Origin of the sequence: Anaerolentibacter hominis (assembly GCF_032380675.1) — a bacterium.
Classification (GTDB): Bacteria; Bacillota; Clostridia; order Lachnospirales; family Lachnospiraceae; genus Anaerolentibacter; species Anaerolentibacter hominis.
Map to the genome: position 1 here is coordinate 1 of NZ_JAWDIX010000002.1, position 57,671 is coordinate 57,671.

52 protein-coding genes and 1 riboswitch (1 of these 53 running past the window's edge) are annotated in these 57,671 nt (G+C 47.2%); of the genes, 37 read left to right on the forward strand and 15 right to left on the reverse strand.

Features of this window, described 5'->3' with window-relative positions; all coding sequences use genetic code 11:
* The first annotated feature begins 841 nt into the window (after nucleotides 1-841).
* From ABCW47_RS09215 to rpoD, 3 genes are read left to right on the forward strand one after another with little or no spacing between them, the layout of a single operon-like run.
* The gene (locus ABCW47_RS09215) at nucleotides 842-1,864 is read left to right on the forward strand and encodes a deoxyguanosinetriphosphate triphosphohydrolase (RefSeq protein WP_343209626.1); all 1,023 of its coding nucleotides are present in this window, start codon (nucleotides 842-844) and stop codon (nucleotides 1,862-1,864) included.
* A gap of 36 nt (nucleotides 1,865-1,900) precedes the next feature.
* Nucleotides 1,901-3,670, forward strand: a complete 1,770-nt coding sequence (dnaG, locus tag ABCW47_RS09220) for a DNA primase (RefSeq protein ID WP_343209627.1) — start codon at nucleotides 1,901-1,903, stop codon at nucleotides 3,668-3,670.
* Between the two features lie 31 nt (nucleotides 3,671-3,701).
* A complete protein-coding gene (gene rpoD, locus ABCW47_RS09225) occupies nucleotides 3,702-4,808 on the forward strand; it encodes an RNA polymerase sigma factor RpoD (protein WP_343209628.1) in 1,107 nt (368 codons plus the stop codon).
* 261 nt (nucleotides 4,809-5,069) lie between these two features.
* Here rpoD and ABCW47_RS09230 read toward each other — a convergent pair whose 3' ends face one another.
* Nucleotides 5,070-5,864: a hypothetical protein gene (locus ABCW47_RS09230; RefSeq protein ID WP_343209629.1), complete on the reverse strand. Its 795-nt coding sequence runs from the start codon at nucleotides 5,862-5,864 to the stop codon at nucleotides 5,070-5,072.
* 282 nt (nucleotides 5,865-6,146) lie between these two features.
* Between ABCW47_RS09230 and ABCW47_RS09235 the strand changes: the two genes are divergently transcribed.
* The 16 genes from ABCW47_RS09235 (at nucleotide 6,147) to ABCW47_RS15130 (ending at nucleotide 20,880) form a co-directional block, all read left to right on the forward strand.
* On the forward strand, nucleotides 6,147-6,587 hold the full coding sequence (locus ABCW47_RS09235) for a LytTR family DNA-binding domain-containing protein (RefSeq protein WP_343209630.1): 441 nt from the start codon (nucleotides 6,147-6,149) through the stop codon (nucleotides 6,585-6,587).
* Nucleotides 6,588-6,618: 31 nt separating this feature from the next.
* Nucleotides 6,619-7,086: a DUF3021 domain-containing protein gene (locus ABCW47_RS09240; protein WP_343209631.1), complete on the forward strand. Its 468-nt coding sequence runs from the start codon at nucleotides 6,619-6,621 to the stop codon at nucleotides 7,084-7,086.
* A gap of 205 nt (nucleotides 7,087-7,291) precedes the next feature.
* A complete protein-coding gene (locus ABCW47_RS09245; RefSeq protein ID WP_343209632.1) occupies nucleotides 7,292-8,503 on the forward strand; it encodes a proton-conducting transporter membrane subunit in 1,212 nt (403 codons plus the stop codon).
* Between the two features lie 17 nt (nucleotides 8,504-8,520).
* Nucleotides 8,521-9,078 (forward strand): hypothetical protein, encoded by a 558-nt coding sequence (locus tag ABCW47_RS09250; protein ID WP_343209633.1) that lies wholly within the window; start codon nucleotides 8,521-8,523, stop codon nucleotides 9,076-9,078.
* Between the two features lie 21 nt (nucleotides 9,079-9,099).
* On the forward strand, nucleotides 9,100-10,302 hold the full coding sequence (locus ABCW47_RS09255; protein ID WP_343209634.1) for a hypothetical protein: 1,203 nt from the start codon (nucleotides 9,100-9,102) through the stop codon (nucleotides 10,300-10,302).
* 51 nt (nucleotides 10,303-10,353) lie between these two features.
* Nucleotides 10,354-11,505: a hypothetical protein gene (locus ABCW47_RS09260; protein ID WP_343209635.1), complete on the forward strand. Its 1,152-nt coding sequence runs from the start codon at nucleotides 10,354-10,356 to the stop codon at nucleotides 11,503-11,505.
* 20 nt (nucleotides 11,506-11,525) lie between these two features.
* Nucleotides 11,526-11,732 (forward strand): helix-turn-helix transcriptional regulator, encoded by a 207-nt coding sequence (locus ABCW47_RS09265; RefSeq protein ID WP_343209636.1) that lies wholly within the window; start codon nucleotides 11,526-11,528, stop codon nucleotides 11,730-11,732.
* Between the two features lie 130 nt (nucleotides 11,733-11,862).
* The gene (locus tag ABCW47_RS09270; protein ID WP_343209637.1) at nucleotides 11,863-13,026 is read left to right on the forward strand and encodes a glycosyltransferase; all 1,164 of its coding nucleotides are present in this window, start codon (nucleotides 11,863-11,865) and stop codon (nucleotides 13,024-13,026) included.
* Nucleotides 13,001-13,750 carry a lysophospholipid acyltransferase family protein gene (locus ABCW47_RS09275; protein ID WP_343209638.1) on the forward strand — a complete coding sequence of 250 codons (750 nt, stop codon included), beginning with the start codon at nucleotides 13,001-13,003 and terminating at the stop codon, nucleotides 13,748-13,750. The genes ABCW47_RS09270 and ABCW47_RS09275 overlap by 26 nt, the downstream gene beginning before the upstream one ends.
* An 18-nt stretch (nucleotides 13,751-13,768) precedes the next feature.
* A complete protein-coding gene (locus ABCW47_RS09280; RefSeq protein WP_343209639.1) occupies nucleotides 13,769-14,905 on the forward strand; it encodes an aromatic amino acid transport family protein in 1,137 nt (378 codons plus the stop codon).
* A gap of 35 nt (nucleotides 14,906-14,940) precedes the next feature.
* Entirely contained in the window at nucleotides 14,941-16,560 is a 1,620-nt protein-coding gene (locus ABCW47_RS09285; protein ID WP_343209640.1) for an amidohydrolase, read from the forward strand.
* Between the two features lie 167 nt (nucleotides 16,561-16,727).
* A complete protein-coding gene (locus tag ABCW47_RS09290) occupies nucleotides 16,728-18,110 on the forward strand; it encodes an NCS2 family permease (protein WP_343209641.1) in 1,383 nt (460 codons plus the stop codon).
* Between the two features lie 431 nt (nucleotides 18,111-18,541).
* Complete coding sequence (rhuM, locus tag ABCW47_RS09295) at nucleotides 18,542-18,667, forward strand: RhuM family protein (protein WP_343209642.1); 126 nt, start codon at nucleotides 18,542-18,544, stop codon at nucleotides 18,665-18,667.
* A 142-nt stretch (nucleotides 18,668-18,809) separates the two neighbouring features.
* A complete protein-coding gene (locus ABCW47_RS09300; RefSeq protein WP_343209643.1) occupies nucleotides 18,810-19,007 on the forward strand; it encodes a hypothetical protein in 198 nt (65 codons plus the stop codon).
* Nucleotides 19,004-20,392, forward strand: a complete 1,389-nt coding sequence (locus tag ABCW47_RS09305) for a caspase family protein (RefSeq protein WP_343209644.1) — start codon at nucleotides 19,004-19,006, stop codon at nucleotides 20,390-20,392. The genes ABCW47_RS09300 and ABCW47_RS09305 overlap by 4 nt, the downstream gene beginning before the upstream one ends.
* Nucleotides 20,393-20,673: 281 nt before the next feature.
* The gene (locus ABCW47_RS15130; RefSeq protein ID WP_425516077.1) at nucleotides 20,674-20,880 is read left to right on the forward strand and encodes a helix-turn-helix domain-containing protein; all 207 of its coding nucleotides are present in this window, start codon (nucleotides 20,674-20,676) and stop codon (nucleotides 20,878-20,880) included.
* 100 nt (nucleotides 20,881-20,980) lie between these two features.
* Here the strand turns inward: ABCW47_RS15130 and pflA are convergent, their stop codons facing one another.
* The 3 genes from pflA to ABCW47_RS09320 form a co-directional block, all read right to left on the reverse strand.
* Nucleotides 20,981-21,700: a pyruvate formate-lyase-activating protein gene (gene pflA / locus ABCW47_RS09310; protein ID WP_343209645.1), complete on the reverse strand. Its 720-nt coding sequence runs from the start codon at nucleotides 21,698-21,700 to the stop codon at nucleotides 20,981-20,983.
* Between the two features lie 51 nt (nucleotides 21,701-21,751).
* Nucleotides 21,752-23,980, reverse strand: coding sequence for a formate C-acetyltransferase (gene pflB / locus ABCW47_RS09315; protein WP_343209646.1), 2,229 nt, complete (start codon nucleotides 23,978-23,980; stop codon nucleotides 21,752-21,754).
* Nucleotides 23,981-24,141: 161 nt separating this feature from the next.
* A riboswitch (ZMP/ZTP riboswitch) is annotated at nucleotides 24,142-24,226 on the reverse strand.
* Between the two features lie 290 nt (nucleotides 24,227-24,516).
* Nucleotides 24,517-25,422 carry a cation diffusion facilitator family transporter gene (locus ABCW47_RS09320; RefSeq protein WP_343209647.1) on the reverse strand — a complete coding sequence of 302 codons (906 nt, stop codon included), beginning with the start codon at nucleotides 25,420-25,422 and terminating at the stop codon, nucleotides 24,517-24,519.
* A gap of 172 nt (nucleotides 25,423-25,594) precedes the next feature.
* Here ABCW47_RS09320 and ABCW47_RS09325 point away from each other — a divergent pair, with 172 nt between their 5' ends.
* The 7 genes from ABCW47_RS09325 (at nucleotide 25,595) to ABCW47_RS09355 (ending at nucleotide 32,902) form a co-directional block, all read left to right on the forward strand.
* Nucleotides 25,595-25,771 (forward strand): DUF6440 family protein, encoded by a 177-nt coding sequence (locus ABCW47_RS09325; protein ID WP_343209648.1) that lies wholly within the window; start codon nucleotides 25,595-25,597, stop codon nucleotides 25,769-25,771.
* 99 nt (nucleotides 25,772-25,870) lie between these two features.
* Nucleotides 25,871-27,358, forward strand: coding sequence for a polyphosphate:AMP phosphotransferase (gene pap, locus ABCW47_RS09330; RefSeq protein WP_343209649.1), 1,488 nt, complete (start codon nucleotides 25,871-25,873; stop codon nucleotides 27,356-27,358).
* Between the two features lie 8 nt (nucleotides 27,359-27,366).
* Nucleotides 27,367-27,648 carry a hypothetical protein gene (locus ABCW47_RS09335; protein ID WP_343209650.1) on the forward strand — a complete coding sequence of 94 codons (282 nt, stop codon included), beginning with the start codon at nucleotides 27,367-27,369 and terminating at the stop codon, nucleotides 27,646-27,648.
* A 120-nt stretch (nucleotides 27,649-27,768) separates the two neighbouring features.
* Entirely contained in the window at nucleotides 27,769-28,458 is a 690-nt protein-coding gene (locus ABCW47_RS09340) for a response regulator transcription factor (RefSeq protein ID WP_343209651.1), read from the forward strand.
* Nucleotides 28,448-29,491, forward strand: coding sequence for a sensor histidine kinase (locus ABCW47_RS09345; RefSeq protein WP_343209652.1), 1,044 nt, complete (start codon nucleotides 28,448-28,450; stop codon nucleotides 29,489-29,491). Before ABCW47_RS09340 ends, ABCW47_RS09345 begins: the two co-directional genes overlap by 11 nt.
* Before the next feature lie 191 nt (nucleotides 29,492-29,682).
* A complete protein-coding gene (locus tag ABCW47_RS09350; RefSeq protein WP_343209653.1) occupies nucleotides 29,683-30,381 on the forward strand; it encodes an ABC transporter ATP-binding protein in 699 nt (232 codons plus the stop codon).
* Entirely contained in the window at nucleotides 30,365-32,902 is a 2,538-nt protein-coding gene (locus tag ABCW47_RS09355) for an ABC transporter permease (RefSeq protein WP_343209654.1), read from the forward strand. Before ABCW47_RS09350 ends, ABCW47_RS09355 begins: the two co-directional genes overlap by 17 nt.
* A gap of 62 nt (nucleotides 32,903-32,964) precedes the next feature.
* Here the strand turns inward: ABCW47_RS09355 and ABCW47_RS09360 are convergent, their stop codons facing one another.
* Nucleotides 32,965-34,821, reverse strand: coding sequence for a sensor domain-containing diguanylate cyclase (locus ABCW47_RS09360; RefSeq protein ID WP_343209655.1), 1,857 nt, complete (start codon nucleotides 34,819-34,821; stop codon nucleotides 32,965-32,967).
* Nucleotides 34,822-35,087: 266 nt separating this feature from the next.
* Between ABCW47_RS09360 and ABCW47_RS09365 the strand changes: the two genes are divergently transcribed.
* The 9 genes from ABCW47_RS09365 to ABCW47_RS09405 all read left to right on the forward strand — a co-directional run bounded on the left by ABCW47_RS09365 (nucleotide 35,088) and on the right by ABCW47_RS09405 (nucleotide 44,988).
* Nucleotides 35,088-35,774, forward strand: coding sequence for a response regulator transcription factor (locus tag ABCW47_RS09365; protein ID WP_343209656.1), 687 nt, complete (start codon nucleotides 35,088-35,090; stop codon nucleotides 35,772-35,774).
* The gene (locus tag ABCW47_RS09370; protein WP_343209657.1) at nucleotides 35,761-36,750 is read left to right on the forward strand and encodes a sensor histidine kinase; all 990 of its coding nucleotides are present in this window, start codon (nucleotides 35,761-35,763) and stop codon (nucleotides 36,748-36,750) included. The genes ABCW47_RS09365 and ABCW47_RS09370 overlap by 14 nt, the downstream gene beginning before the upstream one ends.
* Nucleotides 36,751-36,832: 82 nt before the next feature.
* Complete coding sequence (locus ABCW47_RS09375) at nucleotides 36,833-37,522, forward strand: ABC transporter ATP-binding protein (RefSeq protein ID WP_343209659.1); 690 nt, start codon at nucleotides 36,833-36,835, stop codon at nucleotides 37,520-37,522.
* On the forward strand, nucleotides 37,519-40,101 hold the full coding sequence (locus ABCW47_RS09380; RefSeq protein ID WP_343209660.1) for an ABC transporter permease: 2,583 nt from the start codon (nucleotides 37,519-37,521) through the stop codon (nucleotides 40,099-40,101). The genes ABCW47_RS09375 and ABCW47_RS09380 overlap by 4 nt, the downstream gene beginning before the upstream one ends.
* Before the next feature lie 104 nt (nucleotides 40,102-40,205).
* Nucleotides 40,206-41,012: a Cof-type HAD-IIB family hydrolase gene (locus ABCW47_RS09385; protein ID WP_343209661.1), complete on the forward strand. Its 807-nt coding sequence runs from the start codon at nucleotides 40,206-40,208 to the stop codon at nucleotides 41,010-41,012.
* 38 nt (nucleotides 41,013-41,050) lie between these two features.
* Nucleotides 41,051-41,830 carry a type I 3-dehydroquinate dehydratase gene (gene aroD, locus ABCW47_RS09390; protein WP_343209662.1) on the forward strand — a complete coding sequence of 260 codons (780 nt, stop codon included), beginning with the start codon at nucleotides 41,051-41,053 and terminating at the stop codon, nucleotides 41,828-41,830.
* Nucleotides 41,823-42,512 (forward strand): epoxyqueuosine reductase QueH, encoded by a 690-nt coding sequence (locus ABCW47_RS09395; RefSeq protein ID WP_343209663.1) that lies wholly within the window; start codon nucleotides 41,823-41,825, stop codon nucleotides 42,510-42,512. The genes aroD and ABCW47_RS09395 overlap by 8 nt, the downstream gene beginning before the upstream one ends.
* Before the next feature lie 156 nt (nucleotides 42,513-42,668).
* The gene (locus ABCW47_RS09400) at nucleotides 42,669-44,072 is read left to right on the forward strand and encodes a sulfatase (protein ID WP_343209664.1); all 1,404 of its coding nucleotides are present in this window, start codon (nucleotides 42,669-42,671) and stop codon (nucleotides 44,070-44,072) included.
* 94 nt (nucleotides 44,073-44,166) lie between these two features.
* Entirely contained in the window at nucleotides 44,167-44,988 is an 822-nt protein-coding gene (locus ABCW47_RS09405) for a 5-deoxy-glucuronate isomerase (RefSeq protein ID WP_343209665.1), read from the forward strand.
* Nucleotides 44,989-45,058: 70 nt separating this feature from the next.
* Here the strand turns inward: ABCW47_RS09405 and ABCW47_RS09410 are convergent, their stop codons facing one another.
* From ABCW47_RS09410 to ABCW47_RS09450, 9 genes are all read right to left on the reverse strand, one after another.
* Nucleotides 45,059-46,144, reverse strand: a complete 1,086-nt coding sequence (locus tag ABCW47_RS09410; protein ID WP_343209666.1) for an aldo/keto reductase — start codon at nucleotides 46,142-46,144, stop codon at nucleotides 45,059-45,061.
* A gap of 48 nt (nucleotides 46,145-46,192) precedes the next feature.
* Nucleotides 46,193-46,717, reverse strand: a complete 525-nt coding sequence (locus ABCW47_RS09415; RefSeq protein ID WP_343209667.1) for a cyclophilin-like fold protein — start codon at nucleotides 46,715-46,717, stop codon at nucleotides 46,193-46,195.
* Between the two features lie 32 nt (nucleotides 46,718-46,749).
* Nucleotides 46,750-47,361: a LysE family translocator gene (locus ABCW47_RS09420; RefSeq protein ID WP_343209668.1), complete on the reverse strand. Its 612-nt coding sequence runs from the start codon at nucleotides 47,359-47,361 to the stop codon at nucleotides 46,750-46,752.
* A gap of 41 nt (nucleotides 47,362-47,402) precedes the next feature.
* Nucleotides 47,403-48,278, reverse strand: coding sequence for a DUF3737 family protein (locus ABCW47_RS09425; protein ID WP_343209669.1), 876 nt, complete (start codon nucleotides 48,276-48,278; stop codon nucleotides 47,403-47,405).
* A 368-nt stretch (nucleotides 48,279-48,646) separates the two neighbouring features.
* Complete coding sequence (locus ABCW47_RS09430) at nucleotides 48,647-49,243, reverse strand: cyclophilin-like fold protein (RefSeq protein WP_343209670.1); 597 nt, start codon at nucleotides 49,241-49,243, stop codon at nucleotides 48,647-48,649.
* Nucleotides 49,244-49,345: 102 nt separating this feature from the next.
* Complete coding sequence (locus tag ABCW47_RS09435; protein WP_343209671.1) at nucleotides 49,346-51,697, reverse strand: ABC transporter permease; 2,352 nt, start codon at nucleotides 51,695-51,697, stop codon at nucleotides 49,346-49,348.
* Between the two features lie 34 nt (nucleotides 51,698-51,731).
* Nucleotides 51,732-52,493: an ABC transporter ATP-binding protein gene (locus ABCW47_RS09440; RefSeq protein WP_343209672.1), complete on the reverse strand. Its 762-nt coding sequence runs from the start codon at nucleotides 52,491-52,493 to the stop codon at nucleotides 51,732-51,734.
* Nucleotides 52,494-52,527: 34 nt separating this feature from the next.
* On the reverse strand, nucleotides 52,528-53,853 hold the full coding sequence (locus tag ABCW47_RS09445; RefSeq protein WP_343209673.1) for a phenylacetate--CoA ligase family protein: 1,326 nt from the start codon (nucleotides 53,851-53,853) through the stop codon (nucleotides 52,528-52,530).
* A complete protein-coding gene (locus tag ABCW47_RS09450) occupies nucleotides 53,846-54,976 on the reverse strand; it encodes a carcinine hydrolase/isopenicillin-N N-acyltransferase family protein (RefSeq protein WP_343209674.1) in 1,131 nt (376 codons plus the stop codon). Before ABCW47_RS09450 ends, ABCW47_RS09445 begins: the two co-directional genes overlap by 8 nt.
* Before the next feature lie 243 nt (nucleotides 54,977-55,219).
* Between ABCW47_RS09450 and ABCW47_RS09455 the strand changes: the two genes are divergently transcribed.
* A complete protein-coding gene (locus ABCW47_RS09455) occupies nucleotides 55,220-56,101 on the forward strand; it encodes a LysR family transcriptional regulator (protein ID WP_343209675.1) in 882 nt (293 codons plus the stop codon).
* Nucleotides 56,102-56,124: 23 nt separating this feature from the next.
* A complete protein-coding gene (locus tag ABCW47_RS09460; RefSeq protein WP_343209676.1) occupies nucleotides 56,125-56,781 on the forward strand; it encodes a CPBP family intramembrane glutamic endopeptidase in 657 nt (218 codons plus the stop codon).
* Here ABCW47_RS09460 and ABCW47_RS09465 read toward each other — a convergent pair.
* Nucleotides 56,778-57,671 carry the 3' portion of an MATE family efflux transporter gene (locus tag ABCW47_RS09465; protein WP_343209677.1) on the reverse strand. The gene runs 435 nt beyond the window's last position, so 894 of the gene's 1,329 nt are visible here — the last part of the coding sequence; its start codon lies beyond the right edge, outside the window; it ends in the stop codon at nucleotides 56,778-56,780. The genes ABCW47_RS09460 and ABCW47_RS09465 overlap by 4 nt on opposite strands.

A 57,671-nucleotide genomic window follows, 5' to 3' on the forward strand; every position in this document is an offset into this window, starting at 1 on the left:
CGTAGGAACCGCCAACGACCATATTAGCAGTATCAAACTTGGAAGTTTTGATAGCAACTTTGGAAGCATCCTGTCTAACAGTAACAGTAGGGGGAGGGGGGAAGGAAAAAAAGGGGGGGGAAGGAAGGGAGAGGGACAAGGAGAAAGTGTGTTGTTAGTTATCTGTTTTATTTGATATTTGTGGATAGATTTTCCATAATGATTTTCCTAAATATGTGTTTGTATTAAAGTTGCTGTTTTTTTTAATGGTTTCGGTTACCTATATCTTTATTGTTTCTTACTTATAGTCTGAGCGGCATGATAAATGCCGCCAGACGTACGGCCAAGGTTCGTTTGGGCGGAGCACAAACGAGACGTCGGCCGAAAGCGATTTGTGGATTCGAGCAGGACAAAAGCAAGAAATGAATCCACAAATTAAGTGATAACGAGGCGAAAAATTTTCTGCAGAGAAGTTATCCACATAATATTGGTTGTACAGTTGTACGACAGAAGCGTCTGAATGGTGCTTATATTCTAATTAAAGTTTTATTCATTTCTCCAACATATTTAGAAATATATCGCCAAAGCAAACCAGAACTTACTTTTGCATTCAACCTAACAATTATAGAATGAAAAGGAGAAGAAAACAAGGCGGAAAGCGGAAGAGAAACAAGAAACCAGAAGTTAGTCATGCAAAATAAAACGGAGACTTATAAACCAGAAGTTAATTTTGCATTCAACTCACCCCAATATTTTTCCTCACAAAAAAGGAAATCCCTTTTTTGTGTCAAATATAATAAATGAGTAGTTTTTTGGTGTGCAGTATGCGCCGGAAAGCGGCGTTTCAGAATGGAGGAGCAGATTGGCATTTCCAAGTAATATCAGAGAACGGCTGGAACAGAGAGAACATTTGATTTTGAGTCCTCATGCCATGTTCAGCGATGAGTCGAGGGGGCGGGCCAGGGAGGAAGCACAGTGTGATATCCGGCCGGTGTTTCAGAGAGACCGGGACCGAATCATACATAGCAAGGCGTTCCGGCGGCTGAAGGATAAGACGCAGGTATTTCTGGCTCCGGAGGGAGATCATTACCGGACACGTTTGACTCATACGCTGGAGGTTTCCCAGATTGCCAGAACGATTGCGAAGACGCTTCTGTTAAATGAGGATTTGACAGAGGCGATTGCGCTGGGCCATGATCTGGGCCACACGCCGTTCGGACATGCCGGAGAGCGGGTGTTAAACCGGGTGTGCTCGGAAGGGTTTAACCATTGTCTGCAGAGTGTGAGAGTGGTTGAGCTTCTGGAGAAGCAGGGACGGGGACTGAATCTGACCTGGGAAGTGCTGGACGGCATGGTGAACCACCAGACCAAGGGGATGCCCATGACGCTGGAGGGCAAGGTGGTCAGGCTCTGTGACAAGATCGCCTATATTAATCATGATATTGACGACGCGATCCGGGGACGGATTCTGGTGGAGGATGAGATCCCGAAGGAATTTACCGATGTTCTGGGCCACAGTCTGAAGGAAAGGCTGAACACGCTGATCCATGATATTGTCCGGTGCAGTGAGGGACAGAACGATATTATTATGTCGGATGAGGTTCAGAGATCGATGTACCAGCTGCGCCAGTATATGTTTGAACATGTTTATACCAATCCGGATGCCAAGGGCGAGGAGCATAAGGCGGAGGGAATGGTGGAATATTTATTTTATCATTATATGGAGCATCCGGAATCATTGCCGGAGAAGTACATTCATATGATGGAGAACAAGAATCAGACGAAACAGAGAGTAGTCTGTGACTATATTGCCGGGATGACCGACCGGTTTGCCATGGCACAATTTAAGGAACTGACGATCCCGAAGTTCTGGGATATTTATTAGATTAATAGATTTTAAGTGAAAGGACAGGAGCTTTTGATGTTTTATCCGGAAGATGTGATTGAGGAAGTGAGACGGAGCAATGATATTGTGGATGTGATTTCTTCCTATGTCAAATTGCAGAAAAAGGGAAGCAACCATATGGGGCTTTGTCCGTTTCATGGGGAGAAGACCCCGTCCTTTTCCGTGAGCCAGAGCAGGCAGATGTATCACTGCTTTGGGTGCGGCGTGGGAGGCAATGTATTTACTTTTTTGATGGAATATGAAAACCTGACGTTTCCGGAGGCGGTGAAGAGCCTGGCGGAACGGGCAGGGATCAAGCTTCCGGAGCAGGAGTATTCTCCTGAGGCAAAGAGAGCCGCAGACAGGAAGACAAGGCTTCTGGAAGTGAATAAGCTGGCGGCGAAGTATTATTTTTATCAGCTGAGCCAGCCGAATGGGGCTGCGGCTTACCGCTATTTCAAGGGCCGGGGGCTGACGGATGAGACGATTAAGCATTTCGGGCTGGGGTATTCCAATAAAACCAGCGATGATTTGTATCAATATTTGAAGCGCAAGGGCTATGAGGACGGCCTGTTGAAGGATTCCGGGCTGGTGACTATGAACGAGTCCAAGGGCGTCTATGATAAATTCTGGAACCGGGCGATGTTTCCCATTATGGATGCCAACAATAAGGTGATCGGCTTTGGAGGCCGCGTGATGGGAGAGGGGATGCCGAAATATCTGAATTCCCCGGAGACGCCGGTATTTGACAAGAGCAGAAATCTGTACGGGCTGAACTTTGCCAAGATTTCCAGGAAGGATTACATGCTGATCTGCGAGGGTTATATGGATGTGATCGCCCTGCATCAGGCGGGATTTACAAATGCGGTGGCTTCCCTGGGGACGGCCCTGACCGGGCTGCAGGCCAATCTGTTAAAGCGGTATACCAGCGAGGTCCTGCTGACCTATGACAGTGACGGGGCCGGGGTGAAAGCTGCGATGCGTGCGATCCCCATTTTAAAAGAGGCGGGTATGACGGTGCGGGTGATAAGCCTTGCCCCATACAAGGACCCGGACGAGTTTATCAAGGGGCTGGGAGCGGATGAATTTCAGAAGCGGATTGACAACGCTCTGAACAGCTTTTATTTTGAGATATCTGTGCTGGAACGGGACTATGACATGGCCGATCCGGAGGACAAGACGAAGTTTTACAATGCAGTGGCGAAGAAACTCCTGGTGTTCGGGGAGGAGATTGAGCGGAATAATTATACGGAAGCGATAGCGAAGCGGTATGGAATCCGGTTTGAGGATCTGCGCAGGCTGGTGAATACCTACGGGGCCAGACTTGGCAGCGGAGAAGAGTACCAGAAGAGGCCGGTGAGAAATACAACCGGAAGGAAGCGGCCGGAGGATGGACTGAAACAGTCTCAGATGATGCTTTTGGCCTGGCTTGGAAGCGACCGGAGGATATTTGATAAGTTAGCTGGTGTGATCGGACCGGAGGATTTTACGGAGCCGCTCTGCCGCCAGGTGGCGGACATGCTTTTTGAGCAGTATCAGAACGGCGATGTGGTTCCGGCTACCGTGATCAACCATTTTGACCAGAAGGAAGAACAGAGTCAGGCCGCGGCTATTTTCGCGGCGGACATCGGAGAAGATCTGGGTGAGATGGAGCGGGAACGGGCACTGAATGAGACCGTTAAGCGGGTGAAGAGAAATGCTCTGGAGACGGCAGGACAGAGCGTGACGGACTTTGCGGAGTTACAGAAGATAGCACTGGCGATGAGGAATTTACAGAATTTGCATATTTCTCTCAAGGATGGTTAGACTAGTAAAAGATTGAAAAGGATGGGTAGCTATGGAAGAAAACATGACAAACTTTTCTCAGAAAATGAATGAATTGCTCCAGTTCGCCAAGAAACGCAAAAATGTGCTGGAATTGCAGGAGATCAATGATTTTCTGGCCGATACGGATCTGGATGCGGCCAAAATTGAAAGTATCATTGATTTTCTGGAAGCAAACGGCGTGGATATCCTGAGAATTACAGATGATGATTTTGAAGAACCCGATCCGGATCTTCTGCTGGAAGAGGAAGAACCTCTGGAAGAGATTGACTTAAGTGTGCCGGACGGCGTGAGCATCGAGGACCCGGTGCGGATGTACTTAAAGGAGATCGGAAAGGTGCCTTTGCTGAGTGCGGACGAGGAGATTGAGCTGGCCAAGAGGATGGAAGACGGCGACCAGGAGGCGAAGCGGCGTCTGGCGGAAGCTAACTTGAGGCTGGTGGTCAGCATTGCCAAGCGGTACGTGGGCCGGGGTATGCTCTTTCTGGATCTGATTCAGGAGGGAAATCTGGGTCTGATTAAGGCTGTTGAGAAGTTTGATTACAGAAAAGGATATAAGTTCAGTACCTATGCTACCTGGTGGATTCGCCAGGCGATTACAAGAGCCATTGCGGATCAGGCCAGAACGATCCGGATTCCGGTGCATATGGTGGAGACGATTAATAAATTGATCCGTGTACAGCGTCAGCTGCTGCAGGAACTGGGACGGGAACCATCTTCCGAGGAGATTGCGGAGTATACAGGACTGCCGGTTGAGCGTGTGAGAGAGATTCAGAAGATTTCCCAGGAGCCGGTTTCCCTGGAAACTCCTATCGGCGAGGAGGAGGACAGCCATCTGGGTGACTTTATACAGGATGATAATGTGCCGGTGCCGGCGGAAGCCGCGGCGTTTACCCTGCTGAAGGAACAGCTGGTGGAGGTTCTGGGCACCCTTACCGACCGGGAACAGAAGGTGCTGCGCCTGCGCTTTGGACTGGATGACGGCCGGGCCAGAACCCTGGAGGAAGTGGGCAAGGAGTTCAATGTAACCAGGGAGCGCATCCGTCAGATCGAGGCAAAGGCTCTGCGAAAATTAAGACACCCAAGCAGAAGCCGGAAATTGAAGGATTATCTGGAGTAAATAAAATAGAAATAGAGTAACGGCATATCACCGGGAGCTTTTTCCTGGTGATATGCCGTTTGTTTTACAGTAAGGACCCTATGTCATTCAAAAGATACATAGATGGAAGGACCGGGTTCGGGAGTACGGTAATGGAATACCACAGACCAGTTTTTCTTCCAGTTTGTAATAACACGTTTTTTCGGAAAGGTAAAGGAAGCTGCAATTCGATTGCGGGTTGGAAGTGACGAGTAACGGTAGGCAGTATCCGAAGAGAGTTCGTCAGAGGGAGCAATAATCCAGGAAAAGAAGGGGGAGGTTTTCTAATGGCTGGGTTGGGAAATAGCCTCCCGGTGCAATCTTTACTACAGGGAAAAAATATCCTTTCAGCTTAAGAAACATGGAAGGATAAGCAGATTCTTCCGGAGCTGCAAGGCTGTAGAGTTTGTTGGATGAAAAAGTATCAATGCAGACTGGTTTAAAGTGGCTGGCAATTGCCTCGGAAAATATTTCCGTGAGTCCACGGTAATAGGAATTTTTCTGCATGGCAGTATACTGCCGCTCTATTTCACGGATTAATTTATTGAAGGCCACATAATCCAGAGAAAGAAGAACGCTTTTTTGAGACAGAACTGCCTCCAGAAACATCATCTGCACTGTGTTATCAAATAGTCTTTCTGAAAGAGACAGAGTTGAGTATTTCTTTATCACGATATCCGGGAGGTCATCCCGCTTTAGGAGTTCTCTGATACTGTTGAAACGTTCTTTCAAAGATTCCAAACCCATCTGCATCGTATCAAAGTACGATAAATCACCGGTATATGGATTAAGCAAAACCAGATCTAACAGCTGGCTGGTTGTAATCTCTTCCAAGATGGAATCCGGTACCTGAAACAGCTCCCATATTTCCTGCATGCTATCCGCGTTTTGAATTTCCTTCGAGTCCAGGCTATAAATATATTCGTAATTGCCTGTGTCCTCGTTAAACCGTACAGTTGGCCGCTCTTCCGCCGCGGACACAGCGGAGCATGGTAGAAGTAAGAACAGGACCAGAATGAAATATATACTTTTGTGCATAAATATACCCCTGCATATCGCAGGTTTACCTGCGATACTGCACCAATAAATAGTTTGAAACGACTTTTGGTTCAAACTTGCCACCTCCTTACAGGATGTTTCCTATTAGCTTTAGTTTATATCAAGTAATGAGTTCAGACAAACGTTCTGTCGGTAAGTTTGGTGACATGCAATGATTATATTGTTCCAGCCATCTGTGCGCCAAAAACGACCGACCATCGAAAAAGAATGGAAATGTATCCGGAATTTTCTTATACTGTAGTTATCGGAGGGGGTGACAAAATGCGCATTGAAATTAAGATCGAACCGGAATGCAAAGAGCTGAAAATCCTTATTGTGACTGACAAGATGACGGGTGAGGTTCAAGAGGTGATGAGGAGGCTGTCGGAAGATGTGCCCCAGATGCTGACCGGTTTTCGAGGCGATACTCTTGCCATTCTGGAGCAGGAGGATGTTATTCGGATCTATGCGGCTGGGGGTAAAATATTTGCTGAGACCGAGGAGGGAGAATATACCCTGCGCCTCAGGCTCTATGAACTGGAGGAACGGCTTGACAGAAACCGTTTTGTAAGGATTTCCAATTCAGAGATTGTCAATCTAAGAAAGGTACAGAAGTTTGACCTGAGCTTCTCCGGAACGATTTGTGTCACCTTATCCAACGGAGCAGTGACCTATGTCTCCAGGCGCTATATGTCGAAAATTAAACAGGTGCTGGGAATCTGATTTGTAACGATAGAATGGAGTGATGAAGGATATGAAGAAGAAATTATTTATGCGGTGTCTGGTGGGAGCACCGGTTGGCCTGGCCATCAGTACGATTATAACGATACTTATATCAATTACGGTGGGAGACGGCAGGTACTACCCTGTGGTACCTGAGTTGATCGCTGACTGCGGCGGTGAGCTTAACGCGGTTATTCTGCAGGCGGTTTGTTCCCTATTATACGGGGCAGCCTGGTCAGGCGCTGCGCTGATCTGGGAGACGGAATCCTGGAGCATGCTCCGCCAGACGGTGACCCACCTGATCATCTGCTCCGCAGCCACCTTCCCGGTTGCTTATTTTATGCGGTGGATGCGCCACAATGCGGCAGGGATTTTCCTGTATTTCGGTATTTTCTTCGCCATCTATCTGGGCATCTGGATAGGACAGTATTTTGCTACGAAAAGAAGAATTGGACGGATGAATGAAAAGGTTGCAGAGAATTTTTCTCAGGACAGATAATCCAATCCGGCAGGGGCATTGTGCTGCGTGCATTTGCCCCTTGTTCTACTTATAAATGTCAAATATAATTGACAAAATGCCCTGCCCATTCTAAAATGATAATAAGAAACAACAGATAAAAATATCAATAGGTTTATGGCGGAAGAGAAATCTCTTTGCGAAGTTTCTCATCACCCCGTCACAGTGCTCAGGGATAGGGATTTATATGAGTGAACATAATCTGTTATCGGACCTGAAGAACGGAAGAAATTGGAAGGACGAGCGTCTGGAGGAAGCAGCAGGCAGAAGGAGTGTATGGATTCTCCGCCTGTTTGCAGTTTTTACAGGGCTTCTTGTCCTGGCATATCTATTAACAGACTGGGAGACAGGAGCAGTCAAACTGTATTTATGGTTTGGCGTGCGCTTCTGTCTCCTATTGTTTTTTTGCGGCTTGACGATGTTTTTGTATCATGGCTGCACAAATGGGATCATCCTGAATTATTCCAGGCGGATGCGATGTGGTCTGATTGTACTGGATTGTGCTCTGGCGGGATTTCTGGCATGGACGTGTATGGAACGATTATTCGGCCGGATATGGCTTTCCCTGTTGTCTGCTGCTGTGTGGACGGGAGCCATATTCGGCATTTTTTATCTTCTCTATAGTAATTTTCTGAAGGAGTCGGCAGAAGAGATTACGGAGCGGGAGACGGAGCAGTGCAGAAAGAATAAAAACGGCCTGCGCATTTTGTTGATGATTTTTGTCTTTTTGCCTCCGGCGGGACTAATTTATCAGGCGGCGGCGCCGGATCAAAATATCCTGGCGGTTTCTACGGGATTAGCCAAGATCGTCCAGCAGAAGGGAATGAAGAGAGAAGTGTATGGTGTGGATATGAATGAGGACGGTAAGCCGGATAACTGCCTGATTTGGAATACAGACCGGCCGCACGGTGTCAGGCAGCTATGTATTTCCTGGGATGGGATGACAGGCAGCATGATCAGGGCACTTCTTCAGCAAGATGACAATTGGTATATATTTCAGGAAACATGGCAGAAGATCGAGGATGTCTATCCGGAACAGAAAGCGGCTGCGGCACTGAATCGCATGGGGGTGCCAATGGCGGCCTGGATGGAGGAAATTGCTTCGGGCCGGGAAGAAGAGGGTTCCTGGTATGAGATTACATTAAAGAAGCGCTATCGGGATAGGGGTATCGGGCTGGAAGAAACGGATCGGGTCAGGGAGCGGAGGCTTTACTATGGGATGGATCCCTATGGTTTTTTGAAGGAATACAGGGAAATATTGACGTGCAGACGGGGTGAGATGCGGATTGAAAAACAGGTCGGAGTAAAGATACTGAATTATAATCTGGAACAGGTGGAGATAGAAATGGAAAAGCGGATGGAACATCCTGAACAGAATTATAACAGTTCTGTTCAATAAGAACAGGAGGAAAGAGCATGAAGGGAAAGGATAGGAATTTACTATATCTATTAAGCAGCGGGACTATGGTTTCAGAAGAACACTGGACAGAGAACATTTTTTTGAGGAAGACCCTGATATGGACGGAGCGGCTTCTGGGAATTGTACTGGGCTTTTTTCTGATTCTGCTCTATATCTCGCCTTTTTTGAAGGGTGCAGCATTGGAAGGGATGATGCACTTCATTCCCCGTTACATTTTTCCGCCGATTTTCCTGCTCTATCATATTTTTTGCCTCTATCTGTGTATTACAGGAAAAATATTCTGCCGGGAGGTTAAGGGTAAACTGGTCCTGACGGGCATAACGGCTTATTTATTTCTTTACGAGGCGATGATGGTACACAGAGGATTTTCCGCAGATACCTGGTTGTTTCTTGCTATGCTGGGCATTTGTTGGTTTTCCTATTATGCGGGCTGCTGGATCTGCCTGAGCCGGCAAAGGAAAAAGAGGCTTACCCTGATTTCTGTGCTGCTGTGGGCCGGATCTCTGACGGGAATATGCATGATATTCCTGCTGTGGCAGGGAAATGCTTTATAGATGTGAAAGGAAGGGAATGAGATGGGGGAGGAACGGAATCTTTGGAAAGATCTAAAAGAGGCTCCGAAAGAACTAGAAGATGAGCGGAGCAGGAACATGAAGGGGCAGACAGTAGTAAAAGTTCTGAACAGGTGTATGATGATCGTATTTATCATCTGGCTGCTGCTGACGGCGTCTTTATTTATTCCGCAGCTGGTGCTGTTTCAGGTGGCCGGACTGCTGGCTAGTATCTATATCGTACCAGTGCTTGCTGTATTGTATTCCATCCAGAGTATGTGTCTTTGCTGTACCGGTATGATCGTCTATAGTACGAAGAACGGGAGGGGAAGGCTGATCGGAAATATTGTCTTCATTGCTCTGCTGTTCTGGGAAGGGGCAGGAGTATTAACCTATCACCGGAGCCTTCAGCTGCTGGCGGCGGTGGTTGGAAGCTGTCTGGCTTATTTTTGTTTTTATATCGGCTATGATATTTATCTCCAGCGGGATGGGGAAATAACAGAGAAACAAGAGATCAGAAAAGGACTTATTATTGTCTGGATTGTATTTCTGGCGGTGGTGGCTGTGCCCTTATTTGCAAGGAATACCAATGGCTTTCGCGCGCCGGTGGAGGGCGTGGGGGAGATCAATCTGGCGACAATGATGTTAAAGGAACAGCCCGCCCTTAAGGTTGTAGAGTATGACGGGAAGAATCAACCTTCTGCCTATCTTTGGTACGTGGCTAAGGAAGAAGATTCTGATTTTATTTACTTGAGCAGCGATCGTTGCCGGATGCGGATAGACGGTGAGGATTACTGGGTGCAGCATGGCATCTGGGAAGAGCATACATTTGACGAACCGCTAAAGGGGGAGAGCTATCTGCCACATGCGGGCGTGAGCCAGTCTCTGGCAGACAGTTCGGAGAAGACTCAAGAGGGGGAGTATACAATTTACTGTGTTTCCTACCGGGAGAATCCGCTGCGGGATGCCGCGAAGCGGTATATTGCCTATGATTCGGGTGAGGTAACGATTTCCTACATAGAAACCTACGTGATGGATACTTATGGAAATCTGACCGGATATTCCGCCCTGGACCGGTACAAGATGGGAAAGGATGGTGTACAGGAGTATTCAGAATATGAGGGATTTCAGGTGCTGGAGACGGATCGGAACAAGATTCTTGGCGAAATGGGGGAAAAGAAAGAAAACCCTGAATTTCCCGCAGACATTCCAGCGTTTAATTATTGAGACGGATAGAGCAGCCGCAACAGAGCAGTACAGGGGAAGGGGAGAATAGACATGGATCATAATTTATGGGATGACCTGGAGCAAAGCTGGAAAGAAAGGATGCATGATGAATCCGGAGGATGGGGGATCAGAAGCTGGATTATATTCGGTCTCAATCTGACTGCAATCATAATTTCACGGTGGGTGGCAGAACGGTATGGAATATCCTTAACAGAGGGGCCCGGGGTGCTGCTTGCCTGTGTGGCGGCGGCTATCTTCGCTCTGCTTCCGGTATGGCCCCTGCTGTGGTGTTTTGATGGGTCCATTTGCGGAAAGTGTAAGGGAAAGGGATCTCTGTTTGCTTATTTATGCTGCTTTGGATTTTTATGGACATTCTGTCTGCGTTATTATGCCCGGACAGGGAGATGGGGGTTTCATATTTATGCGCTGATCTTTTTATCCTCCTTTGTCATAGGATATCTGTTCTTTTACTTTTCTTATCGGGAATATATCAAAAACGCGGAGGGTATCAGTACCCAGAAAAAACTGAAACGGAATAAAAGGATTATCTTAGGGTCGCTGGCAGTCTATCTGCTGATCCCGTTCTGCCTGATGCTTTCGTCCGCATGGGGGAATGGAAATACTAAAACCTGGAGGGTGAACCGGGCCGTCAGGGGCTATACAAAGTCCGATGCCCTTATCTTGAACATAGAGAATGAAACCGATGGGAAAAAGACTTCAGATTACTATGTCGTTGTCAGCGAAAAGGACGAACTAAATTTTGTGTTCCTCTCTATGGATGCAGCCAGGACAAAATTGACAGAGGGAAGGGCCCATTATGACGGGGCAAACTATATTCTGGAAGACGGAGGCTGGAGAGTAACAGGTGAGAGTGAGACAGGGACTGGGATGCCGCAGATCAACATTCCTTCTGTGAAACGAAGTAGTACCGGAATGATGAGGGATATGGAGTTAAAAAAGACAGAGGAAGGGTTGACCCTGACGGTCCTGGAGCGGCATGGCGAAACGGTAGTGAATACCTGTTATCGGCTGGGTCAGGATAAGAGGTTACACGAATTTGCCCAGACAACCGAGTGGCAGGGCGAATCAGATAGAAATCGGAAGCAGGCGAGAAGGATCGAAGTGCTCTCCTATAAAGAAGATACGGCGGAACAACAGCTGCTGGAACAGATAAAGAATCCGCATCTGCCGAACGATAAGTAATTTTCAGGAAAGGAACTGCCATGTCCAGAAATATGCGGTTAAAGGCGGCCAGAACAGAAAAGGGGTTATCCCAGGATGAGCTGGCAGGGCTGGTTGGAGTGTCCCGCCAGACCATCAACATGATTGAGCGGGGGGACTACAACCCGTCCCTGAATCTGTGCCTGAAAATATGCTGGGTACTGGAACGGACGCTGGATGAACTGTTCTGGAAAGGCAGGGATGAATAGCGGCAGGACATGTGCGGAATTTTGACGGATGCTGTAATGTATGGTAAACTTTCTTATATTTGACCCGCAGCGTGATGGGACGGCTTGAGAGATATTAGTAGTATGGGTTAAGAATAATGAGGTTAGGGTTATGAGAGTTTTATTGGTCATGGACCAGTTCGACAATGACAACAACGGGACGACAATTACGGCCCGCAGACTGGCATCGGCGCTGCGCAGGCACGGACATGAGGTGTATGTAATAGGCGCTGGCAAGAAAGAGGATCATAAATTCGTTGTGAAAACCTATCCGCTGCCGCCAATTGTGAAGCAGCTGGTGACGAGCCAGGGAATGGTCTTTGCGAGACCAAACCGGCGAACGCTGCGGGAGGCCATCTGTCAGGTTGACGTGGTCCATTTTCTGATGCCATTCCGCCTGTCCATCAAGGGGCTTAAGATTGCGGAGGAACTGGGGGTGCCGAGGACAGCGGCCTTTCATGTGCAGCCGGAGAATATAACCTATTCTATCTGTCTGGGTACCAGTGAACCGGTGAACCGGCGTATTTATCAGTTTTTTTATAAGCACTTTTATTATGCCTTCACCCATATCCATTGCCCCAGCCGTTTTATCGCGGATCAGTTGGTTGAGAATGGATATGGGGCTAAGCTCCATGTGATCTCCAACGGGGTTGATCCAGATTTTGTTTATCGGAAAATTCCGAAAAAAGCGGAGTGGATGGACCGGTTTGTCATTTTAATGATCGGGCGTTTTTCCAATGAGAAACGGCAGGATCTGCTGATCGAAGGAATTAAGAAGTCCAGATATGAAAGCAGTATACAGCTGGTGATGGCCGGTCAGGGGCCGAAAAAGGAAGATCTCAGAAAGCTTGGAAGGGTTCTGACCCATGAGCCGGTGATGGAATTTTACAGCCATGAGGATCTGATGGATGTGATCGCTATGAGTGACCTCTACGTCCATGCTTCCGATGCGGAGATCGAGGCAATTTCCTGCATGGAGGCTTTTTCCAGCGGCCTGGTGCCGATCATTGCGAACAGCGTGAAGTCGGCTACCCCACAGTTTGCTCTGGATGAGAGAAGCCTGTTTGAAGCGGGCAGCAGCAGTTCCCTGGCGGAGAAGATTGACTACTGGATGGAACATGAACGGGAGCGTAAGGAAATGGAACAGGCATACAGCGAACATGGGAAGCAATATTCTCTGGATGCCTGCGTGGACAGGATGGAGGAAATGTTTCGGGAAGAAATCGAGGAGAGGACCGGAGTGAAACCCGATGGTAATGATGGAATCAAAGGATGAGGAACAGCCTGTTTATGAGACCGAACGCATCGTTAAGATGTGGGAGCCGCTTAAGTTCCGGTGGAACGAGAAATTTCAGTTCTTTCCAAAGAGCAGGCTTTTTCGGATTGGCAACCGGTTGATCCGGGAGCTGGTTTACCTGATTTTTATCCCGGTGAACCGGCTGGTGTTTGGACTCAGGGTGACGGGGCGGGAGAATTTAAAGAAGGTTCAAAAAACAGGAGTGGTCACAGTCTGCAACCATGTTCATCTATTAGACTGTGTAATTTTGGCCTGTGCCATGAGAAAGCGGCCCGTCTGTTTTCCCACGCTCCAGGCAAACTTTCAGATCCCGGTGCTGCGGCATCTGATCCGCCTGCTGGGCGGGGTGCCAATCCCGGAAAATAAAAAAGGGTTCTTAAAGCTAAGCAGGGAGCTGAATCAGTATGTCAGGAAGGGCGGACTGGTTCATTTATATCCGGAGACGGTGCTCCACCCTTACTATAATGGGATCAGGGGGTTTAAGCGCGGGGCATTTTTGCTTGCCTATGAGACCGGTGCTCCGATTCTGCCCTTCGTTATCACGTTTCGAAGGCCGAAGGGCATACGGAAATATCTGAAAAAGAAACCCTGTGTGACCCTCCATATCCTGGAGCCGGTCTATCCAGATCTGACCGCGAACAAAAAGGAAGAGACGAACCGTCTGATGTGGGAGGTCTATGAACGGATGAAACATGTTACATAAATCAAGGGGAGAAGAAATATGAAGAAGGAATTAACGACCTGGGAGGGAGCCTGTATTATCACCGGCTATGGAATCGGCGGCGGTGTTATGGCTATGCCTTACCTGGCGCAGAAAAATGGTATTATAGTTAGCTTTGTTATTCTGGCTGCGGCATTTCTGGCCAGTTATATTTTGCATGTGATGATTGCGGATCTGGCGCTCAGGAGCGGAGAGGGAGCACAGCTGATTGAGGTATTTTCCCGCTTTTTATTCAGAGGAAAAGGGAAAAAGATCATGACACTCAGCTTCTTTGTCATTATGACGCTGGTGCTGTTTACCAATCTGGCGGCCTACATATCCGGTGCGGCAGAGATCATTAATGCTTCTCTGGGGATACCTATGATTCTCTCAAGGCTCCTTTTTTATGTTGTGGCAGCAGCCGTGGTGCTTTTCGGGCTGAAGGCAGTGGGAGTAAGTGAAAAGATTGCGGTCGCTGTGATATTCGTGCTGGTGGGTGTGTTATGCATCGCATCGTTCTTTCAGCCGTCAGCCGGGCTTCCGGTTAAGGCCGGAACGTTAAACCAGGGACTGGCGTATTTCGGAATGGCAATGTTTGCATTCTCCGCATTTTTCTCGATTCCTCAGGCAGTAACCGGCCTGAAGGGGGATCAGAGCCGGATTAAAAAGGCCATTTTCTGGGGACTGATGAACAATGTTATTTTGATTGTGTTAATTACGGTCTGTGCTCTGATTGCCTCCAAAACAGTGACGGAAGTGGCGATGATCGGCTGGAGCCAGGGGATCGGTGTGTGGGCCCAGGCACTGGGTTCAGCCTTTACCGTGCTGGCTATGCTGACTACCTATTGGTCAATTTCTCTTGCCCTGTCGGATATTGTGGAGGAACAGACTCATTTAAACCGGCGTATCTGCTGGATGGTGGCTACAATCCCCTCCCTGGTGCTGACCTTTCTGGGACTGGGAGGTTTCATGGAATTTATGCGTCTGGCCGGCGGTCTGATTGCTATTTTAATTGCGCTGCTGGTGATTCCTGCCTACCGCAATGCCGCGAAGGAACCGGGAGAGTCTATGATGGGCAGGTTTGGCGGGACCGGTATGCAAGTGATTATTATAGTGGCTTATCTTTTGATGGCCGTGGGAAATGTGGTTACCTATTAGTCAGGGTATGCGCGGGAAGAAGGAAGATCAGGTTTATGATGAGACGACAAAGAAAGAAGAAAAAAGTCCTGTATACAGACGGGATCTTTCACACCATGCGGACGGAGGACGAGAGCTATGAATATCTGGGTGTGAAGGGAGAGAACATCTGTTATCTTGGAAATACCAGGCCGGAGGGAGACTGGGAGGAAGTGTCGTTACACGGCAGGCATGTATTTCCAGCCATGATTGACTCTCATCTGCATCTTACTTACTCCCTTGTGCTTGCCGCATCCAGTTTCGTCATCTGTACGGTAGAAGATGGGAAAGTGATTCCTTCCAATCTGGAGGGGGTTCGGGCGAAGATATGCGGGGAGAGCAGTAAATATGGTAAGAATGAAATCATTGTAGCTAACAACTATATAGTCTCTGCGATGGAGGAAAAGCGGCTGCCCACCAGACAGGAGCTGGATGAATGGACCGGTGGGCGGGCTATGGTTTTATATAATATCGATGGGCACAGCAGCAGCCTGTCCACCAGGATGCTTGAAAGGCTGGGAATTGATCCTGCCGCCACCGACGGGATACTTTCCGGCAAGGAACATGAATTTAATCAGGGAAAAATTACAGGACTGATCGCAAAATCTGTGACGCCGGCGAAACTGGCCCGGGGAATCGGAAACTTCACCAATCTGTGCTGCCGGTACGGGATCAGCCACGTTTGTGCGCTTGACGGGAGCGGGGATGTGAAAAAGGATACTCTCACGCGGCTGATGGTCTGGCTGTTTCGGAGAATGGATATCGGCGTGCGGTTCTTTCCTCAGTATATGGACTTTCCAAGGACAGAATATTTTCGGAGATTTCAGAAGAGGCCCAGGGTGGGTGGCTGCGGCGTCTGGGAGATGGATGGCTCGGTCGGGTCTCACAGCGCGGCATTTTACCGGCCTTACCGGGACAATGGAGCCAGAGGCGACTGCTATTATCCCACGGAGCAGATTGAGGATCTGGTGAAGGCTGCCTATGACAGAGGGTATGTGGTAACGGCCCATGCCATCGGGGAGAAAGCCATTGACCAGATAACCGGCATTATGGAGAAGCTGCCCCGCAGGCTGGATGCCGGGAAAGGAATGAATCGGATCGATCATTTTGAATTTCCCACTGAGGGGGCTGTAGATAAAATCTGCCGGATGGACGTGGCCGTGACGGTACAGCCTGGATTCTCCTGGATGGACCGGCATTATTTGAAAAGCTATGAACAGTTTCTGGAACAGGAGATCATTGATCGGCAGGTGCCGTTAAAAAGACTGGTGAAGGCCGGTGTCTGTGTCTGCGGCTCCAGCGATTCCCCGGTCCAGGGGATCAATCCATTTGAGCAGATGCTGGGCATGGTGGACTTTTATGTTCCTTCTCAGTCCCTGAGTCCCTATGAAGCGCTCTGTACCTACACAAAGAATGGCGCCAGGATGCTGGGGGAAGATGGTGAGATCGGTACGCTGGAGGTGGGAAAGCTGGCGAATTTTTTTACCATGAAAGAAAATATACTAAAGACAGATAAGAACCGGATCGGAGGACTCCTGCCGGAAGCAATGTATGTGCAGGGCAGGCTCTGCCGGGAGAAAAAGGGTACGTTAGGGGAACTTATTGGCATGCTGTTTCGCCGTTCCAGGGCGATTTAAATATTATATGGGAAGAACGGATTTACATTTTCGCATAAGTCTGCTATGATCAAGTAGGAAGTAGAAAGTTTCAAAGTATAGTGACAGCTGTATTTTGAAATTTTTTGCTTTCTAACTTATTCATCGGGAGAGGGGTTTCCCGGGATACACTAGAGAAGGGGGTTATTATGTTCGAGAAACTATTTAAACTCAAAGAAAACAAGACGACAGTAAAAACTGAAATTCTTGCGGGCCTTACTACTTTTATGACGATGGCCTACATACTGGCAGTCAATCCCAACGTGCTGTCCGCAGCGGGGATGGATTCAGGCGCTGTCTTTACGGCAACGGTTCTGGCATCCTTTCTGGGTACGCTGTGTATGGCGCTTTTTGCCAACTATCCGTTTGCCCTGGCGCCGGGCATGGGCTTAAATGCCTATTTTGCCTACACGGTAGTGCTGGGAATGGGATATACCTGGCAGACTGCTCTGGCAGCGGTATTCATTGAAGGTATTATATTTATCATTTTGTCACTTCTGAATGTAAGGGAAGCGATTTTCAATGCAATTCCCACCAATCTAAAACATGCGGTAAGCGTCGGCATCGGTCTGTTTATTGCCTTTATCGGCCTGCAGAATGCCAAGATTGTAATCGGCGGCGCTACGCTGGTACAGCTGTTCTCAGTAGAAAAGTACAACGAAGTGAATGGTGTTGCGGCATCTTTTAATGATGCGGGTATTACCGTACTGCTTGCGGTTATCGGTATCGTGATCACCGGTTTTCTGGTAATCAAACAGGTGAAGGGAAATATCCTCTGGGGTATTCTTATTACCTGGCTGCTGGGTATTATATGCCAGGTGACAGGACTTTATATTCCGAATCCGGATCTGGGCTTTTACAACCTTCTTCCGAGCTTTGCCAACGGCCTTGCGGTTCCAAGTCTTGCGCCGGTTTTCGGACAGCTGGATTTCTCCGGTATATTCTCTTTGAAATTCATGGTTGTGGTTTTTGCATTCCTGTTTGTGGACATGTTTGATACACTGGGAACCCTGATTGGTGTGGCTTCCAAGGCAGACATGCTGGATAAAAACGGCAAGCTCCCCAGAATCAAGGGTGCACTTATGGCGGACGCGGTAGCGACGACAGCAGGTGCGGTGCTGGGTACATCCACTACCACCACGTTTGTGGAAAGTGCATCTGGTGTTTCCGAGGGAGGGCGTACCGGCCTCACATCTCTGACGACCGCAGTTTTGTTTGTGGTGGCTTTATTCCTGTCACCGATCTTCCTTGCGATTCCTTCCTTTGCAACGGCTCCGGCCTTAGTGATCGTTGGTTTCTATATGCTGGGTTCCGTTGCCAAGATTAATTTTGCGGATATGGGTGAAGGCATTCCGGCCTTTATCTGTATTGCTGCTATGCCATTCTTCTACAGCATCTCAGAAGGTATCGCTATGGGCGTTATTTCCTATGTAGTGCTGAACCTGATCACCGGCAAGGCAAAGGAGAAGAAGATCAGCATCCTGATGTATGTGCTGGCGGTATTGTTTATATTGAAGTATTTGTTCCTGTAAGAAATAATAAGTGCAGAATCAGGGCCCCGCGTTTTCAAGGCTGTGGGCATACAGCTTTTAGTAGCAAGGACAAATAGAATAATAGTAATCAAAAAATTAAAAAAGCGCTGATGGCTCCTTGTGTACAAGTCATTGGCGCTTTACCTGTTTTTTGTAAATGTTTCATGGTAGAATAAACATAGAAAATGTTAGAAAAGAGGCGTGAAGATGAGTGATGAATTAATATAACTTCAGAACACCGAAATTATCATGTACCAAACGTGATGATCTAACCCAAATAGATGTCCAGATGAGCGGTGAAACTGTCTGGCTTAACAGAGAATAAATGGCTAAGCTGTTTCAGAGAGACAGAAGTGTGATTGGCAAGCATATACTTTTAATAAGTATGGGTAAAATTTGCCCATACTGCCAAAGATGCCAGAGTATATCAAGTGGATTATTATAATCTGGATGTTATTATTTCTGTCGTATACAGGGTAAAATCTCTGCTCGTCACGCAGTTCTGCATATGGGCGAATTCTGTACTAAAGGAATATAAAGCGGATAGAGAATCATGACAAATCTGAATTGAGCGAACTGAAAACGGAGGATCTTCTTGATTGAAAGTCAAGAAGAAAGAGTTAAGAGAACTATAAATAAAATCATTTCGTATCTGGCTATAAAGCAACTATGATTGTTATCTTTATGGAGGGATTAATTATGAATAAGTATGAGATTGAGAATGCAATATACAAGGAACTATCTGAAGAACTAAAGAAAATTGGAAAAATGCCTTTTGATAAAGGGTTACCTCTATTGCAGCGTGAGGCGTGGCGCCTTGCTGATAAATATGACACGGATGGCAGCAATGTTTTCAATATTCTTATATCCTACATGAATAAGGAGGCAAAAGAGTGAATATACAAAGGGGGCTTGCACTTGTAGTATCGAATGATAAGTATCAATTTTGCAATCAGCTACCTTCATGTAAGAAAGATGGTTACGATATGAAGGAATCTTTGAGGGTACTTGGGTTTGACATTTTCGCTGCACATGATTTTACTCGTGCCCATTTGTTTGAATTAATAGATCGGTTTATTATTGCCGCAGATTCATACTCGACAGTCCTTCTGTATTATTCTGGACATGGTGTTCAGATTGATGGTGAAAACTATATCGTACCGATAGATTGTAAACCAACACCCAATAAATCGATCCTTATAAACACAGGTTTAGTCCCAATAAAGATTATTGCTGATTATATGAATGCCCATCCGCAGAGATCAAACATAATTATTTTGGATGCTTGCAGAACTTCACCGTCATTTACAAAGGATATTTTAAGTGGTGGATTGGCTGAAATAAAATCTGGACGTGGTACATTCATATCCTTTGCTACAGCGCCCAACACTGTTGCGATTGGATCACCTTCGCCAGATGAAAACAGTATATTTACAGCTTGCCTGCTTCAGCATATTGATAAACCAAATATCAAAATAGAGGAGTTGTTTAAACAAGTACGTTCTGATGTAATAATACGAAGTGGAGGAACGCAAAATCCATGGGAAAGCACTTCTCTTACTGATGATTTTTTTTTCAACATAATGTCGGAGGATCAGATAAATGAAAATATCTATAAGGCAATACGAGATAATAGTTCAGCAGTTAACCTGATATACTTATCAGACTATTACCAGAAACCTATATCAGAGATTTATAGAATCTATTATCGCCAAAAAAGTGAAAAGCCAGGTGGTATTCACTTTAGTGATAAAGCAGAATTTGAAGCCTACATTTTGCACCAGATACTTGAACTTGGGTTTGAGTTTAAACATTATCGTTGGATGTATAACAATAAGGCAGTTGTGATGGGAGAATTCTACCACAGGCCTTCCCAAATTGCATTGGAGCCTTTGGGGAAAGGCATAGATGTAACAATAAACTTATGTGAGCCGCAAATAAATGAAACTGGTTGTGCAATTTCGGGGATAACCAATTTACCATTCAATACGAAATTAATGATAAATTTGCAGAATACTAAGTTGAGATATTTTGCTCAATGCAAAGCACAAATACAACAGGATGGAAGTTTTTGTAGTGATTGCTTCACATATAATAAAGGGGCTTTCCCGAATGGAGAATATAAAGTGATTATTTCAATGCCTGTTGCCAATGTTCAAACAAAAGATGTACAATCAATCATTGGTGAAAGAGGTTGTAATCTGATGGGCACTTATGTCAGTTCATCAATAATAAATGGTAAGACCGTGGAATTTCAGCAAATCATCACTATAAAAAATTAAATTGTAATGTGAGGGCAAAGATAAATCTCAGTTTGCAAGGGTGACTAGTTGTATCTTATTTAGTTATTATGCTATTGTGATTGCATGTGATATTGGCGAATTAATTGAATGTCATTAAAACACTAGAATTAAATTTGGTCGAAAACCTATGAAAAAAGTCAAATAAGCATATTATACAAAGGATGCCAGAAAGAAAAGCCTTAACAACCTATGTCGGCCCCACTGAAAATACTATTATACCTTATAAGGGCCCTGCGCTTGATATGCTTCAAAAGTAAAGACTGAGTTTAGAAGCAAAGGTCGAGATTATACAGGGTTACCTTGAAGGAACCATCACCTTAAGCGAAGTAGCGAGGAGAAGTAGCGTTTCTCGTGATGCAATCGGACAATGGGACCGCAATTACGAAGCAGACGGACCAGATGCATTTCTATTACATAAGAACCGTGTGTATCCCACGGAACTAAAGCGGCAAGCCGTAGAGGTATGAAAAGCAGCCAGCAACGCGTATGCTGCTGGTCAGTAAATATTTGTATTTTTTCACTGTCCTTTTGACGGGAAGCGGTTCAGTTTTCGCGGGGCCCATTTCATTACTGTTTATACAGTATTTGATTTATCTCATTTTGTAGAACTGCCACTTCCTCTTCCGAAGCCTCTGTGTATTTGTCAAAGGGAAACGGAATTTTCAGAGCATCGTATTTACTCTTGCAAAGCTTCCGGAAGGGCAGCAGCTCTGCCTTCTCAATGCAGGCATAGGGCCGGATCAGCTCTGCCAGTTTCTGTATATTTTCTTTGTTGTCATTCAATTCCGGGACGATAACCTGCCTGATCCAGGTAGGAATATTACGTTTATCCAGCTGCTCCAAAAAGAAAAGAACCGAGTTCAGACTTGCGCCGGTAAAATTCCGATAATCTGCTTCCGTGGTCATTTTCATATCCAGCAGACACAGATCAGTAACGCTGAGCAGCCGGGGGAACGATTGCTTCCAGGTATAGCCGCTGGTATCAAGAGCAGTATGGATACCGGCCTCCCGGCAAAGCGTAAATAATTCCGTGACGAATTCTGCCTGGAGAAGAGCCTCTCCTCCCGATACCGTCACACCGCCTTCTCTGCCGAAGTAACTGCGGTAACGCAGTATTTTGGAAAGCAGCTCTTCGGCGGAGAAGAGTGTACCGGCGTTCGGGTCCCAGGCATCCGGATTATGGCAATAACCACAGCGCAGGGGACAGCCCTGCATAAAAATAACAAAGCGGATTCCAGGGCCGTCCAGAGTTCCCAGGCTCTGAAAAGAATGTATACGACCGTTCATAGAAGCTCTTCCTTTCTGAGACATACAGTTACCATGCTGGACTGCCGCCGCCTAAACTGCTTCATGGAAGGTGCGGCTGATAACTTCCCGCTGCTGTTCCTTAGAAAGCTTGTGGAAGTTTACCGCGTATCCGGAGACACGTATGGTCAGGTTCGGATATTTGGACGGGTCTTCATAAGCCTCCATGAGCATACTTTTATTCATCACATTGACATTGATGTGATGAGCCATCTGCTGAAAATACCCGTCCAGGATTCCGGTCAGATTCTGAATCTGATCTTCACGGGAGCGTCCCAGGGCGGAGGGGATGATAGAAAATGTATTGGAAATACCATCCCGGCAGCAGGAATAGTCCAGTTTTGCAATGGAATTCAGGGAGGCCAGGGCCCCATTCGTTTCCCGGTTATGCATCGGGTTTGCACCGGGGGCAAATGGCTCCCCTTTCTTTCGGCCGTCCGGGGTTGAGCCCGTCTTTTTGCCGTATACGACGTTGGATGTTATGGTGAGTACGGACAGCGTATGTATCGCATCCCGGTAGGCAGGAGTTTTCTTTAATTCTGTAATTACATCCTCCAGAATGTCCCGGGCGATACCGTCCACCCGGTCATCATCATTTCCAAATTTCGGGAAATCCCCTTCTGTCTTAAAATCACAGATATAGCCATCCTGATCCCTGATAACAGATACCTTTCCGTAGCGAATGGCGGAGAGGGAGTCTGCGATAACGGAGAGGCCTGCCACGCCAAAGGCCATGAAGCGCTCTACTTCCGTATCGTGAAGAGCCATCTGGGTCTTTTCATAGGCGTATTTATCGTGCATATAATGGATCACGTTCATGGTATTGACGTACAAATTGCAGAGCCACTCTTTGTAGTTCTCAAAACGTTCCATTACGGTATTGTAATCCAGGGTTTCTTCCGGGTATACTTCCATTTTCGGGCCGATATCCATACCTGTCATCTGATCGTGGCCGCCGTTTAATGCCAGGAGCAAAAGCTTCGGCAGATTACATCTGGCGCCAAAGAACTGCATCTGTTTTCCGATCTTCATGGCGGAGACACAGCAGGCGATGCCGTAATCATCTCCGTAATACGACCGCATCAGATCATCATTTTCATACTGTATGGAACAGGTGTCGACAGATACCTGGCTGCAATATGTTTTAAATCCTTCCGGAAGCTGTTTTGACCACAGAATCGTCAGGTTCGGTTCCGGGGAGGAACCCAGAGTGTAGAGTGTGTTAATCATACGGAAGGAATTTTTTGTAACCAGTGTCCGGCCGTCTTCCCCCATGCCTCCCACGCTCTCGGTGATCCACATGGGATCTCCGCCGAAGAGCTCATTATATTCCGGAGTGCGCAGGTGTCTAGCCATACGCAGTTTCATGACAAAGTCATCCATCAGTTCCTGGGCTCCGGCTTCGTCCAGCAATCCGTTTTTCATATCCCGCTGGATATAGATATCTAGAAATGTACTGACCCGTCCCAGAGACATGGCGGCACCGTTCTGTTCTTTAATGGATGCCAGATAGGCAAAGTAGGTCCACTGCAGCGCCTCCCTGGCATTGGAAGCCGGCCGGCTGATATCGATTCCGTAGAGCGCAGCCATTTCTTTCGTCAGATTTAAAAAGGTAATCTGCTGGTAAAGCTCCTCGCTGAGCCGGATATTGTCCACATCCATCAGTTTTCTGCCAAGTTTGTTTTTATCTTTCTGCTTTTCAGCAATCAGGTAATCTGCCCCATAGAGCGCCATTCTCCGGTAATCGCCGATAATCCTTCCCCTGCCGTAAGCGTCCGGAAGGCCTGTGATAATCCCGATTTTCCGCGCCAGACGCATGTCATCTGTATAAACGCGGAAGACACCGTCATTGTGAGTCGTGCGGTATTTAAATTCTGTCTCCAGATGCTCCGACATTTCGTGACCGTAGGCTCTGCAGGCATTTCTTGCCATACGGATTCCGCCGAAGGGGTTGACCCCTCTTTTTAAGGGTGCGTCTGTCTGAAGTCCCACGATCAGCTCTTTTTCCTTATCCAGATAGCCTGGTTTATAGTTGACAAGGGAACTGGCGTGCTCTACGTCGATATCCAGAACACCGCCTTTTTCCTGTTCCTGTCTGAATAGATCATTTAATTCGGCCATCAATTCTGAGGTACGTTTGGTAGGGCCGGATAAAAAAGAGGAATCGCCGGTGTACGGCTCATAGTTGTTCTGGATAAAATCCCGTACATTGATTTCTTCCTGCCAGCAGCCGGTGTTAAATCCGTTCCATTCTTTAAACATAATTTCCTCCATTCCGAAGCGTTTTACTTAGGACTGCCTTTTTCCCTCCTGGATAAATTCAAGTACGCCTCAGCGTACTTGCTGCGAGCCGCATGCCATGCTTTGCATGACATAATACATCGATAAATCCGGACACAGAAAAAGGCAATCCTGACTATAGTCAGAATTGCCCAGACGGTCGACATCATACCTTCTATGCTTCCTTGTGGTGTGCTCCACAATTATCCGTCAGTCACATAGAATCTGGATTTAGTATAAGGGAGGAGGGAGGGGTTGTCAAGGGAAAAGGAAAAATGAAGAGTGAAAAATGAAAAACGGAAAGAGAGAGTGACGATAAAGGAAGAAGGAAGAGCAATGAAAAGAATAGTGAAGAGTGAAAAATGAAGAACGGAAGGGAAAGTGAAAGAGTGTAGAGGGCAATGAAAAGAATAGTGAAGAATGAATAATGAAAAACGAGATGGAAAGATTATGGGTAAATTAATAAGTATGAAAGAAGAGTTGCTTACCGTTATTCACTATTCATTCTTCCCTATCGGTTACTTCGGATTCACATGTACCATGCAGTGCTTGACTTTTGGGTATGTCTCTTCGATGGCGAGATGAACCTGCTCTGCTATGGTATGGCTTTCCCGCAGGGTCTGATTTCCATCCGCCCCGATTTCGATATCGATGTAGATTTTGGACCCGAACATCCGGGTCTTGATATCGTCGATACAGATTACGCCTGTCTGGGCCAGTATGGTTTCACGAATCCGGTCGATGGTTTCGGGATCGCAGGATTTATCGACCAGTTTTTCCATACTGTCTTTAAAGATGCTGACGGAGGCTTTTATGATAAAGAGGCAGATGACGATACTGGCCAGGGGATCGAGTATGGCAAGGCCTAATCTGGCTCCGGCGATTCCGATCAGGCTTCCTATGGAGGAGAGTGCATCGGAGCGGTGGTGCCAGGCATCGGCCATCAGAGCATCGGAATGGATTTTTCTGGCGCCTGCGCGGGTATACCAGTACATGCCTTCTTTTGTGAGGATGGATACGACTGCGGCGATCAGGGGCAGGAGGCCGGGGACAGAATGCTGCGTTTGTCCGCCTGCGATTTTCTGGATACCGGCGGCCCCGATTCCCATTCCGGTTGCAAACAGAATGACAGCCAGAAGGATTGCGGCTATACATTCCAGGCGTTCATGTCCATAGGGGTGCCCTTCATCGGATGCTCTGCCGGAGATAGCCACACCGATGATCACGATTATTGTGGTAAAGACATCGGAGGCAGTATGAACAGCGTCGGAGAGCATGGCTCCGGAATGGCCTGCAATACCGGCGATAAATTTAAATATACTCAGGGTGAGATTGATCAGTATGGTGCGGACTGATATCTGATAGGCCAGCTGCTGGCCGGATGGTTCAGAGGAAGAGAAGAAAAAGAGTCTGCAAGCTTTCATGTTACCTCCATGCCGGAGTCTGTTTTTAAGCGACACGGCATAAAAAATCATACGGACGACTTCTTACGGCGTATCAGGTTTAAGTATTATATGCAATAGGAATGGGAAATGACATGAAAGCAAAGATATGCTATACTGTGCATAAATAAAACGTGATGAGGTAAAAAGAAATATGGAAGACAGGTTTGAACGGATTTATACAAAAGGTACGATGAATGTAAACGAAATATGGGTGGACAGGGAGACCGGAGTGAATTACTTTTATCATCAGCGCGGCAATTCAGGAGGGTTGACACCGCTTCTGGACCGGGAAGGCAAACCTGTTATTACTACGGTTTTAAACCGATAAAATGTAGAAATTATGGGAATCCTACCAGCAGGTGAGCTGTCTGTGCAATTTAGGTTTAAGACGAGCTTTCCGTGAGATGGTGGGGGAAAGGAGCGGCGTATGTTGGAGAAAATAGGAAAGAACCCCAAGCCGGACAGAAAAGAGAGCAAGGAGATCTACAAGGTGAACTGTGAGAAATTGTCTGAACTGCAGCGGCAGTGCAGGGAGGAGAATATTCCGGTTACCATTGTGTTTGAGGGCCTTGACGGAACGGGAAAGGGATATCAGATCGGCCGATTCATCTATCCTCTGGACCCCAGGTTTTTCAGCGTTCATGCCATGAACCGGGAGAGAGAGGAAGAGGCGGCGCATCCATTTCTATGGAGATACTGGAACCGGATTCCCAAGCTTGGCGAGATTGCCGTATTTGATCGTAGCTGGTACCGCAGGGTGAGTCTGGACCGCTTTGATCTGAAGCCTTCCATGGAGGAAGTTGAAAAGGCGTACCGGGATATTCTGGCCTTTGAACGTCAGCTTTCCGACAGCGGGATGGTGATTATCAAGATTTTCCTTTACATTTCCAAAAAGGAGCAGAAAAAACGGTTTGAAGAGCTGGAAAGCCACAGTGAAACCCGCTGGAAGGTAGGGGAAGGTGACTGGCTGCGTCATAAGAAGTACGAGGAATACTTAAAGATAAATGAGGAAATGCTGGAGCGGACGGATGTGAGCTATGCTCCGTGGACGATCGTGGAGGCAGAAGACGATGACTGGGCCAGCGCGCAGATTATCAGCGCAGCTGTGGATTCTCTGGAAGCGGCAATCAAGAGAAAACAGCATCAGAGTGCTCAGCCGGTTTATCAGGGGGAGTCTGGCTTCCATACGCAGGTGCTCAAACATGTGGATCTGAGCCGGACGATGGAGAGGGACGAGTATAAAAAGAGACTTCGGGCAGTACAGAAGCGTCTTGAGGTATTGCACAATGAGATATTTTTGAACCGGATACCGGTAATCGCCGCCTTTGAGGGCTGGGATGCTGCAGGTAAGGGCGGAGCGATCAAGCGTCTGACGGAGCCGATGGACCCCAGAGGCTATGAAGTATGCACGACAGCCGCTCCGAAGGATCTGGAAAAACAGTATCATTATCTGTGGAGATTCTGGAGCCGTTTTCCAAAGAACGGTCATATTGCCATTTTTGACCGTACCTGGTACGGCAGGGTTATGGTGGAGCGGATCGAGGGCTTTTGTACAGAGGCGGAGTGGAAGAGGGCTTACCGTGAAATCAATGAGATGGAAGAGCACCTCACCTCATCAGGAGTGTTGCTGCTGAAATTCTGGCTGCACATTGATAAGGATGAACAGGAGCGCCGTTTCAAGGAGAGAATGGAAATTCCGTCAAAACAGTGGAAGATCACGGAGGAAGACTGGCGCAACCGTGAGAAATGGGACGATTACGAGAGAGCAGTGGATGAGATGTTGGTGCGCACCTCCACCACCTATGCTCCGTGGACGATTGTGGAGGGCAACTCCAAGTATTATGCCAGAATCAAGGTGCTTGAGACGGTTGCCGATAAATTGGAAGAAGGATTAAAGAAAAAGAAAGGAAAATAAGTGCAGACATGGGATTTTCTTGGGATGACTTAAAGCTGAACCGGGTAAAAGAAGAGATCGACAAGATTGATTTCGGACGGATCAAAGAAGATTTTACGGAAAAGGCGGAAATCATAGCGGATGCCGTCGTGGAGAAAGCGGACGAGATTAAAAATAATCCGGAGCTGAAAAAACGGCTGGAAGAGATAAAGCAGGACTTGAAAGATTTTAAGGAAAGAAACGAAGATGTTCCCGAAAAACTGATTCAGGAAGCAAAGGAACTGCTTCGGAAGATGGGTGTGAATATCTGATGGCAAAGCGGGGCAGAGCGCCTTAGTTTCATTCCCTGCTGTTATTGACCGGTTGTTATCTGGGATGTCGTAATTTTGGCGGCATCCCTGTTTTCTTATTACATTCAGAAGGAGCTTTCAATGAGCAAAATTTTAATTGTTGAGGATGATACTCCCCTGCGGGAGGGATTGGTTTATGAACTTGGGAGGGAAGGATACCTGGTACAGGCGGTATCTGCCGGCCTGGATGTATTTCCCGCCCTTTCTTCAGAAAAATATGACTTGGTAATTCTGGACGTGAATCTTCCAGATATCAGCGGGTTTGATCTGTGCCCTCGTATTCGAAAGATTTGCCAGGTACCAGTTATATTTCTGACCGCTAAAGATCTGGAGGAGGACGAAGCAGCGGGCTTTGATCTGGGGGCAGACGACTACATAACAAAGCCTTTCAGCACGATGGTCCTGAAGAAAAGAATCCAGGCGGTGCTGAAACGATCCGGAGCAGGGGGACAAAACGCCTTTTATCAGGATGGTTTTCTGACTCTGGATTTTGAACAATTGAAAGGAAGCCGGAATGAGGATGAATTTGTATTGACACCTACGGAATACCGGATGCTTAAGCTTCTTGCAGCAAACCCGGGAAAGGTGATGACCCGAAGAGTTATGATGGAACGATTGTATGATGAGCAGGAGAACTATGTGGATGAGCATACGCTGGAAGTGAATATAAACCGGCTGAGGAAGAAGTTTGAAGATGCGCAGCACAAGTATATCAAGACCGTTTATGGTATGGGATACATGTGGATGGGAGATGGGTACCGTGAAACGTAAGACGTCATTTCGCAAAATTATAATCACTTCTGTTATCGTGAGTGTGATCGTATGTGTGCTGACAGCCGCTGCATTGATATGGGGCGGACTTAAGCCCATAGGGGGTGTGCTTCTGGTACTCACCACAGGCGGGGCATTATCCCTGGCCTGGGGATTTACTGCCGCCTGCGAACGTAGAGTGACCGCCATTTTTGATGATCTGAACCGATGTATGGATGAAATGATCAACGATGCAAAGGAGGTAGAGTTTCAGATCACGGAAGCCCCTGAGACAGTGGTGGCTAGAGCGCAGAATAAGCTTCTGCGTCTGTACGGGATTCTTCAGAATAGCAGCAGGGAGAGTGCAGCCCAAAAACAGATTATTCAGGGGCTGATCGGGGATATTTCCCATCAGGTGAAAACTCCGATCGCCAATATTAAGATGTATCTTTCTATTTTACAGGAGGAGGATCTGCCGGAAGAAAAGAGGATTGCATTTGCTGCGTTGGCTGCCGGTGAGGGGGATAAGCTGGAATTTCTGATCCAGTCCATGATTAAAATGTCCAGACTGGAGACAGGTGTGATACAGGTCAAACCGGTTGTGGCGCCTGTCTATAATACGGTGGCATCAGCGTTGGGGGAGATTGCACTGCGGGCGGAGCAGAAAAAGCTGAACGTCAGTGTGGACTGCGGGGAAGATATTCTGGTCTGTCATGATGCCAGATGGACGGAGGAGGCCCTTTTTAATCTGTTGGACAATGCGGTGAAATATACGGAGGAGCAGGGAAACATTTGGGTCAAAGTCAGCCGTTGGGACTGCTATGCCAGGATTGATGTGGCGGACAGCGGGAGAGGAATCGCAGAGCCGGAACAGGGGGCTGTTTTTAAACGGTTCTATAGGGGAGCGGATGTCAGGGACGAAGAGGGCATCGGTGTCGGCCTGTATCTGGCCAGGGAAATCATACAGAAACAGGGAGGGTACATTCAGGTGTCATCTCAGTTAAAGAAAGGCTCCATATTTTCCGTTTTTCTGCCGGTGGAGTGCGAATTATAATAGTGCATGAAATGCGGGCTTTTGGCCCGCATTTCTTTGTGATTATAGTACCATGCTTTGTTCTATAACAGTGATATGCCTGATGATTGAACAGTGATTAGAAATACTCACAGGACTGTGAGCTTTTTGAGAGTATTCTGAGAGCCTTTGTCTGTAGAATAAAGGTGTTAAAGGAAGGGAGGATTTTAGAAATGGAAACAGATAAAATTTTACAGGCAAAAGGCCTTAAGAAATATTACGGCAAAGAGCCCAATCTGACCAAAGCGCTGGACGGAGTGGATTTTTCCGTAAGCCACGGCGAATTTGTGGCGATTGTCGGCACCTCGGGAAGCGGGAAATCCACCCTGCTTCACATGCTGGGAGGACTGGATGTGCCTACGGAGGGACGGGTATGGGTGAACAACCAGGAACTGTCCAAAATGAACGATGAGGAATTGTCGGTATTCCGAAGAAGAAACATAGGATTTGTGTTCCAGCAGTTTAATCTGGTACCGGTATTAAATGTATATGAAAATATTATCCTGCCGATCCGATTGGACGGAGCGCAGGTGGACGAGGCTTATGTGACTAAGGTAGTGCGGATGCTGAAGCTGGAAGAAAAGTGTCAGAGCCTTCCTTCTACTCTTTCCGGAGGACAGCAGCAGAGAGTTGCCATCGCCAGGGCGCTGGCAAGCAAGCCTGCCATTCTTCTCGCAGATGAACCGACCGGAAATCTGGATACCCGGACCAGCCAGGATGTGCTGGGCCTTATGAAAGCAGGGAACAAGCAGTTTGACCAGACGATGGTGATTATCACCCACAATGAACAGATTGCGCAGCTGGCAGACCGGATTATACGGATTGAAGATGGAAGGATAAAGGAGGGGATGGCGGATGTTTCAGGTAAATAGTAAGCAGATGCTGGGCCTCCTCTCCCGGCGGACATTAAAATCCAGAAAAAGCCGGAATATCATCGCTGTGCTGGCCATTGTACTGACGACGATTCTATTTGCAAGCCTGTTTACCATCGGAGGAGGTATCGCGGAGGAAACAAAGCAGTCTGAACTTCGTTCTATAGGAGGCGACGGACATACTTCGATTAAGTATATGAGCCAGTCAGAATATGACAAGCTGTTGACCTCCCATAAAATGAAAAGTGTGTGCCATACCATAGTAACCGGACAGGCCGTCAATGAGGAAATCGCTAAGCTGAACACGGAGGTTCACTGGGCAGATGATGACTATGCAAAACAGGCGTTTTCTTATCCCACCACAGGCCGGATGCCGGTTTCGGGAAAAGAGGCAGCGGTCAGCGATAAAGTTCTTCAGAAGCTGGGAGTTCCTCTGGAATTGGGACAGGAGTTCTCAATAAAAATCCGTGTGAATGATAAAATATATGAAGACACCTTTACTCTCTGCGGCTACTGGGATGGGGATATTATCGCTATGGCTCAGATGGTATGGGTCTCCAGAGATTACAGCGATCAGATCGCACCGGTCCCGCAGGAACCGGTGACAGATTTTTCGAAAATTGACGGAACAATACAGGCTTCTGTTGATTTTTCCAACACCTTTCACCTGGAGGAAAAGTTAAAGGATCTTCTGACAGATGCGGGACTGAATCCGGATCGTCCGACAGGCATCAACCCGGTATATCAGAATTCTGCACAGACCGTGGACTTAAGCGTCATACTGGCTGTCGGCGTTTTGCTGACCGGGGTCATGCTGTCGGGATATCTGATTATTTATAATATTTTCTATATCTCCGTATCCCAGGATATTCAGTATTATGGTCTGCTAAAAACAATTGGTGCCAGCGGAAGGCAGCTGAAGAAGCTGGTAAGGCAGCAGGCACTTCTGCTCTCCTGCATCGGTATCCCGATGGGAGCGCTTGCGGGGTATCTGGTCGGGAAGCTGTTACTCCCGGTTATTGCGTCACAGTTTTATATCGGCGGCCCGGGGCTGTACCGGGTAAATCCTCTGGTCCTGCTGGGAGCTGCGGCATTTTCTGTCCTGACCGTACTGATCAGCTGTATCCGTCCCTGCCGGCTGGCATCCAGGGTCTCTCCGGTGGAAGCCGTCCGCTATACGGATGTGCCGGATAGCGGAAAAAAGAAGGCGAAGCGGACCGGGAGCTGTTCTCCTTTTTCCATGGCGATGGAGAATCTGGGAAGAAACCGGAAGAAGGCGGTACTGGTTGTGCTCTCCCTCACTCTGAGCATGATTTTACTGAACAGCACCTACACAGCAGTGAGCGGCTTTGATCTGGAGACCTATATTAATGAGCTGGCCCCAACGGATTTCTCCGTGGCAGACTTCACGCTGGAGTCTGTAGGGAATATCAACAATATTCTGGATGGTATTTCGCCGGAATTCGAAAATCAGGTGAAGGAACTGCCGGGAGTTAATTATTACTCGCAGATCTATGCAATTGATAATATTGTCGATATGAATGATGAAACACTTGAGCGATTTGACCGGGCAGTGGATAATTTGGGGGATAGCTGGCTCGAGTTTGCTTTTAACAGAGAAGCAGCTGAGCAGACGAGGAAATCCAGAAAAACCACAATGATGAGTTATGGCGTGGACGAATCTATGGCGGAGGCAGCGGATTATAAGGCAGGGTCCTTCGATGCTGAAAAATGGAGAAGCGGAAAATATGTGCTGGTCAATGATATTCTCCAAATTATGAGTACAGGAAAAGGTGTGTTTTACGAGCCGGGAGATACGATTGAACTGGAGGGAAAAGATGGGAAGATAAGAGAATATACCGTAATGGCGGATGCCAAGATGCCATATGTCTTTTCTTCTAAATTTACCTTGGACTGGGGACTGTCGGTGATTCTTCCACAGGAAGAATTTCAGAAGCTGTATGGGGAAAGAAAGCCGATGCGGGTAGTCTTTGACGTGGATGAATCAGAGCTTGTGAATGCAGAAAGGTTTATGGCGGATTACTGCAACAGTACGGACCCTAACTTAAGCTATGTCTCCAGAGAGACATACCGCCAGGAATTTCAGAAGACTCAGAATACCTATATTGCGGTAGGCGGGACGCTCAGTGTTATCCTTGCTCTTATCGGTATCTTAAACTTTGTGAATGCCGTCCTCACATCCCTGCTTGCAAGAAGGAAGGAACTGTCTATGCTCCAGGCGATCGGAATGAGCGGAAAGCAGTTAAAACAGATGCTGATCTGGGAAAGCCTGGCCTATATCGGCCTGACATTTCTGTTTGCCGCCACCCTGGGTTCTGTGGCAGGGTACTATCTGGTACAGATGATTGTGTCTATGCAGTATGCATTTGTCTATCATTTTACTTTGCTTCCTATTATCTTGTGCCTCCCGGTGCTTGGGCTAATCGCCTGTATGGTGCCGCTTATCTTCTACCGGCACATCAGCAGGGAATCTATTGTTGACAGATTGAGAGAAGTATAAATAAAACTAATATTATAAAAGCAGCCCTGTCCTAGGTTATCCGGAAGGGCTGCTTTTTAATGTTATTGCTGTTTTACAGTGAAACAATACCTGTTTTTACCCTGCTGTTTTGCAAGATACATTGCCTGATCCGCACTTTGATAGAGCGTCCCGTAGCTGCTGCCGTCTTCAGGATAACAGGATATTCCAATGCTGCATGAAATTCCTGCAGTGTGACCGGAACAGGTGATTCCGGCCAGGTTATCCAGCAGAGTTTCAGCTTTGACCACAGCAATATCATGATTTGAAGTGCCTGGCATAAATACGGCGAATTCATCCCCTCCGATCCTTCCGATCAGATCACTCTTACGGAATACATTAACAAGAAAAATTCCAATTTCGTTCAGCACCTGATCTCCGGCAGCGTGGCCGTAGGTGTCATTTACGGTTTTAAAATTGTCTACATCAATCATGAAAAAGACACCGCTTTTTTCCGTTTGAAGTGCTTTTTGTACCCGCTGGCAAAAAGTACCTTTATTGTATAGGCCGGTAAGGGAATCCTGCTCGGATTGCTTCAGCAGACCCAGCTCCTTTTCTTTTTGCAAGCTGATATCGGTCAGTTTGCCAAGCAGAATGGCCGGCCGGCCGCCGCTCTCGTATATGACCTGATACTGACAGGAATACCAATGATATGTTTCATCTTCCATGAGAAACCTCAGTTCAGTCTGAGAAATCACTCCTTCTGCCGGCAGATTCTTAAGTATGAATGCTGTCTTCTCCCGATCCTGAGGATGCAGTCTGCCTGTGGGATTTAACTTATCCTGCGGATGATAAATCTGATGGGAATCCAGATTCAGAAGCTTGGTGGCATTGGATGTAAATTCGATCGTATCCGTCTGATAATAGTACTCAAAAAGGATTGTATCGGAAAAACTGGCCAGAGCGGCATAACGGGAATGTTCCAGCTCCAGTCTCCGCCACTGTCTGCGGACAATGCGATAAACCAGTATGCCCACCGCTGCTGTAATCAGAACCAGAATGACACCGGACCAAACCGTATTATTCAGAATCGTAGAAGAATGCAGGGCAACATCCCGGGCTTCTGTTACATTGAATATATGCCACCCATTATAGCCCAGACTGGTAACGGAACAGTAAAAGGAAGCTTCCCCGCTGGTAAAGTGATAGGTATCTTCTTTATTTTCTGATATGGCCGCTTTGAGAAGTGCCGTATTCTGTTCTGAGACACCATTTTGCTGCAAAGCCTCATAGATATTCAGCTCCGGCAATGTGTCATCTGAGCCGTCATTACTCACATGAATCAGCTGGCCGTCTTGTTTCACCAGATAAGAATGTACGGACTCCCTGAAATATCCGGTCTGCAGTGTGCGTACCAACTGATCTGCCTTCATGACACTGCGCAGCACGCCCACGGTACGGCCGCTGTCTGTGGTGGGAACAGCGATACTGTAGTAGTAGTCCTTGCCGAGACGGTTTGAAAATCGGACTTCGGAGACAATACTTTCCGCGCGGAGCAAACGATTATAGGTATCCAGTTCCGAGGCAGAGGAATTCTGCTGAAGAATGGTTTCATAAAGATTTTCCATGGTGATATAGTTGATGGTATACTGGCCGTTCTGCCGTTTGTTGATCACATTCAGATAATCGGCTATCCACGATTCCAGTGGACCGTGTGAACTGGTCTCTGCCATAACAGCGATCGCCTGCAAGGTTCCCTGGATATCTTGTATGGTTGAAACAACCTCCTGTTTCTGACTGACCGTATACGCGGTCAGATTTTCTTTGATTAAAACATCGAATTCTTCATTGATTTTTCTGCGGTAGTGGAAAAACAGAGTCATAATACTGAAGCTGAGCAAAAGAACACAGAATAGGATTAAGAGAATGGTCTTCCTGGGATATTTCATTTTCTGATTCAATATACCTCTCCTCCCAGTAACAGATTTTATGCAGTAAGACAAATTTCCTCTGCACTTAAAGTTTATTATATTTCTCAGTTAAATTCAATGTAAACTAAGAAAGTGGTTCGCGAACGGATGAGAACTATTTTTGTTAATGTTTGTATGGAATACCTGGCTTGTATAGTTCTGCTGAAATAAATATAATAAAGTTAACTGTTTTATTTGTAAGTATCAGAATATAAATCGGAAGCGGGCAGAAGAGAAGAAAAGGATGGTGGACATAAATGAGACGAATACTTTTGGTTGAGGACGACAAGGCAATCGCTAAAAATCTGGTGCTTTTGCTCCGATCGGAGGGATTTATGGTCACCCATGCTTCCGCCCGGCGTGAAGCCGTTGCACTGCTTGCAAAGGATCAATTCGATCTGGCACTTGTTGACATTTCACTGCCGGATGGAAATGGATTTACTGTTTATACGGAAATCAAAGAGAAGGGGGATATTCCCGTTATCTTTGTAACAGCTTTCGGGGATGAGGCAAGTGTAGTTACGGGACTTAATATGGGGGCAGATGACTATGTCATAAAGCCCTTTCGTCCCCGTGAATTAATTGCCAGAATCAATACTGCCCTGCGTAAAATCGGAGGGCGGGGAAACGTTTTTGAAATCCGCGGACTTTCCGTCGATACATCAAGCGGCGTTGTGAAGAAAGAAGGGGGCGAGATTCCGCTTTCTGCCCTGGAATACCGTCTGCTTCTGGTATTTGTGAACAACCCGAAACAGATAATTACAAGGAGCAGGCTTCTGGATGAATTGTGGGACGCGGCGGGTGAATTTGTCAATGACAATACGTTAACTGTATACATCAAACGCCTGCGGGAGAAGATAGAGAACGATCCGGCCAATCCGCAGATTATACTGACTGTCCGGGGAACCGGATACAAATTGGGGGATGGCTATGCTTCGAAATAGAGAATTCCGGCAGTTTGCCGTTATGTTTATCGTTATGTCAGCAATAGCTGTAACAGCGGGTTTTATAATCAGCTGGCCGGCAGGAATACTTAATGCTTCTTTTGCCGTGGCATCTGGCACGGCGGTTTTCCTGTTTAACAGGGCACGTTATCAAAATATTGCCCAGATTTCCAGTCAGATTGATCTTGTACTTCATAATGTTGACCGCATCTATATAGGAGAAGAGGAAGAGGGCGAATTGTCTATCCTGCGCAGCGAGATAACGAAAATGACACTGCGCATCCGGGAACAGAATGAAGCGCTGAAAAAGGAAAAGGAACATCTGTCCGACTCCCTTGCCGATATAGCCCATCAGCTGCGGACTCCCCTTACATCAGCAAATTTAATATTATCACTGATGGGCAGCAGCCCGGATGAGCATGAGCGGAAAACACTGGCCCGTGAAATAGAAGAGCTTCTTTTGCATATGGACTGGCTGCTGACATCCCTGCTTAAATTATCCCGACTGGATGCAGGCATAGTGGTATTTCAGAAGGAGCGTATTGATGCGGACAGCCTGATCAGGACTTCACTTCGTCCGCTGCTGATCCCAATGGAACTGCATGAGATTGAGGTAATAACTGCCGTGCCGGCGGGAATTGAGATTTGGGGTGATTCCGGCTGGCTTTCCGAAGCAATTCAAAATATCCTCAAAAACTGTATGGAAAGCGCTGGCGATCGGGGTAAGATCGAGATCAGCGGTACCGATAATCCGCTGTTTGCCGAGATTACCATCCATGACAGCGGACCGGGTTTTCAAACGGAAGATCTGTCCCGGCTGTTTGAGCGGTTTTATCGCGGTAAGAATACGGACACCGCAGGTTATGGCATCGGACTGGCTCTGTGCAGGATGATTATAACACGGCAGGGCGGAACAATTACTGCCAAAAACCATCCTCTGGGCGGGGCGGCTTTTACTGTCCGTTTGCCAAAGTGACAGATCTTTCACCTGAAAGTCACCGGGATGTAAGTTTAATGCTCTATTATATAGGGAAACCATGGGAAAGGAGGCTCATATAATGGAGCTTTTAAGGATTGAAAACTTATGTAAGGTGTATGGCAAAGAAGAAAATCAGGTTACTGCGCTTGACAACATTTCACTGACAATTGAAAAGGGGGAGTTTACCGCTATTATTGGCTCCTCGGGTTCCGGAAAATCGACTCTGCTGCACATTATCGGGGGTGTGGATGTTCCGACCAGCGGAAAGGTATATCTGGACGGACAGGACGTTTACGCCCAGAACAATGAAAAACTGGCTATTTTCCGCAGGAGGCAGGTTGGCTTGATTTATCAGTTTCACAATCTTATTCCTACTTTAAATGTGGTGGAAAATATCACGCTGCCGGTCCTGATGGACAAGAGAAAGGTCAATGAAGAGAGACTGAATGAGCTGCTGGATCTGCTTGGACTGAAAGACCGGCAGGCCCATCTGCCCAACCAGCTTTCCGGAGGTCAGCAGCAGCGTGTATCTATCGGCCGTGCTCTGATGAATGCACCTCAGGTTATGCTTGCCGATGAACCGACGGGCAGCCTGGACAGCCGGAACGGCCATGAGATTGTTAATCTGCTCAAACTGAGCAACAAAAAATATGGTCAGACTCTTATACTTGTCACACATGATGAAAACATAGCACTGCAGGCAGATCGTATTATCGGTATTTCAGACGGCAGAATAGTGCGTGATGAGAGGCTGGTGGTCCGGTCATGAATATATTTCATAAAACAGCTCTGCAGAGCATGAAAAAGAGCCGTACGCGTACGATTGTAACAATAATAGGGGTTATCCTGTCCGCCGCTATGATTACGGCGGTTGCTACTTTTACGATATCCCTGCAAAACTATATGGTGGAGGATGCAGCCGTGAGATACGGCGACTGGCATGTGGAATTTCTGGATGTCAATTCCTCTTTTGTTCAGGAACGGTCCGTGGACCCTAAAGCTGCGGATACAGCCTCATTTCAAAATATTGGGTATGCCCAACTGATAGACGGTAAAAACCCTGACAAGCCGTACCTGTTTATAGCTGGATTTGGCAGGGAAGCATTTGAGAAGCTGCCTGTCAATCTTGTGAGCGGCAGGCTGCCTCAAAACAGCGGAGAAATATTAATCCCGGCACATGTGGCGGCAAACGGCGGCGTGAAATTTTCTGTGGGTGATACGCTTACTCTTGCTGTGGGAAACCGAATGGACAATACGAAAATTCTTGGTCAGCATGATCCTTATATGTCCGGGGATACGGAGGGGAAAGAGGGAGAAAAACTTGAACCGAAAGCAGACAAAACCTACACGGTGGTCGGTATTTGTGAAAGGCCTGGATTCGAGGAATATTCGGCGCCCGGCTATACCCTGATCACGGCAGAAGATCCGGCTGAGCTGGTTGACAGCTTCAGCGTATTCGTGAAGCTGCCAGATCCACGGGGAGTCCGTTCCTATGCTGATAAAACAGCTGCAGGGCATAACTATGTCTTTAATGATAATGTCCTGCGTTTCATGGGGTTGTCGGATGACAAAATATTTAACACACTTTTGTACTCAGTTGGGTTTATTTTGGTCGCCCTGATTATGACCGGCTCCGTATTCTTAATTTATAATTCTTTTAATATTTCCCTGAATGAACGTACAAGACAGTTCGGGATACTCTCTTCTGTGGGAGCTACAGCGAAGCAGCTGCGCAATTCAGTTCTGTTTGAGGGGCTCTGTATCGGCGTGATCGGCATACCGATCGGCATCATTGCCGGTATTGGAAGTATCAGCCTGGTGATATCCTTTGTGGCAGGAAATTTCAGTAATCTTCTCAACAGTACGGTCCCCCTAACCCTGAAAATATCACCCGCCGCAACCGCAGCCGCAGCCGTAGTTGCAGTGATTACAATCCTGATTTCTGCGTATATTCCGGCAAAGAAAGCTGCAAATACGCCTGTGATGGAGTGTATCCGCCAGACCAACGAGGTGAAAGTGGACGCCGGGACTGTGAAAACTTCCAGGACTGCACAGCGTATTTACGGGCTGGAAGGAACGCTGGCATTAAAAAACTTTAAGCGAAATAAGAAGCGGTATCGCAGTATTGTGCTGTCACTCACACTGAGTGTTGTGCTTTTTGTTGCAGGAAGTACATTCAGTGCTAATTTAAAGCAGGCAGCACAACAGGGTGTTGTGGACAGCGACTTTGATATCATGTTTACCACCCATGATATGGAAGAAAGTGAGCTGTTCCAGTTATATGAGAAACTGCAGACCGCGGACGGAGTTTATGAAAGTTCTTATCAGGCGATTTCTGAATACACATGTACCGTGCAGACGGAGAAGCTTTCGGAGGCTTACCGGAATGCCGGCGGCTTGAATCTGACAGATGAAACGACAGATCTTCTGTTGGATATTCAGTTTGTTGAAGACCGTGTATTTCTGGATTTTATTCAAAGCCTGGGATTATCTCCTAAGGACTACACCGGGAAGAATGCCGGGATGATAGCTGTAGCCAAAGATAAAGATGTGAATAAAGATGGGGAAAACGTGTTAATCGACATGTTTACAGACCGTTCCATAAATATTTTGGTTACTCCTGGTACAGACGGCGGGGAGAAAAAGGAGCAGGGACAAAATATAAACCTGACCCTTGTAGATACTATACCGGTTGATACGCTACCCAGGGACCCCTCCGAGGTAAAACAGTACGTTTTTATGGTGGTCGCACCCTATCAGCAAAAAGAAAAATTTGATAGTCCGTCTGCCCGCACAGAACTGGGTTTAACCTTCTTGTCGGAGAGCCCCTCACAGTCGGCAGATGAGATGGAAGGGATGATTGAGGAGACGGGGATTACTGCTGACTATGCTTTTTACAATGTGCACAAAATTATGGAACAGAACCGGAATATCCTATTCGTGGTAAATGTATTTACCTATGTTTTTGTTATCATGATCTCATTGATTGGGGCCGCCAATGTATTCAACACAATTTCCACTAATATCAGGCTTAGGAGAAGAGAACTTGCCATGCTCCGGTCTGTGGGAATGTCGGAGCGGGACTTTCAGAAAATGATGAATTTTGAGTGTGCCTTTTATGGCATGCGGACATTGGCGTTCGGAATTCCTGCCGCAGGTATTCTCTCCTGGCTGATTGTTACAGGCTTTAACGCCGGAGGGGCAGAAATTGAATATTTGTTCCCATGGAGCAGTATAGGAATCAGTGTGCTTGGTGTGTTATTTATTGTATTTATCACCATGCTGTATGCCGTCCGCCGCATAAAAAGAGAGAATATTATTGATGCCCTTCGGGATGATATGACCTGATTGAAAAACGGGTCGTTCACGAATTCTCCCCTTTTATAAATAAAGGAAATATAGTATGATAAGGGATAAGAAGAAGTTGAAAAATGGAAGCCGGAGGATGATCTATGAGCTACAGGATGCTTGTGTTGGATATTGATGGAACCCTTACTAACTCGGAAAAAATCATTACGGAAAAAACCAGAGCCGCGCTGATCCGTGCGCAGAAGGCGGGACTGAAAGTCGTTCTGGCTTCCGGAAGGCCTACCTATGGAGTAAAAGATCTGGCCAAACAACTGGAAATGGACCGTTACGGCGGGTTTATTCTTTCCTATAATGGGGGGAAAATTGTGGACTGCCGGAGCGGAGAAGTGATTTTCAGAAAGGTAATTCCCCAGAGTCGGATAAAGGATGTTTGCCGTCTGGCGAAAGAGCATCAGGTGGCGCTGGTGACCTATGAGGCCGATCAGGTTATTGCCACGGATGCAGAGGATCAGTATGTCAGGCTGGAGGCATGGAATAACAAGATGGAGCCGATTCTGATTCCGGATATGGAAGCTTATATTCGTTTTCCGGTAGTCAAGTTCATGATGGTTGCAGAGGGAGATTACCTTGCCGACGTGGAGATAAAAGTGAAAGAGGCGCTGGGAGCAGGCTTCAGTGTCTATCGTTCAGAGCCGTATTTCCTGGAGATTATGGCGGAAAATATTGATAAAGCCCAGTCTCTGGCTACCCTGCTGGCTCACCTGGGGCTGACCAAGGAGGAGATGATCTGCTGCGGCGACGGTTTGAACGATCTGACGATGATACGTTTCGCCGGGCTGGGCGTGGCCATGGAGAATGCGGCGGATTGTGTCCGGGAGGCGGCTGATTTTATAACGCGCTCCAATGATGAAGATGGTATTGCCTATGTAGTGGAACGGTTTATTCAATAGAGTGATGATGGAAAACGAACGGCAAAGGAGGTAAAAAGGTGAACAGGACAATTGTCGAGGTTCGGGGTATACGGATCGGAGAAGGAAGACCGAAGATTTGTGTTCCTCTGACCGGTGAGAATGAGGCGGCTCTGCTGGAAGAGATTGCTGCGGTGGACAGAAGCTGTACAGATCTGCTTGAGTGGAGAGCGGACTGCTTCGGAGGGTACCAGGATAGCACAGCCGTACTGGCGGTATTAAAGAAATTAAGAGAGGCTGCGGGCAGCATGCCGCTGATTTTTACGTTCCGCTCCAGGGAGGAGGGCGGCAGCGCGGAACTTTCCATGGCAGGTTATATGAATCTGTACAAGGAAATTATTCCCTCAGAGCTTGCTGATATCGTGGATATAGAATATTCCCTGGGCGATGAGTACGCGTCGGAGCTTCTGTGGCTGGCCCGGCGGCACAATGTAGTTACAATTCTGTCCAGCCATAACTTTGAGCAGACAGGAAAACGTATACTTTTGATGGAGCGCCTTCATGAGATGCAGATTCTGGGCGGAGATATTTTAAAGCTGGCGGTGATGCCGAAAGAGGCAGGTGACGTTCTGACCCTGATGAGAGTAACCTTTGAGATGTCGGAGTATTATGCACGGGGACCGATCGTGACGATGTCCATGTCACAGGTGGGCACGGTCAGCCGCCTCTGCGGGGAGGTGTTTGGTTCTGCTATAACCTTTGCCAGCGGCGTGCGTGCTTCCGCGCCCGGACAGATCCCGGCGGATAAACTGAAGGTCTGCCTGGATGTACTGCACATGGACGGCGGCCGGAATGATTAAGGAGAATTATCAGAAATCACTGGATGAAGTAATCAGGCAGGCACAGGAGGAAGGGCGTGTTCCGACGCTTCTGCTCCATGCCTGCTGTGCTCCCTGCTCCAGTTACTGTCTGGAATATCTGAGTGAGTATTTCAGGATCACCATTGACTTTTATAATCCCAATATTGCACCGGAGGCAGAGTACCGGAAACGTGCCGAAGAGCTGAAACGTCTGATCGGTGCAATGGACGTAACGTATCCGGTGGAATTTACGGAAGGGGACTATGATTCGGGCTCCTTTTTTCAGATGGCAAAGGGGATGGAAGAGCTTGCGGAAGGCGGGGAGAGATGCTTTGCATGCTACAGGCTGCGGCTGGGACAGGCGGCGCAGAGGGCTCAGGCGGGCGGATATGATTATTTCACCACTACTCTGACGATCAGTCCCCTGAAAAATGCGGACAAGCTAAATGAGATCGGCCGGGAAATGGCAGAGCAGTATGGCGTGAAATGGCTGCCCTCTGACTTTAAGAAGAAGGGCGGATATCAGCGCTCGATAGAGCTGTCAAGAATCTATGACCTCTACAGGCAGAATTACTGCGGCTGTGTCTTTTCAAGAATGCAGAGAGAACGGGAAGAAAAGGAACGGCTGAGCCGGCATGGGCAAGAAGGCTTGCAGGACCTGCCAAAGAAAGATATAATGTAAACTAGATTAGCAAAGCTAAGCTAGTTTAGCTTCTCGTTTTGCAGGCAAAATGAGAAGGACCTCGTATGAGCTTAGCAAAGCTAAGCTAGTTTAGCTTCTCGCTTTGCAAGGCAAAATGAGAAGGACCCCGTAAGGGAATAAAAATGAGGTGGGCGATTGCAGCAGAAGCCAAATATACTATTTATACTCATCGACGACATGGGCTGGAGGGACCTGTCCTGTTCCGGAAGTGAGTTTTATGAAACCCCTGTTATTGACGAACTCAGGTCGGAAGGAATGTTCTTTACCGACGCCTATTCGGCCTGTCCGGTCTGTTCTCCTACAAGAGCCAGCATCCTGACCGGACGTTACCCTGCTGATCTGGGACTGACGGACTGGATCGATATGGAAGGCACTTATCATCCCTGCAGAGGGAGGCTGATTGACGCTCCTTATATTAAGCATATGCCTGCGGGTGAGAAAACGATTGCCCAGGAACTAAAGGAGCAGGGATATTCTGCCTGGCATGTGGGGAAATGGCATCTGGGAGGAAGGGAATATTATCCGGAACAGTTTGGATTTGATGTAAACATCGGCGGCTGTGACTGGGGCCATCCTCATGAGGGATACTTCAGCCCCTATCATATAGAGACTCTGCCGGACGGACCGGAGGGAGAGTTTTTGACGGACCGGCTGACGGACGAAGCAATCGGGCTTCTGGAAAAGCAGGATGCGGACCATCCGTTTTATCTGAATCTGTGTTATTATGATGTACATATACCGATACAGGCAAAACCGGATGACATCGTTTATTTCGAGAAGAAGGCAGGGAGACTGGGGCTGGACCGTAAAAAGACCTTTGAGATGGGAGAGCCTTTTCCCACCGATCAGAAGAGAAACCAGAAAATCACAAGACGTCTCCTCCAGTCAGATCCGGTTTATGCAGCGCTGATTTATAACCTGGACCGGAACATCGGCAGGCTTTTAGGGGCTCTGGAACGGCTGGGGAGGAAAGAGAATACACTGATTTTCTTTACCTCGGATAACGGTGGACTGGCAACTTCGGAGGGCTCGCCTACCTGTAATTTTCCTGCAAGTGAGGGAAAAGGCTGGATGTACGAGGGCGGAATGAGAGTTCCGTTTCTGACAGTCTGGGATGGGCGGATACGTCCGGGAAGCGTTTGTAATACACCGATGACCAGTATTGATTTTTATCCCACTATGCTGGAGGCGGCTGGCGGTAATAAAGAAAGGGTTTCGGCCAGGGAAGGTTTTAGTCTGGTCCCGCTGCTGGAGGAGACCGGAGAACTGCCGGAGAGGCCGATATTCTGGCATTATCCCCACTATGGCAACCAGGGAGGCACCCCGGGTGCAAGTGTAAGGCTGGGAGAGTACAAGCTGATTGAGTTTTTTGAGGATGGGCATACCGAACTGTATAACCTGGTACAGGATGTGGAGGAAAAGGAAGATCTCACCGGAAAGCTGCCGGAGAAGAGCAGAGAGCTGTTAAAACTGCTTCATGAATGGCAGGAGCGGGTCAATGCCCAGATGCCTGCTGTGAATCCGGACTATAAGGGATGAGTAAGAATGGCAATGCAGGTTACATAGTCAGATATAGGCTCTCTGAAAAACAGGGAGGCTGATCTAATAGAGTGAAAGGAGAGAGGTTAATAAAATGAGTGAAAGTACAAAAAGCTATAGAAAAGGTGTAAAGGAATTTCCGTTTGGCTATACGCCGATTTCTGAGATGAATGGGGAGCATGCGGATATGCTTATGGACTTCGGCGCCCTTCGTCTGGCTCCGGGACAGGTATTTGAGGAGGACAGCAATCTGAATGAGTGTGCCTACCTGGTAGTGTTCGGTGAAGTGGAAATGGAATGGAATGGTGAAAAGGCTGTTGTCAAGAGGGATTCCTTCCTGGATGACGGATGCTATACCCTTCATGTACCTTGTGGGTCCCACGTAAAGTTTACCGGCGTAGCGGATGCTACTGAGATTATGGTTATGCGCACAGGCAATATTACGAAATTTGATGCTAAGCTGTATACCCCTGCTGATATTCCGGACGAGGATCGTATGAGAGGCGTTCTGAATAACTGTGCAAACCGTATCGTGCGGACCGCTTTTGACAAGACGAATGCGCCCTGGTCCAATCTGGTAGTCGGAGAGGTTATTAATAAGCCCGGAAAATGGGCGGGATATCCGCCTCACTATCACAATCAGCCGGAAATCTACTTCTACAAAATGTATCCGGACAATGGATATGGCCACGCGGAAGTAGGGATGGATGTATACCGTGTGGAGAACAACGATACAACGTTTATGCTGAAGGGAGAGCAGCACGGACAGGCAGCGGCTCCCGGATATGCTATGTGGTATCTGTGGGTAATCCGCCATCTGGAAGGCGATCCTTACGGACGTCCTACCGATGTGGAAGATCAGAAATGGCTTCTGGACCCGAACGCAGAGTTCTGGGGAAAAGAAGACTGCAAATAAATACCTGGTCTGATAAAAAAGAGGGGATACTGCTTCGGCGGTATCCCCTTCGTTGTGTATTATAATGAAATTATTGTTTAAAGTAACGGGCAATCTCCTGCATCCTTTCTTCCTGTTTCACATGGAAGGGGCAGCGGGCTTCACAATGTCCGCATCGGATGCAATCACCTGCATGAAGATTCAGTTTCTGGTAATGGCCTGCCGCAAGGATGTCTCCGGCAACAGCCAGATCATAGTATTTGTTAATCAGGCCCACATTCAGGCCGGCTGGGCAGGGCTGACAGTGGTTGCAGTATACGCATGTGCCATCGAGACCCTGCGTATCAAACCCATCTGGCAGGAAGTCATCCCCATTTTCTGCCTGAAAATATGTGAGGGCATCAAGAAGATCCTTTTTGTTTCGCACGCCTGGAAGCACGGTCAGAACACCGGGGCGGGCCAGGGCGTATTGGAGACACTGATTCTTCGTCAGAGCATGCTGAAAGGGGGATAATGACGCGTCCAGAAGCCTGCCGCCTCCAAACGGCTTCATAACAGAAATTCCCACACCCATATCGGCGCAGTCCTGATAGAGAGCAGTGCGTTCGGCTGTCTCCCCAACCCCATAAATTCCCTTTTGACAGTCATAGGCCGGGTTGATGCTGAACATAAACAGATCAACCAGTCCGGTCTCCAGGATACGGCGGGCGATAGCTGGGTTGTGAGAGGAAAATCCAAGGTGACGTATGATTCCGGCCTGTTTCAGCCCTTTCATATAATCCCAGAGACCGTTCTGCATCACCGCATCGAGATCATCTTCGTCATCTACACAGTGTATGAAACCCATATCAGTATAGTCGGTCTTAAGCAGTCCTAGTGTCCATTGGAACTGCTCTTTTATTTTTGTTAAATCCCTTGTCCATCCATATGTGCCGTTTGCGTATACAGCACCGAAATGCATTTGTGTTATGATCTGTTCCCTGCGGCCGGAAAAGGCATCCGCGTATGCAAAAAACGGAGCCTGCTCCGAAGGAGCAAGATCAAAATAATTGATGCCATTGTCTATGGTGAGATTGAGAAGGGAGACAATTTCCTCTTTTGTACCCGTAAGGCTCCCGCTGCCCAGACCAATTGCACTGATTTTTTCACCGCCATGAGGTAAAATCCGGTATTCCATATATAGTTCCTTTCTGTTAAGCACTTAAAATTTTACGGCACTGTCGTTTTATTTTGGAAACTGAAAGGTTACCTTCACACTTTCTTCGCCGAGGGCATCGGAAAGCCCCTCAGGATTATCGATATAGCCAAGAGATGTATAGCTGTAGGATGTGGAGAAACTTTCATAAAACAGCACCAGGCAGTCGGAGCCGTAAAGCATGAGATCTCCGGCATGTATGGTGGAAGGCTTTGCGGCGTCGGTAGGGAGACTGTCAGACAGGTAATAATATTTTTCATTTCCGTTTAATTCGTCCATATCTAACGTAATCGGAAATTTTTTTAGCAATGATTTTGTCGTAGCATTTTTATACAATCTCGCAGAAAAAGTTTCATCTCCCACAACTATCTGAATGGCATGCATTTCTTGATTATTCTGCGCTGAGTCATCTTTCTGCGATTCTTCAGGCATGGACTGTTCTGTCGTTTCCTGAGACTCTGTATTATTTGTTTCCTGCCCTGTCTGCGGTGAATACCGGCAGGAGGGGAACGCCAGAGTTAACATTGCGGCGATGACTAAAATTGGATATTTCATAGTTACCTCCATTATAATTCATTGTTTTATCGTTACAGGATCATCTGGAGAAGGACGCCAGTCCCGAACAGAGAGAAAAATATACCGAACACCTGATTTAAGCGGCGGAAGCTGAGGACTGTTATCTTTTTTCGAATAATATTGACCAAGCCTGAAAGGATAAACCACCAGATATAAGTTCCCAGGAAAACACCGATGATCAGAACTACCCCCTGAAACAGGGAGGCAGAGGCTGTTATGCCGAAATAAGAGAAAGCGAATAGAAAGGTTAAAATGGCTGCAGGGTTGGTTATGCCCACGGCAAAGGAGGATAGGAACATCCTGATTCCGCCGGGTTCCTCCTTCATTTGTTTACCTTCTCTTTCCTTTCCGATTAAAATACGTATTCCCATAAATAGAAGCAGACTCCCGCCGGCAATACGAATTACAGTTTGATATTGTAACAGAAAATCGGAGATGAGAGTGAGCCCGAATACTCCGATAAACGCATAGATACAATCGGCGGTCGAGGAGCCAAGACCGGTCAGAAGACCGGTCTTAAAACCGTAGCGCAAGGTACGCTGTACTGTCATTGCACCCACCGCGCCGGCGGGCAGACCGAATAAAAGACCAATTAGGATACCTCGGATGAAATAAAACGTCATTGTATTCCTCCTTTCATCCGGCTGCACTGCCGCAACAGCCATTATGCACAGATAACGGTCCTTCTTACTGCATCCTCAGGCTGTCCCTGAAAGATAATCTGGCCTTTGGCTTCCGGATCATCCATGATAACTTCCGCTGCAGAGGGAACATAAATATGTCCGGCTGCCGGGTTTTTGATACTGATTACCGGAGTTGTAATGGTTGCCTCAACGTCAGACTTTTCAAAACAGAAATCCGCGTCAATCATTTCGCAGTTAATCAATTTTAGATTTTTACAGTAGCACAGCGGCTGCGTACCAATAATTTTACAATTTTCGAAAGTTACATTTTCACAGTACCATGCCAGATACTCCCCCTTTATTGTGCTGTTGCGCACAACAACGTTTTTTGCATGCCAGAATGCATCCTTCGTATCAAAGATACAGTTGTCAAAGACCGAATCGCTGATATATTGAAAAGAATATTTGCCGGTCATCTGCACATTCTGAAACGTGAGATGATTCGAGTTCATCATAAAGTACTCACTTGAGACTGTACAATCTTCCATTTGAATATAGTCTGCGGACCAGCCGAATTCCGGTGATATTACATCGCACCCGCACATTTTTACATAACTGCACTCCCTCAGAGCCTTGATCCCATGCATTCTGGAGTCAATGATTTCGATATGGTCGGAATACCAGAGTGCCGCACGGCACAGCTCGGTCATCTCGGAATTCTCAATCCTGACCTGGTGATCATGCCAGAATGGATAGCGCAGATTAAAGCGGCAGTGCTCTACCTGAACATTCCGGCTTTCTTTCAGGGCACTCTCTCCATCTGCCGGACCATCGAAGATACAATTATTTATTGCAATGCCGTCACTGTTATAAAGAGCCCGTTCCATATCAAATGTTTTATTTTCTATTTTTTTCATATTTATACCCATGCCTTTCCCGTTCCCAGCCCTTCCCAAAACGGGAATAGGCCCGAATACGTAGAGTTGAAAGATTTCTTCCAACCTTTTGACCTCATTGAATCATAATTTGTGTTGCCGCTCTATCTGGTAAACAAGGTAATCCAAACAGCTTATTTTTTTCTCCCCCTGATGTACGTTTTCAAGAAGCGCATCCCGGCAAATTTCCAGCATCCGGATTTGATTTTGGTAATCCCCCTTCTTGTAACAATCCATAAATCGTGCCATGGTATCCGGATCACATCCGGCATCCTTTAAATTGCGGATGAGCGCCTCTTCTGAATGGCAATTCATCGCTTTTCCCTCTCTTTTTTATACTGCGTCCGGCCTTATGCCCCGGCACTGATCTTAATAATTTTATTCCCCCAGCCTTCCAGTACCGGGTTGCTTTCCACCGCTTCGATAAAGCCATCGGAAGCTTCAAAATGACCGATCAGGGTGTATTCCCCTGTAACCTCTGCGTCATGATAGAATAATACAATCCGGTTGGGATCGGAATAATAGACTTCGCCGGCCTTAGCCGATGAAACGTCAGATGGATCAGATGGTATTTCATAGCGGTCCGGGATGTCATAGTACTGCATGGATTCCCAGTTATCATAATCGTCATAGTGGTAAATGGGAAGCCTCCAGTCCGTTGTGCCCACATGGCGGGCAATAGCCGCAGCCGTATCATTTTCTTCCAGATATAATAAAAAGGTTTCACCATCATCGCCGAACTGAACTTCTAGTTCTGATGTCTGTGGCAATTCGTCTTCCACGGATTCCGGTTCCCCTGCCGAAGTATTTTCCTGCGTATCTGATCCAGGAGAAGCAGTGCTGTTTTCCGGGGAAGGTGACTGTGCCCCGGATGAATTGCTGCAGCCGGTCAATATAATTCCAATTGCGAGCATCAGAGATAATAAATATGCTGACTGTCTTTTCATTTTATTGATCCTTTCTTAAACTTATTTTATTGCTTTGGTGTAAAAATAACAAATACTTATATTTGATTAATATGAATAGATAAAAGCTATATATCAACAGGCCTAATCCACAAGAAAGACCACCAGATCAGCCTGCTTTAATTTTCCAGCGGCGATCCACGCAAATCCGAAAAACAACAGGGTGACCACGGCCGCAGGGAAAATAATGGCGCCCGCTCCCGGATGTGAAGAGAAATTACTGATACCGAACAGACGCATAAGCGATGCTGTCAGGGAATCGGTAAATAGGGCGCTGAGGAAAATACCTGCAGCCGATCCAATTGCGGCAGTTATACCAAATCGCAGGGCAAAAGACAGCCGGAGCCTTCCAGCAGAAAATCCAATAGCTTTGTAGATTCCCATGTCTCTCTGTTCTGACAAGAGCAGTCTGCTTCCGGTCAAGCAGGTGACCACAAGGACAAAGATAGTCACAATCCCATAAAGGACCAGCATTAAAACCTGCATTGCGGATAGGATGCCATAGAGGCCGGGCCAGGAGTTTTCATGAATATATACATCGCCGCCGTAGGCAGTGGTGAGCGCGCGGACAATATCCGCCTGCATGGACGGATCATCAAGAAAATAGTGGATACACCACATATCCGGAGTTTCCGTACCAATCTGAGCATAGCCTTTCCGGTTCATACCGATATTGGCTCCCATGTCGTTAGCACACTGATAGATACCGGCGACCACATAAGTGCCTTCACCCGATCCGGCGGCAAGCCGGACGGTGTCTCCCACATCAACATCCAGATCGGATGCTGCAAATTCTGTTAACACAATTTCATTTGCTTCCAGGCAGCTCTTTCCCCTTAATATGTGGAATCGTTCCGGCTGGGTAATTACATTAGCTGTGAGATCCACACCATTGACCGCCGCATTCGGCATAGCCAGCATATAGTGGTCGGCAATACCGCAATAGGAGGTGATGATACGTTCAATATCAGCTGAGGACACATCCCCCATGGGTTGAGCTGCTATATGTAAATCAGCAGGGTTAAAGGCATCCATCAGGCCTTTGCCGTCTGGACCAAGCCAGGAATTGACACGTCCCGCGAGAGAAGCAAAGAAGACCAGAAGCATACCAACCAGGCAGGCGCTTATGTATTGCTTTTTACTGTTATTAAGCTGTCGCAGAGCCATCCAGAGACACAATCCCTTCTGCCTGATACCGGGACTCGCCGCCCTGGGGCAAGACCCGCCGTGGTTATAATCCCGGATCGCCTGTATAGGGGTAATACGCCCTATGCGCCTGGTTTTGATCCAGATAAACCCCAGGAGCAGAATCAGGATGGCGGTAAAAGAAATCAGGCAGCAGAAGATGGGAAATTCGGAGGGAATTAGTATGCCGGTAGTTGTTACAGTCATACGGCAGATAAATCGGGTTATCGGTAAGGCTGCCAGGATGCCTGCCCCCATCCCGCACAGAATAGCGGTGAGATACTGCTGCAGCTGGATATTTCTTAGTTTTCTGGCTGAAAAGCCCAGGGCTTTTAATATCCCCATGTCTTTCGAATCCTGTTCGATTGTGGTTCCGATACTGTGTCCCAGCACCACAAGGGAAACGAGAACAAGAATGACAACAAATATTATTAAAAAGCCGGTGAATACATTTTGCAGCGTCAGCATAAATCCGGAGATGGCAGTGCTGCTGTGAATAAATTCCACATAGAGCGGCAGACTGGTGCTCTCATTCAGGGACCGGTTAAGAGCGGACATAGCAGAGCCATTCCCGGATGACTGAATGATATGAAGCATATATCCGGTGCGGGCCAGGCTGTCAATTCCGGAATCTGAAAGCAAACCTTCTATTTCTTCATAATCTGCCTCACAGATCAGAAAGCTTTTCATCCCGATCATGGAACTTCCCATGAAGGGGTCCTCAAAGTACCCTTTTACAACAAATGATTTTTGAACTCCATTTCTGGCGATGGGGAAATGGAGTTCATCTCCGATTTGTATACCAAACATAGAGCAAAGGGAAGGGGATATATAGATCTCTCCCGTTGCAACCGCTATACCGCCGTTATCGTATCCGGTCAGATCATCCGTAAAGATTTTGTAAGGATAACGTTCCGGATCGTAAAGTATAAGCTGTCCTTCGCTGTCAGATGATTGAGACCCTGTTTCGTATTCGGCATAAATGACAGGCTGTCTGCCGGTTCGGTCCACCGTATCCAGGAGGGACAGTTCGGCAGTCAGGGCTTCAATATCAGGAACATTGGAGACCCATGCAGTCATAGCTCCATAGCCCATACGATTCATTTCGTCCTTTATATAGCGGGATGAATTAATTGATACAGTCAATACGGCGGCAAGAGACAGGAATACCAGAAAGAGCAGTATGGAGATGCCGGCAAGGCCGAATCTTTGCCGCCTGATACCTGCCTTAAGCAAAGTTTTCATTTCCATTTCACAAACCATTCCTTTCCTGTCTTCGGTTCCATTACCATGACAGAGAGGCAAGCCAGTTGTTTAACCGGGCCTCACGGTTTACAGAATCTGTCTCCGCATAAGAGGGAAGGGAAAGCTCACTGAGAATCTGTCCGTCTTCCAGGTAGAGGATACGATTGCCGCGGATCGCTGCGCGCAGGTCGTGAGTCACCATCAGAATACTTTGGCCTGCCTGGTTTAAACGAGTCAGCAGATTTAAAACCCCTTCACTGCTTTGCTTATTCAGGGCCCCGGTTGGCTCATCGGCAAAGAGAATGCCCGGATGATTGATGACTGCACGGGCAATGGCCGCACGCTGCGCTTCCCCGCCGGAGACCTGGGAGGGCAGCCTTCTGACCGCGTCACCGACCTGCATACGCAGCAACAGTTGTTTTGCCTCTTCGCTCACTTCTGCCGCTTTTCGGCGTTTATCCAGATAACCTGCAACGGTAACATTTTCTAATAAGGTCAGATGACTGACCAGATGTGTTTGCTGAAATACAAACCCGAATTCCCGGATGCGCAGACAGGCCATCTCTTTTTCATTCAGGCCGGTCAGTTCCCTGCCTTTATATATGACCTTTCCTTCTGTGACTCTGTCCAGACCGCTTAAGGCATATAAAAGGGTAGACTTGCCGGCACCGGACGGGCCCATGATGACTGTGAAATCACCTTCGTAAATCTCTGCATTAATTCCATTCAGAATCATTTCCTGCGGATTGGCTCCTGAAAAGCTCTTGCAGATATCCATTCCGCTTAATAACATCTGTTTCATAGGGCAAGACTTCCTTTCGGATGAAGGGGCAGAATCAACGATTTTTGCCGGTTTTAGGGTCCGGATAAACAGCGTCCACAAACCGTACATAAAATTGTACATATTCCAGCTTTTTCTCCTGGAGGATGGTTTTCATTTGGCGCAGCATCTCTGACCGGACAAGTGGCTGGTGTTCCTGATCGGGGACCTCGGCATGCATTTCAAAAGCATCCGGACCGACCTGACGGAACTGATAATCACGCAGTCCCTCAATACAGAAGCCCTCCACAGCCAGCGGATGCAGAAAGTCCCGGTTGCCTGACCCGTCTTCGAACCACAGCATATCTTCATCCCGGCCCAGTAGGATTTCCGTTTTTGTGAAGGGAGTATCACCGCACGGTTCTTTTAAGACGAGATGATCAGATATTTTATAACGAATCAGCGGCTGTACGTAATTGTAAAGACAGGTCAGATACATGGTTCCATTTATTACCTCAATCACATTCAGATCATCAAACAGAAGAATGCCGTCTTCACAGCCGGATTCAACTCCCAGAGCAAGTGATTCGCTGGCGCCATAGATATTGATAACCGGGCAGGAAAAGGTATTTTCCAGATAAGATCTGAGACCCGGACTGAGTGGTTCACCGCAGGAAATAATACGGGCGGATTGAACAGAAACTTCGCCTTTTTCTTTCAGCTCTGCCAGGATTTTAATAGCAGAGGGATAACCTATGATAATATTGGGCTTAAATTCCTGTATGGATTTCTTCCATTGGGCCAGAGGAGTATTGATATCCAGATACATCTGGCTTGCTCCAATTCCGTCTATACCATCTCCCACGGCCATGGCTCCCCCATAGCGTCCGTCTGTAGCTGCGATATAAATAATTCTCGGTTTGCTGATGAGAAGTTTTAAAATCTGAGGTATAGACATATTCCACAGAGCGCCGCGGATAATTCCCAGCAGCATCTGATCCCATGCCGCATTGTCATATATGAAATAACAGGGCTTCCCTGTGCTGCCGGATGAGTGAACCACATGATATTCACCCCGATAGGGCTTGTTATCTGTATAGCCGGCTGAATCGAACCGGAGCAGTTCTTCCTGTTTAAGATCCGTAGCAGTAATCAGCTCATCAAAGCGCTCCATCAGAAGTGCCTTATCAATTGTGGGAAAGGCGGAGAGAGGAAGCACGTCTAAATTATCCTCTGTAATTCCGGCCTGTTCAAAGGCCTGCCGATAATAAGGCGAATTTTGCCAGGCGTGCCGAAGCAGCTGACGCAGTTTTTGATTCTGTAAGCGAACCATCTGTTCTCTGGTCATTTTTTCATTTTTCTTTAATTTTGTTAATTCCTTCAGCAGATTTAAATTATTCATCGGTCGAACCTCCTTTTTCTAATATAAATAAGTAACCTGTTTCGTAGTGTTCCCGGTGGTAATAACGCGCCTGTCCCATACCCAGATTGAAGACAATGCTCCATTCAGTGGACTCAAATTCGTTAAAATTTTTTTTACTTACGCGGTCCAGTACATTCCTGACATCGGTCATATCCATGGAATCCGTACGGGACAGACGATCCATCAGGATTTCATAGCGTTCGTGGGATTGCTCTGTACCGATTCCCTGTTTCTCACCCTTGGCAAAATAAAAGTTGGTAACCGCGGGGGTATCGGTCACAATCATCTCATTGTCCACATATTCCACGACTACACTCCGTCCGGCTGCGTCTGCCAGGGCGAAATGAACCATCATACCCATGGAGGCGTGCATATCATAGCCCGACAGCAGCTGGATTGCTTCATCCACGTCTGCAGCTTTATTTAACAGGAGCCGGATCGCCGTGGTCGTTGTGAGATCGGGCTTTTCTGTTCGCTGGTCAATGATAGCGGAGTCCTGTATCATATTTACGGAAACAGCGAGGCCTTTTTCATTCATGCCATCGAGAGGTGCGTACAGGGCGGCCAAGGTTTTAACCTGGTCCATTTGAAGAGCCAGGGCGGCGATTCCTTTTGCCCCCTGGTCAATAAAGTTCATATTGACCGTGGAGAAGGACGCATAGCCACTGTCCGGATAGGAAGCTACGATCATGGCCTCACAATTATCCCAGTCAAAGTTCCTTCCGAACAGAACGTCTCCCTGAGGGTTTTTTACGGCAATGGTGCTGCAGCCGAACAGATCCTCCAAAAACCGGAGGTCTGTGCCGGACAGGAGATTTTCAGCCAGAAATGTAACTACTTCCCCATCAGTAGAGGCACCGCCCTGGTCTAGAAAATCTTCAAATTTATCGTCTCCCTCGAATCTGACAGTATATAGATCAGATTCCAGCTGCTTTATATCCGATGTTGGAGTTATAGATATGAGTTCTTCTTCGGAGGCTTTCCCGCTGTCGGGATGTTCGTTTGCTTCATACAGGCTGGAAGTGCTTCCGCTGCTGACGGCGCAGCCGCCTAGAAGAATAATAAGAATAAACAACAATGCAATTCCGACTGCTTTTTTCAACCTTTATACCTTTGCGCGGCGAATCTGTACCGGTGTCTGTCGGCGCGCCCTTTCTTATTTTTAATAAAGAATAAAATTATTTCGGTTTCTGTGATTGTAATGTAACATGCTCTTTTGTGAATAACAAATACTTATATTTGATGAAAAAGAATAGAAAAATCCTATAGAAATGTGATATGCTATAGAAAATTGACGAGAAAACCCATAATTTATGAAACGTGGAACAAAGGAGGTATCATTCCTATGGAACTAAGAGTACTGCAGTATTTTCTGGCGGTGGCGCGGGAACAAAGTATTTCCGGAGCGGCTGCATCTTTGCATTTGTCCCAGCCGACACTTTCTACACAGCTTAAAAATATGGAGGAGGAACTGGGAAAACAGCTTCTGATCCGGGGGAGCAAGGGTTCACGGAAAGTTACACTGACAGAAGAAGGAATGATTCTGCGGAAAAGAGCAGAGGAGATTCTGGATTTGGTCAAAAAGACGGAAAATGAAATACAGCTTTCCGATGACACGGCGGCCGGAGACGTATACATCGGTGCGGGAGAGACTGATATTATCCGGATCGTGGCGAAGACGGCGCAGAGCCTCCAGGAGCATTACCCGGATATCCATTATCATATTTTCAGCGGAAACGCGGCTTTTGTAATGGACCAGCTGGATAAAGGACTGATTGATTTCGGACTTGTATACAGCCTGGCGGACCCGGCAAAATATGATTCGCTTCAGATTCCGGTAAAGGATACCTGGGGTGTTTTAATGCGCGCAGATTCGCATCTTTCGGATAAAGATATGATCTCACCGGAAGATTTAAGCGGGCTTCCGCTCATACTTCCCAACCAGAAAAGTGATGAATCTCCGATTTCCCGTTGGTTTCAGCAGAATATTAACGAACTGAATGTTGTAGCGACATACAACCTTGTCTTTAACGCTTCTCTTCTTGTGGATGAAGGGCTGGGATATGCTCTGTGCTTTGACAAGCTGATTAATACCGCGGACAGTAACCTGTGTTTCAGACCCCTATCGCCTGAGTTAAAGGCGGAGGCATCTATTGTGTGGAAACGTTATCAGATATTTACAAAAGCGGCGGATAAGTTTTTGAAGCGTTTAGAGGAACTGTTTTAAGAAAGGATAGAAGGGAATAGATTGTGTCAGATCATCGTATTTCAATAAAAACTTCACTGCTGTGGACCGGCTTGTATTTTTGTGTCATGCTGCTCTATACCGCGGTTGACTTGACGGTGTGGAGAAAACTTGACGGCCCATATGCAGAATGGTGTATTCTGGTGACCATGATTGCACTCTCAGCAGTATTTCTCCTGATTTTACAGGCTAAGACTTCATTCCGAATAAAAATTCTGGAACATACCACACGAAAAGGCATTCTTTTGGCGGTACTTTGCGCTGTTCTGTTTTATTTCCTGCTGGACAAAGGTCTGGACCCGTTTTTCGAGAGACTTTTCCCGGTAAGTGAGACGGCGTACCAGGAGTCGATGCTGTCGCTGGCGAAATCTCCTGTCTCCTCATTTATTCATGTCTGCCTGGCTGCACCTGTTATAGAAGAAATCCTGATGAGAGGATTTGTGCTGGGAGGCCTGAGAAATACAAAGGGCGGCTTAGCGGCGCTGCTCATATCGGCTGTCTTATTTGCACTCCTGCATTTTAACATGGTGCAGACACTGTCCGCACTGGTTTGCGGAGTAGTTCTGGGACTGCTCTACATAAAAACAGGCTCATTGTTCTGTTGTATCCTTACCCATTGCCTCTATAATGTAATCTCTTATTTTGTTATGTTATTTGGCTAGTATCCGTACCGTTTCCGATAGCGCAGCAGACATCCGGCTGAGAGAAAGACCATAATAAGCTCTGCCAGAGGAACGGCCAGCCAGATTCCGGTTACTCCTAGTAAACGAGGCAGAAACAGGATTCCCATTGTCACAAAACCAAGCGTCCGAAGGAAGGAAAGCACAGCGGATACCCTGCCGTTCGAAAGTGCAGTGAACATGGCCGATGTAAATATATTTAATCCGCAGAACAGAAAGCTGAATGCAAAAATAGAAAAGCCTTCTGCAGTAATGCGATACACCTGTGAGTTCTTTTTCGCAAACATTGCCGCAATTGCCGGAGCGCCGAAAAAGGCCGTAAAAAATACTGCCAGGGACACTACAATAATAAAACCCAGGCTGATACGAAAGATGATTTTTAACCGGGCATGGTTGCCGCTGCCATAGTTGAATCCGATTACGGGGGCCACGCCGATGCCAAAACCGAAGAAAAGGGTGCTCAGTAAAAACTGAGAATAGATCATGATGGTGATGGAGGCTACTCCATCCTCACCCAGCCACTTTATCATAGTGATATTGAACAGGAAAGCGGTGATGGCGCTGGCCAATTGGCCGACCAGCTCGGATGAGCCGTTCAGGCAGCTCTCAGATAACATCCTGAAATCCCAGCGGGGCTTAACGATGGAAAGCGTTCCCTTTCCCTTCCAGAAAAATACAATCCCTGCAGCCGTGGGAATCAGATAACCAATTCCGGTGCCTAAAGCTGCTCCGGAAATTCCCATATGCAGAACCACAATAAACAGATAATCAAACAGAATATTGGCAGTACCGGCCAGGAGACTCAAAATTAGTCCAAACCCTGGCTTTCCTGTCGTAACAAACAGATTCTGAAACAGACACTGCAGAATATT

Bases quoted from the DNA above. Each gene is read 5' to 3' on its own strand.
- dnaG (WP_343209627.1), top strand. From the start codon at position 1,901: ATGTTTTATCCGGAAGATGTGATTGAGGAAGTGAGACGGAGCAATGAT.
- rpoD (WP_343209628.1), top strand. From the start codon at position 3,702: ATGGAAGAAAACATGACAAACTTTTCTCAGAAAATGAATGAATTGCTC.
- ABCW47_RS09230 (WP_343209629.1), bottom strand. From the start codon at position 5,864: ATGCACAAAAGTATATATTTCATTCTGGTCCTGTTCTTACTTCTACCA.
- ABCW47_RS09235 (WP_343209630.1), top strand. From the start codon at position 6,147: ATGCGCATTGAAATTAAGATCGAACCGGAATGCAAAGAGCTGAAAATC.
- ABCW47_RS09240 (WP_343209631.1), top strand. From the start codon at position 6,619: ATGAAGAAGAAATTATTTATGCGGTGTCTGGTGGGAGCACCGGTTGGC.
- ABCW47_RS09245 (WP_343209632.1), top strand. From the start codon at position 7,292: ATGAGTGAACATAATCTGTTATCGGACCTGAAGAACGGAAGAAATTGG.
- ABCW47_RS09250 (WP_343209633.1), top strand. From the start codon at position 8,521: ATGAAGGGAAAGGATAGGAATTTACTATATCTATTAAGCAGCGGGACT.
- ABCW47_RS09255 (WP_343209634.1), top strand. From the start codon at position 9,100: ATGGGGGAGGAACGGAATCTTTGGAAAGATCTAAAAGAGGCTCCGAAA.
- ABCW47_RS09260 (WP_343209635.1), top strand. From the start codon at position 10,354: ATGGATCATAATTTATGGGATGACCTGGAGCAAAGCTGGAAAGAAAGG.
- ABCW47_RS09265 (WP_343209636.1), top strand. From the start codon at position 11,526: ATGTCCAGAAATATGCGGTTAAAGGCGGCCAGAACAGAAAAGGGGTTA.
- ABCW47_RS09270 (WP_343209637.1), top strand. From the start codon at position 11,863: ATGAGAGTTTTATTGGTCATGGACCAGTTCGACAATGACAACAACGGG.
- ABCW47_RS09275 (WP_343209638.1), top strand. From the start codon at position 13,001: ATGGTAATGATGGAATCAAAGGATGAGGAACAGCCTGTTTATGAGACC.
- ABCW47_RS09280 (WP_343209639.1), top strand. From the start codon at position 13,769: ATGAAGAAGGAATTAACGACCTGGGAGGGAGCCTGTATTATCACCGGC.
- ABCW47_RS09285 (WP_343209640.1), top strand. From the start codon at position 14,941: ATGATGAGACGACAAAGAAAGAAGAAAAAAGTCCTGTATACAGACGGG.
- ABCW47_RS09290 (WP_343209641.1), top strand. From the start codon at position 16,728: ATGTTCGAGAAACTATTTAAACTCAAAGAAAACAAGACGACAGTAAAA.
- ABCW47_RS09300 (WP_343209643.1), top strand. From the start codon at position 18,810: ATGAATAAGTATGAGATTGAGAATGCAATATACAAGGAACTATCTGAA.
- pflA (WP_343209645.1), bottom strand. From the start codon at position 21,700: ATGAACGGTCGTATACATTCTTTTCAGAGCCTGGGAACTCTGGACGGC.
- pflB (WP_343209646.1), bottom strand. From the start codon at position 23,980: ATGTTTAAAGAATGGAACGGATTTAACACCGGCTGCTGGCAGGAAGAA.
- ABCW47_RS09320 (WP_343209647.1), bottom strand. From the start codon at position 25,422: ATGAAAGCTTGCAGACTCTTTTTCTTCTCTTCCTCTGAACCATCCGGC.
- ABCW47_RS09325 (WP_343209648.1), top strand. From the start codon at position 25,595: ATGGAAGACAGGTTTGAACGGATTTATACAAAAGGTACGATGAATGTA.
- pap (WP_343209649.1), top strand. From the start codon at position 25,871: ATGTTGGAGAAAATAGGAAAGAACCCCAAGCCGGACAGAAAAGAGAGC.
- ABCW47_RS09335 (WP_343209650.1), top strand. From the start codon at position 27,367: ATGGGATTTTCTTGGGATGACTTAAAGCTGAACCGGGTAAAAGAAGAG.
- ABCW47_RS09340 (WP_343209651.1), top strand. From the start codon at position 27,769: ATGAGCAAAATTTTAATTGTTGAGGATGATACTCCCCTGCGGGAGGGA.
- ABCW47_RS09350 (WP_343209653.1), top strand. From the start codon at position 29,683: ATGGAAACAGATAAAATTTTACAGGCAAAAGGCCTTAAGAAATATTAC.
- ABCW47_RS09355 (WP_343209654.1), top strand. From the start codon at position 30,365: ATGTTTCAGGTAAATAGTAAGCAGATGCTGGGCCTCCTCTCCCGGCGG.
- ABCW47_RS09365 (WP_343209656.1), top strand. From the start codon at position 35,088: ATGAGACGAATACTTTTGGTTGAGGACGACAAGGCAATCGCTAAAAAT.
- ABCW47_RS09370 (WP_343209657.1), top strand. From the start codon at position 35,761: ATGCTTCGAAATAGAGAATTCCGGCAGTTTGCCGTTATGTTTATCGTT.
- ABCW47_RS09375 (WP_343209659.1), top strand. From the start codon at position 36,833: ATGGAGCTTTTAAGGATTGAAAACTTATGTAAGGTGTATGGCAAAGAA.
- ABCW47_RS09380 (WP_343209660.1), top strand. From the start codon at position 37,519: ATGAATATATTTCATAAAACAGCTCTGCAGAGCATGAAAAAGAGCCGT.
- ABCW47_RS09385 (WP_343209661.1), top strand. From the start codon at position 40,206: ATGAGCTACAGGATGCTTGTGTTGGATATTGATGGAACCCTTACTAAC.
- ABCW47_RS09395 (WP_343209663.1), top strand. From the start codon at position 41,823: ATGATTAAGGAGAATTATCAGAAATCACTGGATGAAGTAATCAGGCAG.
- ABCW47_RS09405 (WP_343209665.1), top strand. From the start codon at position 44,167: ATGAGTGAAAGTACAAAAAGCTATAGAAAAGGTGTAAAGGAATTTCCG.
- ABCW47_RS09410 (WP_343209666.1), bottom strand. From the start codon at position 46,144: ATGGAATACCGGATTTTACCTCATGGCGGTGAAAAAATCAGTGCAATT.
- ABCW47_RS09415 (WP_343209667.1), bottom strand. From the start codon at position 46,717: ATGAAATATCCAATTTTAGTCATCGCCGCAATGTTAACTCTGGCGTTC.
- ABCW47_RS09420 (WP_343209668.1), bottom strand. From the start codon at position 47,361: ATGACGTTTTATTTCATCCGAGGTATCCTAATTGGTCTTTTATTCGGT.
- ABCW47_RS09425 (WP_343209669.1), bottom strand. From the start codon at position 48,278: ATGAAAAAAATAGAAAATAAAACATTTGATATGGAACGGGCTCTTTAT.
- ABCW47_RS09430 (WP_343209670.1), bottom strand. From the start codon at position 49,243: ATGAAAAGACAGTCAGCATATTTATTATCTCTGATGCTCGCAATTGGA.
- ABCW47_RS09435 (WP_343209671.1), bottom strand. From the start codon at position 51,697: ATGGAAATGAAAACTTTGCTTAAGGCAGGTATCAGGCGGCAAAGATTC.
- ABCW47_RS09440 (WP_343209672.1), bottom strand. From the start codon at position 52,493: ATGAAACAGATGTTATTAAGCGGAATGGATATCTGCAAGAGCTTTTCA.
- ABCW47_RS09445 (WP_343209673.1), bottom strand. From the start codon at position 53,853: ATGAATAATTTAAATCTGCTGAAGGAATTAACAAAATTAAAGAAAAAT.
- ABCW47_RS09455 (WP_343209675.1), top strand. From the start codon at position 55,220: ATGGAACTAAGAGTACTGCAGTATTTTCTGGCGGTGGCGCGGGAACAA.